The organism is Serratia sp. 121840015-1 (assembly GCF_053627655.1).
Window position 1 is genome coordinate 899,795 of sequence record NZ_JBSEYF010000001.1, and the last position, 55,506, is coordinate 955,300.

Consider the following 55,506-nt stretch of genomic DNA (forward strand, 5'->3'; position numbering starts at 1 on the left):
CGCCGCCTGCCGCCAAACCGGCCGCCGCTCCGGCGGAAGCGCCGAAAGCGCGCGCCAAGGCGAGCGAGTCCACCAGCATTCGCGTGGCGGTGGAAAAGGTGGATCAGCTGATCAACCTGGTGGGCGAGCTGGTGATCACCCAGTCGATGCTGGCGCAGCGCTCCGGCACGCTCGATCCGGTGAACCACGGCGATCTGCTGAACAGCATGAGCCAGCTGGAGCGTAACGCGCGCGATCTGCAGGAGTCGGTGATGTCGATCCGCATGATGCCGATGGAATATGTCTTCAGCCGCTATCCGCGCCTGGTGCGCGATCTGGCCGGCAAGCTGAACAAACAGGTGGAGCTGACGCTGCAGGGCAGTTCCACCGAACTGGACAAGAGCCTGATCGAACGCATTATCGATCCGTTGACGCACCTGGTGCGCAACAGCCTCGATCACGGTATCGAAGAGCCGGGCACCCGCATCGCCGCCGGCAAGTCGGCGGTGGGCAATCTGGTGCTGTCGGCCGAACACCAGGGCGGCAACATCTGCATTGAGGTTATCGACGACGGCGCGGGCCTGAACCGCGAAAAAATTCTCGCCAAGGCCGCGTCGCAAGGGCTGGCGGTGAGCGACAGCATGAGCGATGAAGAGGTCGGCATGCTGATCTTCGCACCGGGCTTCTCCACCGCCGAGCAGGTGACCGACGTTTCCGGCCGCGGCGTCGGCATGGACGTGGTGAAACGGAATATTCAGGAGATGGGCGGCCACGTCGAGATCCGTTCGCAGGCCGGTAAAGGCACCACCATCCGCATCCTGCTGCCGCTGACGCTGGCGATCCTCGACGGCATGTCGGTCAAGGTGAACGACGAAGTCTTTATCCTGCCGCTGAACGCGGTGATGGAATCGCTGCAGCCGCAGGCGGAAGATCTGCATCCGCTGGCCGGGGGCGAACGCGTGCTGCAGGTGCGCGGCGAATATCTGCCGCTGGTGGAGCTGTATCGGGTATTTGAAGTGGAAGGCGCCAAAACCGACGCCACGCAGGGCATCGTCGTTATCCTGCAAAGCGCCGGCCGCCGCTATGCGTTGCTGGTGGATCAGCTGATTGGCCAGCATCAGGTGGTGGTGAAGAATTTGGAAAGTAACTACCGCAAAGTGCCGGGCATCTCCGCCGCGACCATTTTGGGCGACGGCAGCGTGGCCTTGATCGTCGATGTCTCGGCGTTGCAAACCTTGAACCGTGAAAAGCGTCTGACGGACGCCGCCGCATAATAATGAGTTTATTGATTTAAAAGGTGAATGATATGGCAGGATTGGCAGCCGTCAGCAAATTGGCTGGCGAAACGGTAGGGCAAGAGTTTCTGATTTTTACCCTGGGCAACGAGGAGTACGGCATCGATATCCTCAAGGTGCAGGAAATTCGCGGCTACGATCAGGTGACCCGTATCGCCAACACGCCGGCGTTCATCAAGGGCGTCACTAACCTGCGCGGCGTGATCGTCCCGATCATCGATCTGCGGGTGAAATTCTCGCAGCAAAGCGTGTCTTACGATGAAAACACCGTGGTGATCGTGCTGAACTTTGGCCAGCGCGTGGTGGGCATCGTGGTCGACGGCGTTTCCGACGTGCTGTCGCTGACCGCCGAGCAGATCCGCCCGGCGCCGGAGTTCGCGGTAACGCTGGCGACCGAATACCTCACCGGTCTCGGTTCGCTGGGCGAGCGCATGCTGATCTTGGTGGATATCGAAAAGCTGCTGAGCAGCGAAGAGATGTCGCTGGTCGACAGCGTGGCGAAAAGCGTCTGATTCATGACCCGAGGGGGCAGGGTGCTGCCCCCTTCATCCATCACTCTTCCTGACCTGTCGCAACGCCGCCGACCTAGCCCGGAACCCCCACTAAAAATAGTTACTTTCCCGCATAAAGTTTTGTCGCACGGCGCCGATAACTCTCACATTCAACGTCATCAGAGCCTGTCTGCGCGGGCTTCAACAAGGGAAATCATGTTAAATCGTATGAAGGTGGTCACCAGCCTGTTGCTGGTGTTGGTGCTGTTTGGCGCCTTGCAGTTGATTTCGGGCGGACTCTTTTTCTCCTCGCTCAAGAATGATAAAGAGAACTTTGCCGTACTGCAGACGATTCGTCAGCAGCAGTCTGAACTGAACGAAAGCTGGGTCAACCTGCTACAGACTCGTAATACCCTGAACCGAGCGGGTATTCGTTACATGATGGATACCAACAAAATCGGCAGCGGTGCCAGTGTCAGCGATCTGTTGACTTCGGCGAAGAGCATGCTGTCGGTCGCGGAACAGCATTACGCCGCCTATGAAAAAATTCCTCTCGATCCGCGTCAGGACGCGCAGTCTGCGGAAAAACTCAAGCAACAGTATGACATCTTGCACGGTGCTTTGACCGAACTGATTCAGCTGTTGGGCGAAGGCAAAATCAATGCTTTCTTCGATCAACCGACACAAAGCTATCAGGACGGCTTCGAGCAGATCTACAACACCTACCTGGCACAAAACGACAAGCTGTACCAAGGCGCGGTAGAAGACAGCAACAAGTCGTTCTCCTCGGCCATTTGGACGCTGGTGATCGTGTTGCTGGTCGTGTTGGCCGTGATCGTGCTCGTTTGGACCGGCATCCATCACATCCTGGTGCGCCCGCTGAACCGCATGATCGACCACATCAAACAGATCGCCGCCGGCGACCTGACTCAGCAGATCGTCGTCAACAGCCGCAACGAAATGGGCGTGCTGGCGGCCAGCCTGAAACACATGCAAGGCGAACTGATTGAAACCGTCAGCGGCGTACGTCAGGGCGCGGACGCCATCTACAGCGGCGCGTCAGAAATCGCCGCGGGCAACAACGATCTCTCCTCCCGTACCGAGCAACAGGCCGCTTCGCTGGAAGAGACCGCCGCCAGTATGGAACAGCTGACCGCGACGGTGAAACAGAACGCCGAAAACGCCCGTCAGGCTTCACAGCTGGCGTTGAGCGCCTCCGAAACCGCGCAGAAAGGCGGCAAGGTCGTGGCCAACGTGGTGCAGACCATGCATGACATCGCCGGCAGCTCGCAGAAAATTGCCGATATCACCGGCGTGATCGACGGTATCGCCTTCCAGACCAACATCCTGGCGTTGAACGCCGCGGTGGAAGCGGCGCGTGCCGGCGAGCAGGGCCGCGGCTTCGCGGTGGTGGCCGGTGAAGTGCGTAACCTGGCGCAGCGCAGCGCGCAGGCGGCGAAAGAGATCAAAGGCCTGATCGAAGATTCGGTCAGCCGCGTCGATATGGGCTCCGTGTTGGTCGAAAGCGCCGGTGAAACCATGGGCGACATCGTCAACGCCGTTACCCGCGTGACCGACATCATGGGCGAAATCGCCTCGGCGTCGGACGAGCAGAGCCGCGGTATCGATCAGGTTGGCCAGGCGGTAGCGGAAATGGACCGCGTGACCCAGCAGAACGCCTCGTTGGTGGAAGAATCCGCCTCGGCGGCGGCGGCGCTGGAAGAACAGGCCAGCATGCTGACCCAGTCGGTGGCGGTATTCCGCCTGAGGTCGGAAGGCCAGGAAGAGTTTAAAGCGCCTGTCACCAGCAAGGCGACGGTAACACCGGTAATCAATCATAAGAAAATGAACGCCAGCGATCTGCAGGATAACTGGGAAACGTTCTGACCGGTATCGGGCCTCTCTCGCAGAGGCCCTTTTCCCTACGTAGGCCGGTCGCCGGCCGGCTGCAAGGAGGTTCACAGTGTTTAACCGAATCCGTATCTCTACCAGCTTGTTCCTGTTGTTGATGACCTTTTGCGTTCTGCAGTTGGCCAGCAGCGGCCTGTCGTATTCCGCGTTTCGCTCCGATAACCACAACCTCGACATCATCACCCTTGGCAGCCAGCAGCGCGATTCGCTCAGCCTGAGCTGGGTGTCGCTGTTGCAGGCGCGTAATACGCTGAACCGCGCCGGCACCCGCGCGGCGCTGAAACTGCCGCAGGAGCAGGTGAACGAATTGATGAGCAGCGCCCGCAGTTCGCTGCAGAAGGCCGATCTCTATTTCAATCAGTTCATGGCGGTTGAGCGCAGCAGTGAGCAACAGAGTCAGCAGACGGCAACGACCAAGGCCAGCTACGAGCGGCTGCGCGGCGCGCTGCGCGAGCTGATCGGCTTCCTGGAGAAGGGGGAGCTGCAGGCATTTATGGATCAGCCGACGCAGAAAACCCAGGACCTGTTCGAGGCCGACTTCGTGCAGTACCTGCAGCTGGTCAACGGCGACATCAGCGAAGCCAGAGACGCCAACCAGTTCTCCTTCACGCTGGCGGGCCTGATGCTGGCGGGGGCGGTCTTGATGCTGATCGTGGTGACCGGCAGCGCCATGTGGTGGTTGCGTACCATGCTGGTGCAGCCGCTGAACCAAATCCGCAGCCACTTTGAACGTATCGCCGCCGGCGATTTGGCGACGCCGATTCAGGTGTATGGCCGCAATGAAATCAGCATGCTGTTCGCCAGCCTGCAACGCACGCAGCAGTCGCTGATCGGCACCGTCGGCGCGGTGCGCGACGGGGCGGAGTCAATACTGATCGGCCTGCAGGAGATCTCCGAAGGCAATAACGATCTTTCTTCCCGCACCGAGCAGCAGGCCGCTTCGCTGGAAGAGACCGCCGCCAGCATGGAACAGCTGACCGCCACGGTGAAGCAGAACGCCGACAATGCGCGACAGGCCTCACAGTTGGCGCGCGATGCCTCGGCCACCGCGGCCAAGGGCGGCGAACTGGCCGGTGACGTTGTGACCACCATGCACGATATCGCCAACAGCTCGCAGAAAATCGGCGCTATCACCAGCGTGATTGACGGCATCGCTTTCCAGACCAACATTCTGGCGCTCAATGCGGCGGTGGAAGCGGCGCGCGCCGGTGAACAGGGGCGTGGTTTCGCCGTGGTCGCCGGTGAAGTGCGCAACCTGGCGAGCCGCAGCGCGCAGGCGGCGAAAGAGATCAAGGTGCTGATCGACGAATCGGTCAGCCGCGTCAAACACGGCTCGGTGCTGGTGGAAAACTCCGGTGCCACCATGCAGGACATCGTGCGTTCGGTGACTCGCGTGACCGACATCATGGGCGAGATCGCCTCGGCTTCGGATGAACAGAGCCGCGGCATCGAGCAGGTGACGCAGGCGGTGACCCAGATGGATCAGGTTACTCAGCAGAACGCCGCGCTGGTGGAAGAATCCGCTTCTGCCGCCACCGCGCTGGAAGAGCAGGCCATTACCTTGGCCGACGCGGTCGCGGTATTCCGTCTGGCGGACGATAACTTCGTCGCGCCAGGTAACAGCAACAACGCAGTTTCACCCGTGGTAAAGGAAGCCCAAGATTGTTAAACCGCATAAGCAGCACGTTTTTCTCCGGTGAGGTGGCATGAAACAGACGCCGTCAACTTCTAACCGGGATACTGCGTCGATGTTGACGCAAATGGTGCAGCGCCTGCCGCTGTCGGACGTGCATTTTCGCCGTATCAGCCAGTTGATTTATCAACGCGCCGGCATTGTGCTGGCGGAGCATAAGCGCGAGATGGTTTACAACCGCCTGGTGCGCCGTTTGCGGCTGTTGGGATTGCACGATTTCGGCGACTACCTGGCGCTGCTGGAAAGCGACCCGAACAGCGCGGAGTGGCAGGCGTTTATCAACGCGCTGACCACCAACCTGACGGCCTTTTTCCGCGAGGCGCATCACTTCCCGATCCTGGCGGAGCACGCGCGCTCGCGGCCGAACGGCTACAGCGTCTGGAGCACCGCGGCCTCGACCGGCGAAGAACCGTATTCGATCGCCATCACGCTGAGCGATGCATTGGGCCAACGGGCCGGCAGTTGCCAGGTTTGGGCCAGCGATATCGATACGCAGGTGCTGGAAAAAGCGGAGGCGGGCGTTTACCGCCAGGAAGATCTGCGCACCCTGACGCCGACCCAAATGCAGCGCTATTTTCTGCGCGGCACCGGGCCGCATCAGGGGCTGGTGCGCGTGCGGCCGGAGCTGGCGGCGCGGGTGAACTTTCAGCCGCTGAACCTGCTGGCGCCGGAGTGGGCGCTGCCGGGGCAATTCGACGCCATTTTTTGCCGCAACGTCATGATCTATTTCGATAAGGCGACGCAGGAGCGCATCCTGCGCCGCTTCGTTCCCTTGCTTAAGCCGGGGGGGCTGATGTTCGCCGGCCACTCCGAGAATTTCAGCCAGATCAGCCGGGATTTCTACTTGCGTGGGCAGACCGTGTATGGGCTGACCAAGGAGAGGTAATGAGTAAAATCAGAGTGTTATGCGTAGACGATTCGGCACTGATGCGCCAGCTGATGACGGAAATCGTGAACGGCCACGCCGACATGGAGATGGTGGCGACCGCGCCGGATCCGTTGGTGGCGCGCGATCTGATCAAAAAATTTAATCCCCAGGTGCTGACGCTGGACGTCGAGATGCCGCGCATGGACGGGCTGGATTTCCTCGAGAAGCTGATGCGCCTGCGGCCGATGCCGGTGGTGATGGTTTCTTCGCTGACCGGCAAAGGCTCGGAAATCACGCTGCGCGCGCTGGAACTGGGCGCGGTGGACTTCGTGACCAAACCGCAGCTCGGCATTCGCGAGGGCATGTTGGCCTACAGCGAGCTGATTGCCGAGAAGATCCGCACCGCCGCCAGAGCACGCCTGCCGCAGCGTTCCAGCAGCCCGGCGCCGGCGATCCTCAGCCATGCGCCGCTGCTGAGCAGTGAAAAACTGATCGCCATCGGCGCTTCCACCGGCGGCACCGAAGCGATCCGCCAGGTGCTGCAGCCGTTGCCGGCAACCAGCCCGGCGCTGCTGATCACCCAGCACATGCCGCCGGGTTTCACCCGTTCGTTCGCCGAGCGGCTGAACAAGCTGTGCCAGATCACGGTGAAAGAAGCGGAGGACGGCGAGCGCGTACTGCCGGGCCACGCCTACATCGCACCGGGGGATCGTCACCTGGAGCTGACGCGCAGCGGCGCCAACTATCAGGTGAAGCTGCATGACGGCCCGGCGGTCAACCGCCATCGCCCCTCGGTCGACGTGCTGTTCCGCTCGGTGGCGCAATATGCCGGCCGCAATGCGGTGGGCGTGATCCTCACCGGGATGGGCAACGACGGAGCGGCGGGGATGCTGGAGATGCACCGCGCCGGGGCCTATACCCTGGCGCAGAACGAGGCGAGCTGCGTGGTGTTCGGCATGCCGCGCGAGGCGATCGCCAGCGGCGGCGTCAGCGAAGTGGTCGAGCTGGACAGGATGAGCCAGCGCATGCTGGCGCAGATCGCCGGCGGCCAGGCATTGCGCATTTGATTTTAGTCCGCAGGGTCTTCCCGGCGGCGATATGACCCAGGTTCGCCGCGCGGCGGCCTGCGGTTTTGCATCATTAAACGGTTAACTATTTCAGGAGTAACAATGGCAGACAAGAACCTCAGATTTCTGGTTGTGGACGATTTTTCCACCATGCGCCGCATCGTCAGAAATTTGCTCAAAGAGCTGGGCTTCAACAACGTCGAAGAAGCTGAAGACGGCGCGGATGCGCTGAACAAGCTGCGCGCCGGCGGTTTCGACTTTGTGGTGTCCGACTGGAACATGCCGAACATGGACGGGCTGGAGCTGCTGCAAACCATCCGCGCCGATAGCGTGCTGGCCGCGATGCCGGTACTGATGGTGACGGCGGAAGCCAAGAAAGAAAATATCATCGCGGCGGCGCAGGCCGGCGCCAGCGGTTATGTAGTGAAACCTTTTACGGCGGCGACGCTGGAAGAAAAGCTCAACAAGATTTTTGAAAAATTGGGCATGTAAGGAGAGGGCGATGAGAGACATTCCAATGCCTGCCAGCGATGCAGCGACCGCGGGAGAGATCATCTCCCGCATCGGCCAACTGACCCGAATGCTGCGCGACAGCATGCGCGAACTGGGGCTCGATCAGGCGATCGCCCAGGCGGCAGAGGCGATCCCGGATGCGCGCGACCGTCTTGACTATGTCGTAACCATGACGGCGCAGGCGGCGGAACGGGCGTTGAACTGCGTGGAGGCGGCGCAACCGCGCCAGGCGGAGCTGGAATCCGGCGCGAACGCGTTGAAAGGGCGCTGGGACGAGTGGTTCGCCAACCCCATCGAACTGGACGACGCGCGTTCTCTGGTTAACGACACGCGCCAGTATCTGGATCAGGTGCCGGGCCATACGGCCTTCACCAATGCCCAACTGCTGGAAATCATGATGGCGCAGGACTTCCAGGATCTGACCGGCCAGGTGATCAAGCGCATGATGGACGTGGTGCAGGAGATCGAAAAGCAGCTGCTGATGGTGCTGATGGAAAACATGCCGGAGCAGCCGGTGAAGGAAAAACGGCCGAACGACAGCCTGCTGAACGGCCCGCAGCTCGACCAGAACGGCGTCGGCGTGATCGCCAACCAGGCGCAGGTCGACGATCTGCTCGACAGCCTCGGTTTCTGAGGCTTTTCGGGGCGCGCGACGGCGCGCCCCGAAAGTTGCGCGGTGTCCCGCAAAGATTAATGTATATAGCATTGCTATATACATCATGGCGGTTATAATTTGTACTCCAGTTAAAGGAGGTCGCCATGACGTTAGGTTCTGTCTTTACCAATAATCGGACACAGGCTGTACGCTTGCCTGCAGAGGTGCGTTTCCCTGATACCGTTTCTAAAGTGACCGTCCGCGTAGTGGGCAAAGAGCGCATTCTTGCCCCCCTGGAGAATACCTGGGATAGCTTCTTCTGTGCGGAAAATGAGGTGAGCGATGATTTCCTCAATGAACGTGCCGGGCAGCACCAGCGCGAGCGGGAAGATTTTTGATGTTCAGTCATATGCTGGACACCAACATTGTTATCTATGTCATTAAGCGCCGCCCGCTGGAAGTGCTGGAGGCATTCAATCGCTATGCAGGTAAAATGGTCATTTCGTCGATCACCTATGGCGAATTGGTTCACGGGGTGGAGAAAAGCGCTCGCCCAGCGGTGAACGCCAGAGTCGTTGAGGATTTTGTCTCCCGATTGGACATTCTCGATTACAGCGCCAAAGCAGCATCGCACTACGGCAACATCCGGGCTGCGCTGGAACGCCAGGGAACGCCTATTGGCGTAAACGATCTACATATCGCCGGGCATGCGCGCAGCGAAGGATTGATCCTGGTGACCAATAATCGACGCGAATTTGAGCGCGTTGAGGGTTTGCGGCTGGAAAATTGGTTGTAACCTCTCCCTGATGGTCTCATCCCCTAAATAACCCGCCTTTTCCCCCGTTGTTCCGTCAATGACATCGCCAATTTTTTGGCATGCTGACCGCCATTCTTTACCCTCTCGACACAGGAACGGCGTTTCGTGGCTGAAGACAGCGATCTGGAAAAAAGCGAGGCCCCCACGCCCCACAGGCTGGAGAAGGCGCGTGAAGACGGCCAGATCCCGCGTTCCCGCGAACTGACCTCGGTACTGATGCTGCTCTCGGGCCTCGCGATCATCCTGATGTCCGGCAGCAACATGGCGCAACAGCTGGCGGCGATGCTCACGCAGGGGTTGAATTTCGACCATGGCATGGTCAGCAACGATAAACAGATGCTGCGCCAGCTGGGCATGTTGCTGCGCCAGGCCGTACTGGCGCTGTTGCCAATCATGGCGGGGCTGGTGCTGGTGGCGCTCGCCGCGCCGATGCTGTTGGGGGGCATTCTGTTCAGCGGCAAGTCGATCAAATTCGATTTGAAACGGCTGAACCCGTTGTCCGGGTTGAAGCGCATCTTTTCCAGCCAGGTGCTGGCCGAGCTGCTGAAAGGGATCCTGAAAGCGACGCTGGTCGGCTGGGTGACAGGCCTCTATCTCTGGCATAACTGGGCGGCAATGCTGCATCTGATGACCCAGCAGCCGCTCGACGCGTTGGGCAATGCGCTGCAGATGATTCTGTTCTGCGGTTTTCTGGTGGTGCTGGGATTGACGCCGATGGTGGCGTTCGACGTGTTCTACCAGCTGTGGAGCCACTTCAAAAAGCTGAAGATGACCAAGCAGGATATTCGCGACGAATTCAAAGACCAGGAAGGGGACCCGCACGTTAAGGGACGTATTCGCCAGCAGCAGCGGGCGATCGCCCGGCGCCGCATGATGGCCGATGTGCCCAAGGCGGACGTGATCGTCACCAACCCGACGCACTACGCCGTCGCGTTGCAGTACAACGACAAAAAAATGAGTGCGCCGAAAGTGCTGGCCAAGGGGGCGGGTGAAATCGCCTTGCGCATTCGCGAACTCGGTGCGGAGCACCGCATCCCGATGCTGGAAGCGCCGCCGCTGGCGCGTGCGCTGTATCGACACAGCGAGATTGGACAACATATTCCGGCCACCCTGTATGCCGCGGTCGCCGAAGTGCTGGCCTGGGTGTACCAACTGCGCCGCTGGCGGCGCGAGGGCGGCCTGATCCCGAAAAAACCTGAACGTTTACCGGTGCCGGAAGCACTGGATTTTGCAAGAGAGAGTGACTCTGATGGCTAATTTGGCCTCCCTGCTTCGTTTGCCGGGCAATTTTAAAGATACGCAGTGGCAGGTGTTGGCCGGCCCGGTGTTGATCCTGCTGATCCTGTCGATGATGGTGCTGCCGTTGCCGGCGTTTATCCTCGACCTGCTGTTTACCTTCAACATCGCGCTGTCGATCATGGTGCTGCTGGTGGCGATGTTCACCCAGCGCACGCTCGAATTCGCCGCCTTCCCGACCATTCTGCTGTTCTCCACGCTGCTGCGTTTGTCGCTCAACGTCGCGTCCACGCGCATTATCTTGCTGGAGGGGCACACCGGTTCCGCCGCCGCCGGCCGCGTGGTGGAGGCCTTCGGCCACTTCCTGGTGGGCGGCAACTTCGCCATCGGTATCGTGGTGTTCATCATCCTGGTGTTGATCAACTTCATGGTCATCACCAAGGGGGCCGGGCGTATCGCCGAAGTGGGCGCGCGTTTTGTCCTGGACGGCATGCCGGGTAAACAGATGGCGATCGACGCCGATCTGAACGCCGGATTGATCGGCGAGGACGAAGCGAAGAAACGCCGCGCCGAAGTCACCCAGGAGGCCGATTTCTACGGCTCGATGGACGGTGCCAGTAAATTCGTGCGCGGCGACGCCATCGCCGGCCTGATGATCATGGTGCTGAACGTGGTCGGCGGCCTGTTGGTCGGCGTGGTGCAACACGGCATGGAGCTGGGGGCGGCAGCGGAAAGCTATACGCTGCTGACCATCGGCGACGGCCTGGTGGCGCAGATCCCGGCGTTGGTGATCTCTACCGCCGCCGGCGTTATCGTCACTCGCGTCGCGACCGATCAGGACGTCGGCGAGCAGATGGTGGGCCAGCTGTTCAACAATCCGCGCGTGATGCTGCTGAGCGCCGGGGTACTGGGGCTGTTGGGCCTGGTGCCGGGCATGCCGAACCTGGTGTTCCTGCTGTTTACCGCCGCTTTGCTGGGCCTGGCCTGGTGGCTGCGCGGCCGTGAACAACAGGCACCGAAAGCGGTGGAGGCGCCGGTGATGCCGGACAACCCGCAGGCCGCCGAAGCCAGCTGGGCCGACGTGCAGTTGGAGGATCCGCTGGGGATGGAGGTGGGTTATCGGTTGATTCCGATGGTCGATTTTCAACAAAACGGTGAGCTGCTGGGGCGTATCCGCGGTATTCGCAAGAAATTCGCGCAGGACATGGGGTATCTGCCGCCGGTGGTACACATTCGCGACAACCTGGAGCTGCCGCCTGCCAGCTACCGCATCCTGATGAAAGGCGTCGAGATCGGCAGCGGTGAAGCGCAGCCGGGCCGCTGGCTGGCGATCAACCCCGGCAATGCCGTGGGTGAGCTGGCGGGAGACAAAACCGTCGATCCGGCCTTTGGGCTCGAGGCGGTGTGGATCGACAGCGCCTTGCGCGAGCAGGCGCAGATCCAGGGCTTTACCGTGGTGGAAGCCAGCACCGTAGTGGCGACGCACCTCAATCACCTGATCGGCCAGTTCGCCAGCGAGCTGTTTGGCCGCCAGGAAACCCAACAGTTGCTGGATCGCGTGTCGCAGGAGATGCCGAAACTGACCGAAGACTTCGTGCCGGGTGTGGTATCACTGACCACGCTGCACAAGGTGCTGCAAAACCTGCTGGCCGAGCGTGTTTCTATCCGCGATATGCGCACCATCGTCGAAACGCTGGCGGAGCATGCTCCGGCGCAAAGCGATCCTTATGAGCTGACCACCGTGGTGCGGGTAGCGCTGGGCAGGGCGATCACGCAGCAGTGGTTCCCGGGCAACGGCGAGATTCAGGTCATCGGTTTGGATACCCAGCTGGAGCGCCTGTTGTTGCAGGCGTTGCAGGGCGGTGGCGGCCTGGAACCGGGGCTGGCCGATCGCCTGCTGGATCAGGCGCGCCAGGCGCTGCAGCGGCAAGAGATGCTCAGCGCGCCGCCGGTGCTGCTGGTCAACCATGCGCTGCGGGCCTTGCTGGCGCGCTTCCTGCGCCGCAGCCTGCCGCAGATCGTGGTGTTGTCCAACCTCGAAATCAACGACGATCGCCAGATTCGCATGACGTCGACCATTGGAGCCGCCTGATGAAACGTTGTCTGTTCGTGTTGTGTTTGCTGGCGCCGTTAACCGCCGGTGCGGTGTCCGGTTCCTGGGTGGCCGAAGGGGTGGGCGTGACGTTGGAACAGGGCGGCATGCGCGATGAGTCCGCCGGTTTGCGGCCGCCGAACGCGTTGCCGGATGCCAATGCGCGCATCACCAGCGTCAGCTGGCGCTACCGTTTACTGGGGCCGGAGCCGGCCGGGCTGCAGGCCCAGCTGTGTACGGTGAACCGCTGCATTCCGCTCGGCGGCGGCAGCGGCAGCAGCAACGGTTTGCAGGGCGAACCGGCCAATGCGGAATTGCGCTTTGTCTATTACGTGCAGTCGCAAGGCGGGCTGAACCCGCCGCTGCGCGTGATTGGCAATCAGGTCATCGTCAATTATCAGTAGGATCAGGCCAGAATTTGCAGGCCGTTGCGTTCCACCAGTGACAGCAGCTTCATTGCGGCGGAGTTCGGTTGCGCTTCGCCGCGCTCCCATTTTTGTACCGCCTTTTTACTGACGTTGAGATACAGCGCAAACACCGGCTGACTGACGTTTTCCCGTTCGCGCAGCGCGCGGATCTCGGCCGGCCCGAACTGTTTCACCGGCCGCAGACACAGCATGTCGAAGGTGCGCATGGTCACGTCGTCGACGAAACCGGCGCGGTGCAGGCCCTGAACTTCCTGGTGGATCGATTTCAGCATCTTGCTCATAGTTGTAACCTTATTAATTCCCCGCAGTTGACCAGCTGATACAGTCTGAATGGTGAATAATCCAGATACAGCGCCGCCAAATGCCGCCAGGAAATTAACTCATCCTGATTGATGTTGTCTCTTTCGTTTTTGGCAAAGCCATACATGAAAAAGATCCTGCCTTCATCTGCCGTTGCGATTAATACCCGATACCCGCGCCGTTTTCCACTCCCCATCCGGGCGATGCGTTTTTTGTAAACGCAACCACCGAGATTGGCGTTGTACAACTGATTTTGCATCTCTCGCGCCGCTTTCACTATCGAGGCGTCACTGATGCGTTCGTCGCCGGCAAATGTCTGGAAGGCTTTTGTGAGATAAATGTCGGTCATTCACTCTCCGTGTGAAAATATACCCTTAGTGGGTATAGATCAAGATGTTTAACGACCGAGCTAAGATGACGAAAGAGGGAGTGATGAGGAACAGGCAAATATCCGTTCTGCGCAGCCTGGCGCATAACGTTAAGGGAATTCAGAAAGCGATAAGAAGAAAATGCGAGAGGGCGCGCATAGCCGGGTAAACCCGCGCCCGGTGGTGCGCACACCGGGCGAAATCAGGGGGTTAGACGCCGATTTTTCTGCCGAGCAGGCTGCCGGCGTGCGACTGGCCGTCCGGGCCATACAGCGATTTGTTGTTCTTGCTGAGGATCGCCAGCGCCTGAGCGTTATGGTCGATCTGCTGATTGAGCAGCAGGCCATTGTGCTGATTCTTCTCGCGCAGCGTTTGGCTCAGCAGCTGAACGCGTTGCCAGCGATCGGCCAAGGGCGCATGGCTGGCGTAGGGCGCGCGTTGCCCGCAGGCTTTTTCCTGCCCCAGACGCTGTTGTTCAAGATAGGCGACCGTCGCCAGCAGTTGGCTTTTGGCATCGGTTACGCGCTGCAGCGCCACGCCGGGCAACTGGCCGGAACACAGCAAGTCGTGCTCTTCCTCCAGCACGCCATTGAGCGCCTGCAGCGTTTCCAACAGTTTATCCAGCAGTTGTGCCAGGTTTTCCATAGTGATGACTTATCCTTTACCGCTACTCGCCGCCGCGCCGTCAGTCGCGCCCGGCGATCCATTGAATGTCGCTCTGCGCGTCTTGCAGCAGCGCGTCGGCGATTTTGCCGGCGTCCATCTTCAGTTCGCCGTTGCGGATCGCCTGCTTGATGGCCTCGACCCGGCCCATATCGATATCCTGGGTGCCCGGCTGCATCAGGCGCGCCTGCGCCTCGCTCAGTTTGACCTGCGTGCCGCTGACGGCCGTTTCGGCCACGGCGGCCTTACGCGGTTGGAGCGGGTTGTCGGCCGGGGTTTCACGCGGTTGCACAGTGGAAACCGGCTGTAACCGCTGGGTGCGATCGATACTCATGGTCCATCTCCGTTTACGCCGTGACCGCTCGGGGGCGACGACGCTGCAATGAAAGTTTTGCGGCCCTGGTGGCCAATAAAATGCTGCTTGATTTGTCTTATCGGCAAGGTTTGCGGAACCTTTACTTTTTTATAACGTAATGCGAATCGCGCCGTCGTCCCCGACCACGCCGCTGACGATCTGCCCGGACGCCATGCGCACGCGCACGCTGTCTTCGGCGGCGGCGTTGTTCATCGCCTTGCCCGCACCGCTGATGTTGAACCCTTCGCCCTGCGCGGTGACCTGTACCGGTTGCCCGGCTTTGATAATCCAGGCGCGGCGCAGCATGGCGAGGGTCAGCGGTTGGCCGGGGCTGATATTGCGCAGGCTGACGGCGCCTAACGCTTTGCCCGCTTCGGTCAGCGCGCGCGGCGGCAGGGTATCGAGCCGGCCTTCCTTCAACGCCAGATCCGCCGCGGTCAACCGGCTGCCGGCGCTGATGCCGCGCGCCGAAACCAGATAGCGGCCGAACACCTGCACCTGCGTCTGGATAAAACGCCGCTCCTGGCCACAGCGCGCCGAAATGCTGACGTTGCCGCCGATCCGCGCGTTGGGCGGCAGCGACAGCTGGGGCAGTTCGCAGGCGGGCCATTGGGCCGGCGGCGTGCGCACCCGCACTTTCACCTGTACCGGCTCGCCGGTGAACTTGCCTTTGATGAAGCTTTCGATTTGCGTCGCCAGATCGTCGGCGCGCGCGTTCAGACTGCACAGCAGGCCGATAAGCAGCAGCATTTTACCTTTCATCGTCATCTTCTCAAGCTTCATCGGGATACGCGTAAGTGTACCCGCAGCGCGCGCAGGCTAAGCAGATAAATAGCGCCCCATTTTGCGTCTATTCCCGCGATAGGGTGGCGCTGGGGACGTTTATCCTGTCGACTCCAAATTCTAACCTCGCGGAGGGAGCATGCTCGACAAACTGGACGCGGCTCTGCGCTTTGGCCAAGAGGCGCTGAATTTGCGCGCCCAGCGGCAGGAAATTCTGGCCGCCAACATCGCCAACGCAGACACACCGGGTTATCAGGCGCGGGATATCGATTTCGCCAGCCAATTGAACAAAGTGCTGGAACAAGGGCGCGTCAACGGCAACGGCATGTCGCTGAACCTGACGGCGGCGCGCCACATCCCGGCGCAAACCCTGCAGCCGCCGCAGCTCGATCTGTTGTACCGGGTACCGGACCAGCCGTCGATGGACGGCAACACGGTGGACATGGATCGCGAACGCACCAACTTTGCCGATAACAGCCTGAAATATCAGACCGACCTGACGCTGCTCAACGGGCAGATCAAAGGGATGATATCCGTGCTGCAACAAGGATAAGGCGCATGTCTTTACTGAACATTTTTGATATCTCCGGCTCGGCGTTATCGGCGCAATCCCAGCGCATGAACGTCAGCGCCAGCAACATGGCCAACGCCGACAGCGTGACCGGCCCGGACGGCGAGCCTTACCGCGCCAAGCAGGTGGTGTTCCAGGTCGCGGCGGCGCCCGGGCAGCCGACCGGCGGCGTGCGCGTCGCCCAGGTGGTGGACGATCCGGCGCCCGAGCGTCTGGTGTACCAGCCGGGCAACCCGCTGGCGGACGCCAAGGGCTACGTGCGCATGCCGAACGTCGACGTAGTGGGGGAAATGGTCAACACCATCTCCGCTTCCCGCAGCTACCAGGCCAACGTCGAGGTGCTCAACACCACCAAGTCGATGATGATGAAAACCCTGACGCTGGGTCAGTAACCGGAGGTTCCCATGGCTATTGCCGCAACCACTAACGAGTCGTTGGACAACACCGTCATCGGTAACAACAGCAAAAATACCAACAGCCAGGATCTGCACAACAGCTTCCTGACGCTGCTGGTGGCGCAGTTGAAAAACCAGGATCCGACCAATCCAATGCAGAACAACGAGCTGACCTCGCAGCTGGCGCAGATCAACACCGTTCAGGGCATCGAAAAACTCAACACTACGCTGGGCTCGATCTCCGGCCAGATCAACAGCAACCAGTCGCTGCAGGCGACGGCGCTGATCGGTCATGGCGTGATGGTGCCGGGCAACAACATTCTGGTCGGCAGCAAGGATGGCAAGGTCAGCACCACGCCGTTCGGCGTGGAACTGGAGCGCGCCGCCGATCAGGTGACCGCCACCATCACCAACGCCAGCGGGCAGGTGGTGCGCACCATCGAAATCGGCGGCCTGACCGCCGGCGTACACGCCTTCACCTGGGACGGTTCGCTGGATGACGGCTCCACCGCGCCAGACGGCGCCTACAAAGTGGCGATTAACGCCAAAGGCAACGGTGAACAGTTGGTGGCGCGTAGCCTGCACTTCGGGCTGGTGAACGGCGTGATCCGCGACGGCAACGGCGCCAAGCTGGATCTCGGCCTGGCGGGCAACGCCACCCTGGAAGACGTGCGACAGATCTTATAACCCTAAGCATCAGGCTCAATCGGACGATAGCCTGACCACTATTCGGAGAATAACATGGCCTTTTCTCAGGCAGTCAGCGGCTTGAACGCGGCAGCAACCAACCTGGACGTGATCGGTAACAACATCGCCAACTCCGCGACCGCGGGCTTCAAATCCGGCAGCGTGTCCTTCGCCGACATGTTCGCCGGTTCGCAGGTTGGGCTGGGCGTTAAAGTGTCCGGCATCACCCAGAACTTCAAGGGCGGCACCACCACCGGCACCAGCCGTGCGCTGGATGTGGCCATCAACGGCAACGGCTTCTTCCGCATGCAGGATAAAGACGGCGGTATCTTCTATACCCGCAACGGCCAGTTCAAGCTGGACGAGAACCGCAATCTGACCAACATGCAGGGCCTGCAGCTGACCGGTTACCCGGCGGCCGGTTCCCCGCCGACCATCCAGCAGGGTGCCAACCCGGTGCCGCTGAGCATTCCTGAAGGCATGATGAACGCCAAGGCGTCTACCTCCGGTGAGATGGTAACCAACCTGAAGTCCACCCATAAAGTTCCGGAGAACAAGACGTTCGATCCGACCAAACAGGACAGCTACAACTACGTCAACACCATCACCGCCTACGACTCGCTGGGTAACGCGCACAACATCAACGCCTACTTCGTGAAGACGGAAGACAACAAGTGGCAGGTCTATACCCAGGACGGCAGCGCAGCGCCAGTGAACGCCGGCACCATGGAGTTCAGCACCAGCGGCAACCTGGTGAAAACCACCAGCACCAACGGCGCGCCGGGCGAGTTCAGCATGGTGATCCCGATGACCGCCAAAGACGGCGCACCGGCGCAAAACTTCACCCTGAGCTTTGCCGGCAGCATGCAGCAGAACGTGGGCAGCGACTCGGTGAGCAAAGTGGCGCAGGACGGCTATGCCGCCGGTGAATACACCAACTTCCAAATCAACAACGACGGCACCGTCGTGGGCATCTACTCCAACCAGCAGACCCAGGTGCTGGGCCAGATCGTCATGGCCAACTTCTCCAACCCGGAAGGGCTGGCGTCGCAGGGCGATAACGTGTGGCAGGAAACCGGTGCATCCGGCCAGCCGCGCGTCGGTCTGTCGGGCGGCGGCGGCTTCGGTAAGCTGACCAGCGGCGCGCTGGAGTCTTCCAACGTCGATCTGAGCCAGGAGCTGGTGAACATGATCGTCGCACAGCGTAACTACCAGTCCAACGCCCAGACCATCAAGACGCAGGACTCCATCCTGCAGACGCTGGTTAGCCTGCGCTAATAGGGCCGAGTCATGGATCACGCGATTTATACCGCGATGGGCGCGGCGCGCCAAACGCTGGAACAGCAGTCCATCACCGCCAACAACCTGGCCAATGCGTCGACGCCGGGCTTTCGCGCCCAGCTCGCCGCGTTGCGCGCGGTACCGGTCGACGGGCCGAGTATGGCGACGCGCACCTTGGTGACCGCGTCGACGCCGGGCGCCGACATGAGCCAGGGGGCGCTGAACTACACGTCGCGTCCGCTGGACGTGGCGCTGCAGCAGGACGGTTTCCTGGCGGTGAGCCTGCCGGGTGGCGGTGAAGCCTATACCCGCAACGGCAACATTCAGATCTCCTCCACCGGGCAGTTGACGGTGCAGGGGCTGCCGGTGATGGGCGACGGCGGCCCGATCGAGGTGCCGCCGTCGGCGGAGATCACCATCGCGGCCGACGGCACCATTTCGGCGCTGAACGCCGGCGATCCGCCGAACACCATCGCGCAGATCGGCCGCCTGAAGCTGGTGAAAGCCGATGCGCGCGAAGTGATGCGCGGTGACGACGGGCTGTTCCGCCTGACGCCGGAAACCCAACAGCAGCGCGGCAATCAGTTGCAAAACGATCCGCAGGTGCGGGTGATGCCGGGCGTGCTGGAAGGTAGCAACGTCAAGCCGGTGGAAACCATGGTCGACATGATCGCCAACGCCCGCCGCTTTGAAATGCAAATGAAGGTCATCCACAGCGTGGATGAAAACGAACAGCGTGCCAACTCACTGCTCTCAATGAGTTAAGCAGCAAGGAAATAACCGATGATTCCATCCTTATGGATTGCCAAAACCGGTCTGGACGCGCAGCAGACCAACATGGACGTGATCGCCAACAACCTGGCGAACGTCAGCACCAACGGCTTCAAACGCCAGCGGGCGGTATTTGAAGATCTGCTGTACCAGACCATGCGTCAGCCGGGGGCGCAGTCCTCCGAGCAGACCACGCTGCCTTCCGGCCTGCAGATCGGCACCGGCGTGCGTCCGGTGGCGACCGAGCGTCTGCACAGCCAGGGTAACCTGTCGCAGACCAACAACAGCAAAGACGTCGCCATCAAGGGGCAGGGATTCTTCCAGGTGATGCTGCCGGACGGCACTCAGGCCTATACCCGTGACGGGTCGTTCCAGATCGATCAGAACGGCCAGCTGGTGACCTCCAGCGGTTTCCAGGTGCAGCCGGCGATCACCATTCCGGCGAACGCGCTGTCCATCACCGTCGGCCGCGACGGCATCGTCAGCGTCACCCAGCAGGGGCAAACCGCCGCCCAGCAGGTGGGCCAACTGACGCTGACCACGTTCGTCAACGACAGCGGTCTGGAGAGCGTGGGCGAGAACCTGTATCAGGAAACCGAAAGCTCGGGTGCGCCGAACGAGAGCACGCCGGGGCTGAACGGCGCCGGTCTGCTGTATCAGGGTTACGTGGAAACTTCCAACGTCAACGTGGCGGAAGAGCTGGTCAACATGATCCAGACTCAGCGCGCTTACGAGATCAACAGCAAAGCGGTATCGACCTCCGATCAGATGCTGCAAAAGCTGACGCAACTGTAATCTGTCATTGACGGGCCCGGCTTGCCGCGCCCGTCATTCTCTTTCGTGAAACAAAGGCGATACCCGTGGTAACCACATATTCGATGGCAATCCTGCCGCGGCAGGGACAACGCTGGCTGGCGGGAATGGTGATGCTGACGCTGAGCGGCTGCGCCTATATCCCGCACAAACCGCTGGTGGACGGCGCGACCACGGCGCAGCCCGCGCCGGCCAGTGCGCCGATGCCGAACGGCTCGATCTTCCAGACGGTGCAGCCGATGAACTACGGCTACCAGCCGCTGTTCGAAGACCGCCGTCCGCGCAACGTCGGCGACACCCTGACCATCGTGCTGCAGGAAAACGTCAGCGCCAGCAAGAGCTCCTCCGCCAACGCCAGCCGCAACGGCGCCAGCAAGTTCGGCGTCGCCACCTCGCCGCGTTACCTCGACGGCCTGTTGGGCAATGCGCGCGCCGATATGGATATTTCCGGCGACAGCACCTTCGGCGGCAAGGGCGGTGCCAACGCCAACAACACCTTCAACGGCACCATTACGGTGACGGTCAACCAGGTGCTGGCCAACGGCAACCTGCACGTGGTAGGGGAAAAGCAGATCGCCATCAACCAGGGCACGGAATTCATCCGCTTCTCCGGCGTCGTCAATCCGCGCACCATCAGCGGCAACAACTCGGTGACCTCGACGCAGGTGGCGGACGCACGTATCGAATACGTCGGCAATGGCTATATCAACGAAGCGCAGACCATGGGCTGGCTGCAGCGCTTCTTCTTAAATGTTTCACCGTTCTAAGGATTGACTGATGCTGAAAAAATGGTTTATCGCGCTGTGCGTCGGGCTGGTGTGCTTGCCGGCGGCGGCGGAGCGCATCCGCGATCTGGTGACGGTGCAGGGCGTGCGAGACAACGCCCTGATCGGCTACGGCCTGGTGGTGGGGCTGGACGGCTCCGGCGACCAGACCATGCAGACGCCGTTTACCACCCAAAGCCTGAGCAACATGCTGTCGCAGCTGGGCATCACCGTGCCGCCAGGCACCAACATGCAGCTGAAAAACGTGGCGGCGGTGATGGTAACCGCCAAACTGCCGCCGTTCTCGCGCGCCGGGCAGAACATCGACGTGGTGGTTTCTTCGATGGGCAACGCCAAGAGCCTGCGTGGCGGCACCCTGCTGATGACGCCGCTCAAAGGCGTGGATAACCAGGTTTATGCGCTGGCGCAGGGCAACGTGCTGGTCGGCGGCGCGGGTGCGGCGGCCGGCGGCAGCAGCGTGCAGGTCAACCAGCTGGCGGGCGGGCGCATCAGCAACGGCGCCACCATCGAGCGCGAGCTGCCGACCACCTTCGGCAGCGGCGGCGTTCTCAACCTGCAGCTGAACGACGAAGATTTCACGCTGGCGCAGCAGATCAGCGACGCCATCAACCGCCAACGCGGCGGCGGCACCGCGACGCCGCTCGACGCCCGCACGATCCAGGTGCTGGTGCCGCAGGGCAACAGCTCTCAGGTGCGCTTCCTGGCGGAGATTCAAAACATCACCGTCAACGTCGGGGCGATGGATGCCAAAGTGATCATCAACTCGCGCACCGGTTCGGTGGTGATGAACCGCGATGTGATCCTCGACTCTTGCGCCGTCGCCCAGGGCAACCTGTCGGTGGTGGTCGATCGGCAGAACACCGTCAGCCAACCGACGACGCCGTTCGGCGGCGGCCAGACGGTGGTGACGCCAAACACCCAGATCTCGGTGCAACAGCAGGGCGGATCGCTGCAGAAGGTGAACGCCAGCGCCAACCTGAACAACGTGATCCGCGCGCTGAACGCGCTGGGTGCCACGCCGATCGATCTGATGTCGATCCTGCAGGCGATGCAGAGCGCCGGCTGCCTGCGCGCCAAACTGGAAATCATCTGATGGCCGGCGATCTGATGGCGATGTCGGGCGCGGCCTATGACGCCCAGGCGCTGAACGGTCTGAAGCGCGATGCGGCGGCCGACCCGCAGGGCAACCTCAAGCAGGTGGCGCAGCAGGTGGAAGGCATGTTCGTGCAGATGATGCTGAAAAGCATGCGCTCTGCCTTGCCGCAGGATGGGGTATTGAGCAGCGATCAAACGCGGCTCTATACCTCGATGTACGACCAGCAAATCGCCCAGCAGATGTCGCAAAAAGGGCTGGGGCTGGCCGACATGATGGTCAAGCAGATGAGCAACGCCAATACTGTGCCGAGTGAAACGGCGGGCCTGTCGCCGATGGCGCTGGACAACGAGGTGCTGCAAACGCTGCCGAACCAGGCGCTGGAGCAGATGGTGCGCCGCGCGATGCCGAAAGCCCCGCCGGCCGCCGCGCCGCTGTCGCTCAACAACGGCAACTTCGTCGCTCGCCTGTCGATACCGGCGAAGGTCGCCAGCCAGCAGAGCGGCATTCCGCATCAGCTGATCGTCGCGCAGGCGGCGCTGGAGTCCGGTTGGGGGCAGCGCGAGATCCCGACCTCGGACGGCACGCCGAGCTACAACCTGTTCGGCATCAAGGCCGGCGGCAGCTGGAACGGGCCGGTGACGGAGATCACCACCACCGAGTTCGAACAGGGCGCGGCGAAGAAGGTGAAGGCGAAGTTCCGCGTCTACGGCTCGTACGTCGAGGCGATCGCCGATTACGTCAAGCTGCTGACCAACAACCCGCGCTACGCCGACGTGGCCGCCGCGCGCAGCCCGGAGCAGGCGGCGCATGCGCTGCAACGCGCCGGCTACGCCACCGACCCGCAGTACGCCAGCAAACTGGTCAGCGTGATTCAGCAGATGAAGAACGCAGGGGAACAGGCGGTCAAAGCGTATACCCACGATCTGAAAGATTTGTTCTAAATCCCCGTCAGGCTTGACGCCGCAGCGGCGTTGACTGCATAAGTTCGCCCCGGTCACTTGGCTTAACCAGGCTCCCGGGGACGCCCTTGCTTGTCGCCTTGCTGCGACGCCAATTATTGAGGGGATAGGCGGTAATGAAGGCTGGCTGGATGCTGACCGCATTGCCGCTTTTTTTCCTCAAGTTCTTCTCATTTTTGCCGATAACCGAGACAGGCTGAGCGAACAGGCTCAGCAGCTCAATTAGAACCCTGTGGGCCACCGGCGCCGCAGCATAAGGAATTCCGATGTCCAATAGCTTAATCAATACCGCGATGAGCGGGCTGAATGCGGCTCAGGTGGCGCTCAGTACCGTCAGCAACAACATCTCCAACTACAACGTGGCGGGCTATAACCGCCAGACCGCGATCCTGGCGCAGAACGGCGGCATGGCCACCATGAGCGGCTTTATCGGCAACGGTGTGACCGTCACCAGCGTCAACCGCGAGTACAACCAGTTCATCACCAACCAGTTGCGCGGTGCGCAAAGCGCCTTCGGGGCGCAAAACGCCTATTACGAGAAGATTTCGCAGATAGACAACCTGCTGGCGAGCAAAACCAACCCGCTGTCGACCAACATGCAGGATTTCTTCACCAACCTGCAGAACCTGGTGAGCAACGCCGGTGACGACGCCGCGCGCCAGACGGTGCTGGGCAAGGCCAATGGCCTGGTGAACCAGTTCAACAACACCGACAAATTCCTGCGCGACATGGACAACGGCGTCAATCAGCAGATCAGCGATACGGCGCAGCAGATCAACAGCTACGGCCAACAGATCGCCAAGCTGAACGACGAGATCACCCGTTTGCGCGGCAGCGCCGGCGGCGAGCCGAATGCGTTGCTGGATCAGCGCGATCAGCTGGTTACCGAGTTGAATCAGCTGGTGGGCGTGCAGGTCACGCAGCAGGATGGCGACGCTTATACCGTCTCCTTCGCCAACGGTTTGACCCTGGTGCAGGGCAGCAACACTTATCAGGTGGAGGCGATGCCTTCCAGCAGCGATCCTTCCCGCCTGACCATCGGTTATAACCGTGGCAATGGCGCCAGCGAAGTGCCGGAAGGCCAGATCACCAGCGGCAGCCTGAGCGGCGTGCTGAAATTCCGCAGCGAGACGCTGGACGGCGTGCGCAATCAGCTGGGCCAGTTGGCGTTGGCGATGGCGGACAGCTTTAACCAGCAGCATCGCGCCGGTTTCGACCTGAACGGCGACGCAGGCGGCGACTTCTTCAGCTTCAGCGGCGGCCGGGTGGTGGATAACACCCGCAACACCGGCGACGCGTCGCTGTCGGTCGCTTACACCGACACCGGCAAGGTGAAGGCCAACGATTATCGCGTCGAGTTCGACGGCAGCAACTGGCAGGTCAGCCGCCTGCCGGACAACGTGAAAGTCAACGCCACGCCGGGCACCAGCGCCGACGGCAAACCGACGCTGAACTTCGATGGGCTGGAAGTGAGCATCGACGGCAATGCGCAGGCTAAAGACAGCTTCACCGTGAAGCCGGTCAGCGACGTGGCGGGCAACCTGAAAGTGGCCATCACCGATTCGTCCAAGATCGCCGCCGCCGGTAAAGACGACAGCGGCCGCGGCGATAACGAAAACGCCAAGAAGCTGCTGGATCTGCAGACCAAAAACCTGGTGGACGGCAAGGCGACCTTGAGCGGTGCTTACGCCGGCATCGTCAGCGGCGTCGGTAACCAGACCGCTGCCGCCAAGGCCATCGCCACTTCGCAGGCCAAGATCGTGACCCAGCTGGGCGAGCAACAGCAGTCGATGTCCGGCGTTAACCTTGACGAAGAGTACGGCGAGCTGCTGCGTTTCCAGCAGTACTACATGGCCAACGCGCAGGTGATTCAGACCGCCAGCTCGCTGTTCGACGCGCTGCTGAATATTCGTTGATTTCATTGTTAACCGGCGCCGATAACGGCGCCGGTCGCTCAGAGTAAGGAACCCACAGCATGCGCATGAGCACCAGCATGATGTACCAACAGAACATGAACGGCATCACGGGCAACCAGTCGCTGTTCATGAAGGCCGCCGAGCAGCTTTCCTCGGGCAAGCGGGTGATCAACCCGTCCGACGATCCGCTGGCGGCGTCGCGCGCGGTGATGTTGTCGCAGTCGCAGGCGGAAAACAGCCAATACACGCTGGCGCGGACTTTCGCTCGCCAAAGCGTGTCGATGGAAGAAACGGTCTTGGCCGGCGCGACGTCCACCATCGCGGACATGAAGGCGCTGATCGTCAGCGCCGGCGGCACCGAAAGCGATAACGACCGCCAGTCGTTGGCCACCCAGCTGCAGGGGCTGAAAGATCAGCTGCTGAACCAGGCCAACAGCACCGACGGCAACGGCCGCTATATGTTCGGCGGATACGTGAACGACAAGGCGCCGTTCGTCGACAACGGTGGCACCGTCAGCTATCAGGGCGGCGACAAGACGGTTCAGCAGAAAGTGGACGCCAACCGCACCATGACCATCGGCCATACCGGCAACGCGGTGTTCATGTCGTTGACCAGCAACCCGAAGCCTGAGCCGGACGGCAGCGCGCCGGTCAGCAACGTATTCGAGAGTATCGATATCGCGCTGAACGCGCTGAAAACCCCGCTGCAGGGCGCCGATGAGGCCACCAAGCAGCAGGTGAACGATGCGCTGGCGAAAGCCAACCGCGGCCTGGACAACTCATACAACAACGTGCTGAGCGTGCGCGCCGAGCTGGGCAGCCAGCTGCAGGAGATGGATCAGCTGGACAGCATCGGCAAAGAGCGCGACATGACCAACCAGGTCCAGATGAGCGCGTTGACGGATGCCGATCTGGCCGAGTCTATTTCGTCTTACTTTATGCAGCAGGCGGCGCTGCAGGCGTCGTATAAAACCTTCAGCGATATGCAGGGCATGTCGCTGTTCCAGATGAATCGTTAAGAGCAAGACCCCGTTGCCTGACCGCGACGGGTTTCCCTTTAGTGCGCTTAGAAAACGTCCTCTCCGCCCCGCGGGGAGGAAGGCTTCTTGAAACCGGGCGCACTCGTTTGGCGCGTCACTCGTTCTCCCACTACTGACTGAGTGACGCGCCTTTTTTTCATCAGGGAAGAAATAATACGATTGTCACCCCTGTTTAATGCGCAACGGCATGATTGAAATCAGTGGCGGAAAAATCGCGATGGATATTATTTCCCTGACGATAAATAGTGGTGCTATTTCTTTTTCTTCTCTACTTTCCATTTTCCGCCGTCGGCCGTCTCGGTAAAAGAAACTCTAAACTTGTTGCTTTTCCAGTGGGTCAAACCGAATAACCGGCGTGCTTTGCGGTTGCTTTTCGCTTTAATCATGATCTCGCTCCTGTGGTTAGCAAAGGTCGATGCTGCGCCCTGCAGCCGGCAGGCTGCCGGACGCATTTATTCTGGGTGTAAGTTATCTGTCGCGCATTTAACAATGCGTGACTGCGTTATTCTTATTTTTTACTCGAGATAAACGTACTTTATCGCTGCGAAAAATAAGGAGGTGCAAGGCGATATTTTTTTGTTACCGGGTCTATTCTAGGTCGGGGTTTTATTTATTCAAGCCACCGGAGACATTTGAACCTTAATCCGGATAAAAGACGTTTCTCAGGCTTTTGTCCCAAGAAAGCGTTTTTATTGCCATTTTGTCTCAGGCGAAAACGGGGGGAAGGAAGGGGCTGCGCAGGGGCTTAGAAGGTCATGCCGCCGATCACCGCCGCCAGCCGATCGAAGATTTCACCGAACAGATGCTCGCAGAACGGGGCTAACATCGGCATCATCATGCCCAGCGTCATGATGCCGAAGGTCATGGTGACCGGGAAGCCGATCACGAAGACCGACAGTTGCGGCGTCATGCGGTTGAGCAAGCCGAGCGCCATGTTCAGCGTTAACAGCAGGCAGATCAGCGGTAGCGCCAGCATCATGCCGTTGATGAAGATCAGCGAGCCGACCTGGGTCAGCACCAGGAAGCCGTTGCCGTTCAGCGGCTGCGTCTGGATAGGCAGGGTGTGGAAGCTGTCCGCCAGCAGCGAAATCAGCCACAGATGGCCGTCGAAACTGAGGAACAGCAGCATCGCCAGCAGGTTGAGCAGGCGCGCCAGCACCGGCATGTTCGGGCCGCCGCTGGGATCGAAGAAGGTGGCGAACGACAGGCCCATCTGCATGCCGATCACTTCGCCCGCCAGGCGCACCGCCGCGAAGGCGAACTGCATGGTCAATCCCAGCGCCACGCCGATCAGAATCTGCTGAATCGCCAGCCACAGGCCGGCGGCGGAGAAGATCGGGATATTGCTGGCGGGCAGCGTCGGCGCGATCAGGATGACGATCAGCCCGCCAAGGCCTATTTTGACCTTTTTGCTGATTTGCTTTTCGCTGAATATCGGCGCGGTGCTTATCAGCGCCAGAATGCGCAGCAGCGGCCAAAAATAGTGGCTGAGCCAGACGGTGAGCTGGGCGCTGTCGAAGGTGAGCACGGTTAGCCGATCAGGGTGGGCAGGTTGCTGAACAGGGTGCGCATGTAGTCCAGCAGCAGGTTCAACATCCAGGGGCCGGCGATGATGATGGTGGCCACCACCGCCAGAATTTTGGGGATGAACGACAGCGTCATTTCGTTGATCTGGGTAGCGGCCTGCAGCAGGCTGACCACCAGGCCGCTGATCAGCGCCGCCAGCAGCAGCGGCGCGGCCAGCGCCAGCGCCACTTTCATCGCCTCGGTGCCGAGCGCCATAACCGATTCAGGTGTCATCTCGCGTTCTCCGATCGGGGGTTACGAATAGAAGCTCTGCGCCAGCGAGCCGAGCAGCAGCTGCCAGCCATCGACCAGCACGAACAGCATCAGCTTGAACGGCAGCGAGATGGTGGCCGGCGGCACCATCATCATCCCCAGCGCCATCAGCACGCTGGCGACCACCAGGTCGATAATCAGGAACGGAATGAACACCGTAAAGCCGATCTGGAAGGCGGTTTTCAGTTCGCTGGTGACGTAGGCGGGCAGCAGGATGCGCATCGGCACCGCCTCCGGGCCGGCCAGCGGCGGCTGATTGGCCAGCCTGGCGTACAGCGCGAGATCGGTTTCGCGCGTTTGGCGCAGCATGAATTCGCGCAGCGGCTGCGCGCCTTTATCCAGCGCGACCTCCAGCCCGATCTTGTCCTGGCTGAACGGCAGGTAGGCGTCCTGATAGACCTTGTCGAACACCGGCGACATGATGAAGAAGGTCAGGAACAATGCCAGCCCCAGCATCACCTGATTCGGCGGCGCCGACGGGGTGCCCAGCGCGTTGCGCAGCAGCCCGAGCACGATGATGATGCGGGTAAAGCTGGTCATCATCAGCAGCATGGCGGGCAGGAAGGTCAGCGAGGTCAACAGCACCAGCGTCTGCACCGGCAGCGACCAGCTTTGGCCGCCGTTGGCCAGCGGCTGACTGATCAGCCCCGGCAGTTGCGCCAAAGCCGCCGGGCTGATGAACAGCAGGGCGGCAGGGAGCCAAACCGCCGGACGGCGGACGAGGGTATGAAGAGTCGAAGTCATGCCGATTTTTCCGGGCGTTTCAGAACTTTTTGCATCAGTTGGCGGAAGTCCGCCGGCGTCGCCGTATCGGCCGCACCCTCGTCTTTCGGCGGGGCGGGCAGGGTGTGCAGCGGGGTGATCTGCTGGGCGGTGACGCCCAATACCAGTAAGGTATCGTCGACCTCCACCACCACCACGCGCTCGCGCTGCCCGACCTGGCAACTGGCGCGCAGGTTGAGCAGCTTGTTGTTGCGCGCCTGCGGAGCGAAGCCCAGCCGGCGGAACAGCCAACCGGCCAGCAGGATCAGCAGCAGAATGCCGCCGAGCGCGCTGCTGACCTGCATCAACACCGAACCGGCCGGCAAGGCCGGCGCGGCAGGTTGTTGGGTACTTTGGACGGTAACGGGCGCCGCAACGGTCATCAGCGGCTCAGTCGACGCATGCGTTCGGACGGGGTGATGATGTCGGTGATGCGCACGCCGAACTTGTCGGCCACCACCACCACTTCACCTTGTGCGATCAGGTAACCGTTGATCAGGATGTCCAGCGGCTCGCCGGCCAGGCCGTCCAGCGCCACCACCGAGCCTTGCGACAGGCGCAGCAGCTCTTTGATGGTCATCTTGGTGCGCCCCAGTTCCACGGTCAGCTTGACCGGAATATCCAGGATCAGGTCGATATCCTGCAGGCTGCCGAGCGCATCCTGAGCTTCCAGCGACTTGAACACCCCTTCGGTGCTCGCGCCGGATTTCTCTGTCGACTGCTGCTCGTTAAACGCATCAGCCCACAGATCGTCTACGGATTCCTTTCCTTCGCCAGACGGTTGCTTAGGATCACTCATTGGGCTGTTCCTCACTCAGAGCATTCAAAATAGGGTTAATCAAATGTTCAACACGCAGGGCATATTGCCCGTTCAACGTGCCGTATTGGCTGGTCAGAACCGGTACGCCGTCCACATGGGCGATCAGGCGTTCCGGCTTGTCTATCGGTAATACATCGCCCGGCTGCAGCTTCAGGACTTTCGACAGCCGCATCGGGATATCGACGAAGTTGGCGATCAGCTCCAGTTCGGAGTGCTGCACCTGCTTCACCAACGTTTCGCGCCAGTGGCTGTCTTCCTGCCGCGAATTTTCCAGCGGCGGGTTGGTCAACAGCTCGCGCAGCGGTTCGATCATCGCGAACGGAATGCAGATGTTGAACTCGCCGGTCAGCGCGCCGATCTCCACCTGGAACGGCGTGGTGACCACGATGTCGTTCGGCGAGGTGGTGATGTTGGTGAACTTCACCTGCATTTCGGCGCGCACGTACTCTACGTCGATCTTGTAGATGGCGCTCCAGGCGTCGCCGTAGGCGTCCAGCGCCAGGCGCAGCATGCGCTTGATCACCCGCTGTTCGGTCGGGGTGAACTCGCGGCCTTCGACCTTGGTCGGGAAGCGGCCGTCGCCGCCGAACAGGTTATCGACGGCGATGAACACCAGGCTCGGCGCGAACACGAACAGGGCGGTGCCGCGCAGCGGGTTCAGATGCACCAGGTTCAGGTTGGTCGGCACCGGCAGGTTGCGGGCGAACTCGTGATACGGCTGGATTTTGATCGGGCCGACGGTAATGTCCGGGCTGCGGCGCAGCAGGTTGAACAACCCCATGCGGAACTGCCGGGCAAAACGTTCGTTGATGATTTCCAGCGCGTGCAGACGCTCGCGCACCACGCGGCGCTGGGTGTTCGGATCGTAAGGCTTGACCTCGCTCTCTTTGCCGACTATCGCTTCGGGTTCATCACCCGCGCTGTCGCCGTTGAGCAAGGCGTCGATCTCTGCCTGTGAAAGAATGCTATCGCCCATAGTGATTACCGCAGTATGAAGGCGGTGAACAGCACGTCGCTGACCACCTGCTTCGGTTGTCCCTTAACCAGCGGCGGGCTGAGCACGTCCTTAATCTGCGCCACCAACTGTTGCTTCCCTTGTTCATTGGCCAGCTGGCTCGCTTCCTGACGGGAGAGCAGCATCAGCAGACGGCTGCGCACTTCCGGCAGAAAATCGTTCAGCTGGCGGCGGGTACTTTCGTCCGGCAGACGCAGCGTGAGGCCGATGTACAGCACGCGATCCGGGTTGTTGTCCGGCGTCACCAGGTTGACGGTAAAGGTGTCGAGCGGCATGAACACCGGCGCGGCCGGCGGTTGCTGTTTGGCAGCGGCCGGTTCGGCACCGTTTTTATGCTGTTGCAGCAGCCACCAGCTGTAGCCCGCGGCGCCACAGGCGACGACGCTGATCAAGACCAGCAGGATGACCAGAAGGGGGCGTTTCGGTGCTGCCGGAAGGGAGTTCTGAGACATAGCGAAATCTAATTCCTGTTGTTCCACCCGCGGCCGGCGAGGCGGCGGGCATAGCGCGCGGCAAGGCCGCACGCATGACATGTAAAGGTATTATCGCGTCTATTGCGGCGTGCAATAGCCTGAATAGACGCGCAAATGGGTGCCAGCTTGGGCGTTTGCGGCGGCTTAGGCGAAAATATCGACGCCGTTGACCGCGCTGGCCATACGCTGCAGCGCCGCCGGTGCGCTGACGCCCTCGGCGGCTGCGCCGTCACCGCCATGATGTTCAGCATAGCTGGAACGCCCCTGGCCGTTGGAAGCCTGCTGTTGCGCCTGCTGCTGCCATTGCGGAGTGGACTCGCCGCCCACGCTGCTCTGCCCCAGGTTGATACCGCTCTCCGCCAGCGCGTGCCGCAGCTGCGGCATCGCCGCTTCCACTGCCGCACGCACCTGACCGTGAGCGGAGGCGATGTGCAGCTGCGCCTGCTGATCGTCCAGTTTCAGCGTGATCTGCAAGGCGCCCAGTTCCTGCGGGTGCAGGCGCAGCTCGGCGCTTTGCTGGCCGTTGCGGTGGAACATCAGCACCTGCTGGTTCAACGCCTGCTGCCACTCCGGGCTGCCCAGCTGCGCGTTGAGCTGCGGCGCAGGCGGTGCGGTCACCAGTGCGCTGGCAGGAGCGGCCGTTTGCGTTGGGCTGGCGGCGGCCAGGGCGACGGCGTGGTTGAGCGTCGGTGGCTGCTGCGCATCGCTCGCCGGCAGCGGCTGTGCGGTGCTTGCACGTTCGCCGTTGGTCGGTTGCGGGAGCGCCGCCTTGGCATTATCGCCGTCGGTAGCCGACGTTTTCGCTTCCGTCAGCGAGGGAGCGGGGGATGCCGATGAACGCGCGGCGGTTTTATCACCGGCCGCCGCGATGTTCAGCAGGCCATTGCCGGGCTGCAGCGCAGTCGCCTCGTCAGCGCTATCCACCGGCAGCGAGCGTTGGCCTTCGGCCGGTTGCGCCTGGGCGACGATCGCGGCCGGCAGCATGGCGTACAGCGCCTGCAGCGTTGCGGCATCCAGCTCTTTGGCGGCGGCGATCGGCGGCTGCGCCGGTTTGTCGCCGGCGGCGGGCGCTTCGTCCTCGGCGCCTTCAGGTGAAAGCGCGTCGGCTGAGGCCGTCTGGCCCGGCAGCAGGCCGCCGCGCTCGCCGAAGGTGGCCAGCAGTTGATTGAGCTGGTTGCGGCTCAGGGCCGGGGCGCGTTCTTCGTCCGCGCTCAGCGCGACCGGCGGCTGTTTGCCGTCGGCGGCGGGCGCGAAACGGGCGCCGAGCAGCTGGGCGAAAGCGGACGACAGCTGGCTCTCATCCAGCGCCGACGTCAGTTCGGCCAGGCCGCCGGCGTCGCCGGGTAAGGCCAGGCCGGGCAGGGCGTTCAGATTCATGGGTTGATATTCCTTTGTGCACTGCGTTGAGCGAACTCATCCATCAGTTTTTGATCCCGTTTGTTCTCCTGCTGCTGCTCCGCCGTCAGAGCGCGGGTATGCAGGGTCTCGAAAGCGTTCAGCCGCTGTTGTTTGTCTTGCCATTGCTTCACCGCATGATCCACTTTCTGCCCCCACTGCAGCAGCTGCTGGCGGTGTTGGTCGATGGCCTGTTCCAGCGTGCCGATAAACTGCTGGTAGTTTTGCCAGCGTGAGCTGTCCATGCCGTCGCAGAGCGTATGATTCAGCTTCTGGCGGTATTCGTCCTGATAGTTGAGCAGCATCGACAGCTGCTGCTCTGCCGCCTGCTGCGCCTGCCGTACCTGGCCCAGCTGTTGCGCGGCCTGTTCCACCGCATCCTGCGCCAGATCTCGCAGGGTAATCAGGGGGGATTGTGATTTCATCGCTGTGCGCCTCTGGTGACGTTAAACAATCAACTGCTGCAGCTGTTGACAGGCTTCATCATAGCCGCTGCGTTCAAAGATGCCCTGTTGCAGGTAAGCTTCCATCTGCGGATACAGCGTCATCGCTTTGTCCAGCAACGGATCGCTGCCCGCCGCGTAGGCACCGACGCTGATCAGATCGCGGTTGCGCTGATAGCTGGCCAGCATCTGTTTGAAGGTGCGCACCCGGCGGTAATGCTCTTCGTCGATCAGCGACGTCATGGCGCGGCTGATTGACGCTTCGATGTCGATCGCCGGGTAGTGGCCGGCTTCCGCCAGGCGCCGGGACAGCACCACGTGGCCATCGAGAATTGCGCGCGCCGAGTCGGCGATCGGGTCTTGCTGATCGTCCCCTTCGGTCAACACGGTGTAGAAGGCGGTGATGGAACCGCCGCCGCTGATACCGTTGCCCGCGCGTTCCACCAGCGCAGGCAGCTTGGCGAAGACCGAAGGCGGATAGCCTTTGGTCGCCGGCGGCTCGCCGATGGCCAGGGCGATCTCACGCTGCGCCATGGCGTAGCGGGTGAGGGAATCCATGATCAACAACACATGCTGCCCGCGATCGCGGAAATCTTCGGCGATGCGGGTGGCGTAGGCCGCCCCCTGCATGCGCAGCAGCGGCGACACGTCCGCCGGCGCGGCGATCACCACCGAGCGCGCCCGGCCTTCGGCGCCGAGAATGTTCTCGATAAAGTCTTTGACCTCGCGGCCACGCTCGCCGATCAGGCCAACGACGATCACATCCGCCTGGGTATAACGGGCCATCATGCCGAGCAGCACGCTCTTGCCGACGCCGGAGCCGGCGAACAGGCCCATACGCTGGCCGCGGCCGACGGTCAGCAGGCCGTTGATGGTGCGCACCCCCACGTCCAGCACCTGCTCGATCGGCGTGCGCTGCAAGGGGTTGAACGGTGCGGTGATCAGCGGCGCGCGGTAACCGGTTTCCGGTGAAGGCAGGCCGTCGAGCGGTTTGGCGCTGCCGTCCAGCACCCGTCCCAACAGGGCCGGGCCGAGCGGCAGCTGTTTGCCGGCGCTTTGGCCTTCCGGCGCGATGCGGGCGTAAACCCGCGCGCCCGGCACGATGCCTTCCACTTCTTCCAACGGCATCAGGAACAGCCGCTGGCCGTTGAAGCCGACCACTTCGCTTTCCACTTCCTGCACCTCACCGGCGTCGTGCCGTTCGATGAGGCAGGTCGCGCCGAGCGGCAGCTGCAGGCCGGTAGCCTCCAGCACCAGCCCGGTCGCACGGGTCAGGCGACCATAGCGGCGCACCGTCGGCGCGCGCGCGATGCGTTTTTCCAGCGTATCCAGAGAGCTCAGCCAGCGGCCGAGACGCGCGGTCATCAGACTTCTCCCGGTGCCGCCAGGCGGCACAGTTCATGCCAGCGCGTTGCCAGGCTGGCGTCGAGATCGCCTTCCTCGGCGCTGACCTTGCAGCCGCCCGGGTGCAGCTCGCCGTCCGCCAGCAGGCGCCAGCCGTGCAGGCTGAGGGTGACCCCCAGCTGCTGCTCGACGCGCGGGTAGTCGTCCGGGTGCACCCGCAGCTGCGGCTTGCCGTTGAACATCGGTTCCTGTTGGATCAGTTGTTGGATCTGCGCCAGCAGGGCGGTGCCGTCGCATACCGGCGGCTGGCCCAGCACCTGTTTGGCGGCGGTCAGTGCCAGCTGCATCAGCCGCGAAGCGATCACGCTGTCGAGCGCGTCCAGCGTGTGCTGGAATTCGGTGACCAGCTGCTGCCAGTGGGCGGTCAGCGGCTGCTGCTGCTGTTGCGCTTCCAGCAGCCCTTGCTGGCGGCCCTCCTCCAGTCCGGACTGAAAACCGGCCTCATAGCCTTTTTGCTGGCCGTCGGCATAGCCCAACTGCTGGCCCTGTTGCTCCGCCTGCAGGCGCAGCGTCGCCAACTGCTGCTGCAATTCGGCCTGTGCGTCCGGCGACGGATCGTCAAGTTCGAGATCCGGCAACTGCGGCAGCTCGACAGCCGGTTTCTGTTCGCCCAGGTCGTTGAGCGACCAGGGCTGCCAGGGCAGGGTGTTAATGCGATCAGACATAGGTGTCCTCGCCGCCGCCGATGATCATTTCGCCGCTTTCCGCCAGGCGTCTTACCACCAGCAGAATGGCTTTCTGCTCGTTCTCCACCTGCGACATGCGCACCGGCCCACGGTTGGCCAGATCGTCGCGCAGGATGTCGGCGGCGCGTTGCGACATGTTCTTGAGGAACTTCTCGCGCAGCGGCTGCTCGGCGCCTTTCAACGCAATCAGCAGCGACTCGCCTTCCACTTCCTGCAGCAGGCGTTGGATACTGCGATCGTCGACCTCCACCAGGTTTTCGAACAGGAACATCTCGTCGATGATCTTCTGCGCCAGCTCGCCGTCGTATTCGCGCATCGCGTCGATGACCGCTTCTTCCTGCTGGGTTTTCATCAGGTTGATGATCTCGGCGGCGGTGCGCACCCCGCCCATTTTGCTGCGCTTGAGGTTCTGGCCGTCGAGCAGGTTGTTCAGCACTTCGGTCAACTCCGCCAACGCCGCCGGCTGTACGCCGCCGAAGGTGGCGATACGCAGCATCACGTCGTTGCGCAGGCGTTCGTCGAACAGGGCCAGGATATCTGCCGCCTGGCCGCGTTTGAGGTGCACCAGAATGGTGGCGATGATCTGCGGGTGTTCGTCGCGGATCAGATCGGCAGCGCTCTGCGGCTCCATAAAGTTGAGCGTTTCCATGCCGGTGGTGGTCTCGCGCGATTCGAGAATGTCTTCCAGCAGGCTGGCGGCGCGCTCTTCGCCCAGCGCTTTGACCAGCACCGAACGCAGGTAGTCGCTGGCGTTGACGCTCAGCGCCGCGTATTGCTCGGCGTCGTCTTCAAACTCGGTCAGTACTTCGCCGAGCTGTTTGTGCGAAACCTGGCTCATGCCGGCCATGGTGCCGCTCAGCAGCTGTACTTCGCGCGAGGAGAGGTGTTTGAACACCTCCGCCGCGCGATCTTCACCCAGCGTCATCAGCAGGATGGCGCTTTTGTCGGTTCCGGTCAGGCTCATATCTCGTTACTCATCCATTGGCGGATTACCAGAGCGACCACGCGTGGGTCTTTGTCAGCCAGATCGCGGATCCGCTGGCTCTGGACTTCTGCGCTGACGCGCTGCTGCGATTTACGACGCTGCGCCAGCTCCTCGTTGCTCGGTTTGCTGCTGTCGACCGGTTTGGCGGCAGGGGCGTTGGCGGCGGCGACGGCGGCCTGTTGCGCCGCCTGGCGCTGTTGCAGCTGCGGCCGCACCAGTTTGCGCCACAGCAGCCAGGCCACCAGCAGCACCAGCAGATAGCGGCCCGCGTCGATCAGACGATCGATAAACGACTGGCTTTGCCAGAACGGCAGTTCGCCACCGGTCACCTGACTGTCGGTAAACGGCGTGTTGACCACGTTCAGGGTATCGCCACGGCTGCTGGAGTAGCCCATCGCTTCACGCACCAGCGCTTCGATCTGCGCCAGCTGCTCTTTGCTCATCGGCTGCGGTTTGCCGTCTTTATCGGTGCCCAGATAGTTGACGACCACGGCGACCGACAAACGCTGCACGGTGCCGGCTTTTTGCTGGGTATGGCGAATGGTGCGGTCGAGCTCGTAGTTGGTGGTCGCGTCGCGACGGGTATTTTGCGGTACGCCGCTGGCCGCCGCGCTGCGGGTGGTCGCGGCGTTTTGCGCGGTGGCGTTGGCGTTGGCATTGTTGCCTGCGGTGGTGGCCGGCTTGGCGGTCTCAATCGGTGCCGTGGCCGGCGCGCTTGGCTGATTAGACAGTGCGCCCGGCACGCCGCCTACCTGTGGCCCGCCGATCTGCTCGCTCAGGCTGGTTTGCTGAGAGCGGATAGCGGCTTTGTCAGGCTGTTGGTTAGGTTGGTACTGTTCATCGGTTTGTTCGCGAGTGGCGAAGTCGATTTGCGCCGTGACCTGCGCGCGCACGTTGGCGCTGCCGACCACCGGGGCGAGGATCGCTTCGATGCGGCGCTGGAAGCCGTTTTCCACTTCGTTGGCGTATTTCAGCTGCGAGGCGTTGAGATCGCGCCCGGTGCCGTCGGACTGCGTCAGCAGACGGCCAGCCTGATCGACCACGGTCACGTTGCCCGGCGGCAGGCCGGCGACGCTGCTCGACACCATATAAACGATGGCGTTGATCTGGCCATCATCCAGCGCACGTCCGGGTTGCAGGGTCAGCGTTACCGACGCGGAAGGGGATTTTTGTTCGCGCACGAACAGCGAAGGTTTAGGCAGCGCCAGGTGAACGCGGGCGTTTTGTACCGGCCCCAGCGATTCGATAGTGCGCGACAGCTCGCCCTCGAGGGCACGCTGATAGTTGATCTGCTCGCTGAACTGGCTGATGCCGAATTTTTCCTGATCCAGCAGTTCGAAGCCGACGGCGCCGCCTTTCGGCAGCCCTTGCTGCGCCAGGCGCAGGCGGGTTTCATGCACCTTTTCCGCCGGGATCAGCAGCGCTGCGCCATTCTCGGCAAAGCGGTAAGGGATATTCATCTGCGTCAGCTGGGTGACGATGGCGCCACCGTCGCGGTCGTTCAGATTGCTGTACAGCACGCGGTAGTCGGGACTTTTCACCCACAACAGCAGCGCGACGACGATCGCGATCGCGGCGGAAGCGGCGACCAGCAACGGAATTTTCGGGTTGGCGCGCAGACGATTCCAGATGGCCTGCAGGCCGTTGTCGCGGCTTTCGCCGGCGGTTATCGAAGCACTCATTTTAGGTCTCGTCCTTCAATGGCGCTCACGATCCCGTACGGGCCGCTGAGCAGCTCCCTGCCAGGCTGATGAACGGTATGGTTAGCGTTGTGTGACAAAACAGACTCCCTGATACACATATCTTCTAAATAGCGGCGCTCCCATTTCTGGGCAGGCCATTATTCGCCTTATCAGACGATTCTGATTGCCCGATAAGCCGGGTTTTTTGCAGTTAATTAGCCGCTTTAGCTCTGAAAACGCTGTGCTAGGGTGTGCATCATTGGAGAAGTGCAGGGTGAAACGTCACCCGGCGAGACGAGATGATTGAGGATCAGATGGCGATTCAGGGCATTGAAGGAGTACTGCAGCAGATGCAGACCATGGCGGTTCAGGCCGGCAAAATGGGGCAGAATGCGGCGCCGCAGGGCGTCAGCTTCGCCAGCGAACTGACCGCGGCGCTCGGCAAGATCAGCGAGACCCAGCAAACGGCGCGCAAGCAGGCGCAGGATTTTGAACTGGGCGTGCCGGGCATCAGCCTGAACGATGTGATGGTCGATCTGCAGAAATCGTCGGTCTCTTTGCAACTGGGCGTGCAGGTGCGCAACAAGCTGGTGGCGGCCTACCAAGATATTATGAATATGCCGGTGTGACGTTCGGTCTGTGCCACCTGTCAGAGCCGGGTCCGTCGCCAAAAGCGACGGATCTCGACGGCTAACAGGAGGGCAAAAGGGCCGATGACAAACAGAGTCAGCAACATCGAAAAGGCCTCAGTCCGCCAATTCCGCAATCCGTTCGTGGGCGTTCGCCAGTCCCTGTGCGAGGCCGTGCGGTTTCATATCCAGCCCTTCGGCATAGATAAATTGCACGTCGCCGATCCCCATCAGCCCCAGCACCGACCGCAGGTAGGGCGTCACGGCGTCGGTCGGCTGGCCGGCGTGTACGCCGCCGCGTGAGCTGAATACCAGTGCATTGACGCCCTCGACCAACCCGACCGGGTAGGTGGCGGTATAGTTGAACGTTACCCGGGCGCGGGCCACCAGATCGAACCAGTTTTTCAGCTGGGTCGGTACGTTGAGGTTGTACATTGGCGCCCCGACCAGCAGCAGATCGCTCCCTTTCAGTTCGGCAATCAGCCGATCGGACAGCGCCACCGCCGCTTGGGCGCGTGGGCGGGTGTTTTCCGCGCCGCGCAGCGCACTGAACAGCTCGCCGTCCAATACCGGCAGATCCAACGCCGTCAGATCGTGCTCGACGATTTTATCTTCGTGTCCTTTGGCCCGACGCTCCGCCAGATAGCGGTCAATCAGGTTATTGGTCTGCGAGTCGTTTCCCATAATGCTGGATTTGAGCACCAGTATTTTTTTCATGTGGTTGTCCTCTGACGATCATCTGTGGTTTTCACCGGGAATTCCGGAATGACTGCAGGTTATCATTGCTTGATGTTCACCAGTGGTGATAGGTTTTCACTTAATTGATTCCAATTTGGAAGCGGTAAAATGAAAAGCGATCTCAGCGCGCTGCCGGCTTTTGTCGCCGTGGCGGAAGGCGGCAGTTTTGCCGCCGCCGCAGAAAAACTGCATCTGACGCGCTCCGCGGTCAGCAAAATCGTGTCGCGGCTGGAGGCGCGGCTCGGCGTGATGTTATTTATGCGCACTACGCGCAGCCTGAGCCTGACGGATGAAGGGGCGCTGTACTACGAGCACTGTCGGCAGGCGTTGGCGAACATACAGGCGGCGGAAAATCAGCTGGACAGCGGCAAGATGCAGGTCAGCGGCCGGCTCAGGGTCTCGGTGCCGGTGTTGTTCGGCCACCTGTGCATCGCCCCCTTGCTGACGGCGCTGGCGAATGAGCATCCGTTGTTGACGCTGGAAATCTCGTTCAGCGACCGCAGGATCGATCTGGTCGATGAGGGGTTCGATCTGGCGGTACGCATCGGCGAGCTGGCGGACAGCGGCAGTCTGGTTGCCCGGCGCCTGGGTGAACACGGCATGCTCCTGTGCGCTTCGCCCGACTACCTGCGGCGCAGCGGAGAACCGAGCACGGTGGACGCGTTAAGCCGACATCAGGCGGTGGGGTATCTGCACGCGGGGGCGGTGTTGCCCTGGCAACTTCGCGGCGAAAACGGCGAGCTGCAATCGTTCAGGCCACCGGCCAAGATGATGATGGATGACATGCAGGGGATCGTCGATGCTGTTTCCGCCGGTGCCGGTATTGCCTGGCTGCCGGAGTGGCTGGTCCGCGATCGGCTGGCGGCGGGGACGTTGGTGGAGATCATGCGCGGTGAGTCCAGCCTCAGTTTTCCGGTGAATGTGGTATGGCCCTATATGCCTTATCAGCCGCTCAAGGTGCGACTGGCGGTGGACAAACTGGTGGCGGAGCTGCCGGGGAAATTGGCGCTTGTGGCGCCGTTGGTATCACAACGCTAAGGGCCGGAGCCGCAACTGACAGGGAATGGGCGCTAATGTAACGAATAGAGGGACGAAAACGGCGCTGTCAGGCTTATTGAATGCCCAGGTGACCGTTTATTATGGCCTGATTAGTAGGGTTATTATTCGAGGCAGGTCAATGAGCACGAAAAGCGAATCCAGATGGCGTCTGATCAGTATTTTAATGCTGACGGTACTCGCCGTATTAATTGGCATTCTGGTTAAACTGGACTGAAGTCTGACCAGGCGATAAAAGCCTGGCCATTTTATTGTGCGGCAAGTAAGCGCATCATGTCTTCTTCATACAGCAATGCTAAAAGCCACAGCCCCAACAACATTATTGCCAGAGAAAATAATCGCTTTTCATTACGCATCGTTTAATTTGCTCTTCGGCGGTTCGACGTTGCGTAGCCTATCTCAGCGTTGTGACAACTGTTAGGAACCTGTGCTAAATAAAGCCATTTTGTTGCGCGTCTATTTATGTTTCTCCGGCGGCTATCGCTTCGGCCCCCAGGGGGCCAGGTTCCATAATCCTTTGGTGGCCGCGAATGGCGGTAGGGGCAAAGCCGAAGCGCTTGCGAAAACGTTCGGCGAAACGCGACGCGCTTTCATAGCCGACATGTTGTGCGATGGCGGATATCGGCCAGTCGGTGGATTGCAGCAGGGCCAGCGCACTGCTCATGCGCACGTCGATCATCAGGTTGCGCAACGCGGTATTTTCCATCGACAGTTTGCGGCGCAGCATCACTTCACTCATCGACAGGCTCTCCGCGACTTTGGCTGCGGTCCAAATGCTGTGCGGATCGGTTGCCAGGCAGCGGCGCACGCGCTGCGTCAGGTCTTTGGCTTCGTTGTGGATGAAGCGAATGCCGAACTGGGCCAGCCACAGCAGAATTTCCAGCATTTTGTGCCGCACGATGATGGTGGGAAAACGCTGCCGGAGCGCCAGCGCCAGGCTGGTGGTCTCAAAGCTGTGCTTCAGGGCGCAGGGCAGATTGCGCAGCGCCAGGACGGCATCGAACGGCATCGGCGCCGGCGTTTCCTCGGCCGGAGGCTGAAGAGTGAGCAGCAGAGGGTCGCAGGTCAACAACTGACAGCTGAACACGCCCTCTTCGGAGGGGCCGTTAATAATATCCACCGTTTGTCCCCCGTCGATAATCAACAGCTCGCCGGGATGAGCCACCACTTCGTGTTGTTGCCAGCGTACGCGCTTATGGCCTTGTTGTATCAGATACAGATGTGGTTGCTCAAAATAGACTGAAGGGAATAATAATTCAGTATGCTGAACGATGTGCGCTGAGGCACCAATTCCTGGACAGAGATTAATTGTACGTTCCATCGATATTCATTTCGCAGCCATTATCTGGGAATATCTTTACGCTTTGATCCGCGTTGGAGCAACATTTTTCCATGGGCTGTGAAACACAGCGGCGTGTTTTATCTATCAAAAATCAATTTCCTGCTGAACAGAAAACGTCCGTGTCGGGATGATGCTTATCCATTAAAGTGAGAGCCAGGCTCGAAGCGCGCATTTTACCAATTACCCATAAACTGAATAATTCAAATGCCATAGATTAATATCCTAACGTAACCCGAGAGTAATAGCGCATGGTGCTATTTAATCCATTTTCGTCAGTATTGTCGATCTTATCGGACCTGTGGTTCCCCCAGCAACAGCGCGCGGTCATGAAATTGGCCGTAGGTATTGTTGACCACGTTCTGGCGCGTGGACTGCTCGATCAGCGTTTTCAACTCATCCATGCGTTGCTGCAGCAGACGCTTGAGCTCGGTTTCGTTGTCGAGGATCTGTTGCAGCTTATTGCGCAGCATCTCTTGCAAGGCCATAGACGGGCCGGCTTGCCCGGTAAAGGCGGCGGTTTTTTCCACCGCCGTCACGTAGGCGAATTCGAGTTCGACGAGCTCTTCCCAGCGCCCGGTTTGCGCCAGCGCGATCATCTGGCTGCTCAGGCTGTAAATTTGTTGATAAGCGGCTAACAGCTGCTGTTGACGTTCCATTACACGGCGTCCTGCGAAGGTTGGTAGTTGGGGCCGATCTGGCGCCAGGCATCGGCGATGTTCTCCAGCAGTTTGACCACTTCGGCGATTGCCGCCTCGTCGTTATGCAGGTTGGCCTGCATTAACCGACGCTTCATGTAGTCGTACAACGCCGCCAGGTTTTCGGCGATCTCGCCGCCCTGTTGAGGGTCGAGGCCGCCTTTCAGGCCGTTGTCGATGATGTTGATGGCTTTGGACAGCGCCAGACCTTTGCCGGCGATATCGCCCTGGTTCATCAGGATGCGTGCGCGAAGCAGGGCGCTGAGCGCCCCGTCGAACAACATCACGATTAACTGGTGCGGGCTGGCGCTCATGGCGCCGCTTTCCAGACTGACCTGTGCATAGGCCTGAGTGCCGCTTCTGTTATACATGTTGTTTCTTTACCTGTTACTTGGTTAAGGGATCACTTTGCCGAGAATTGCTGTTTTAAATAGTCACCCGTGCCGCTCAATTTAGACATCATGGTATCTAACTGAACGAACTGCTGCTTATAGCGGTCGATGGTGTTCTGAATGCTGGCCGTGACCGTGGTGATCTGGATGTTCAGGCGATCGAGGTTGGTGTTGATACTCTTGGTCGAGTTCTCGATGATGCCGCCGGATTTGATGTAGCTCTGGATCTCGTTGTGGATCTCGGTGGCCATACCGGTGTCTTTGCCGTTACCGGCGAAGAAGTTGGCGACCTGGTCTGGTTTTTCGTCGATGGCTTTGTTCAGCTTGGTGCTGTCGATTTCCAGCTTGCCGGTTTTGACGTTGGTGGTGATGCCGAGGTTGCCCAGGCCTTTCAACTCCGGGTTGTCCTGCGCCGAGCTGAGGGCGCTTTTGATCGAGGACTGGATACCGCGCAGGGTATTGTCGCCCAGCAGCGCACCGTTCTTGGCATTCTGCGCTTCACCGCTTTTGACCGGCGTGTATTTGGTCAGCGAATTAAAGGTGTCCAGCAGCGAGTTGTAGTTATCCACCCACTCTTTAATCTTGTCGGCGCTGCCGCTCTTGTCGATGCCGATCACCAGGTTTTGCGGTTCGCCGGACTTGGTGGTGCTCTTCAGATCGAGCGTGACACCCTGTAAGGCATCGGCGATCGAGTTGGTGCTGCGCTTGATTTTCGTGCCGTTGACGACGATTTCCGCATCCTGCCCGGGCACGGTTTGTTTCATCGCGGTGCTGCCATCTTTCGGCGGATTTTTAGGATCGTAGTTGAGGATGGCGCCGAGCTTGTCGTCGTTATTGACCTGTACCGCAATGGTGTTTTTTTCGCCTGGCGTGGTGGAGCTCAATGCCAGTTGATAGTCATTGTCGCCGACGCGCATGATGCTAGCGGTAACGCCGGATTTCGACTTATTGATGGCGTCGCGCATTTCGACCAGTGAAGTCTGATCGTCACCGAGCGGGATCTTGGTCTCTTTCGGCGGGTCACCGGCGGTGATGCTGATAGAGCGATCGTTGCTGCCCGGCGTGCCCAGCTTGGCCTGCTGGTCGGCGATCGGCGTTTGAGTGGTCAGCGTTTGCGGCTGCGCCAGTTTCAGCACCTCGATCGAGTAGTTGCCCGGCACCGACTTGTCGGTGGTGCTCACGGTAAACTGATCGTGCTTGGTGGCGGTGGTGTTGTTGAAGAACTCTGGCTTGGCCAGGTCTTTGCTCAGATTGTCAAACTTCTCCAGTGCGCCTTTCAGCGTGCCGTAAGCGGTTAGCTGGGCGTTGTAACTGGTCTGCTGGGTGGTGTACGGCGTCAGACGCTGCTGTTCCGCTTTGGTCAGCTTGTCGAGCAAACCGTTAAGGTCGAGTCCTGAGCCGATGCCTAATGAACTGATCGATGCCATTCGTGCTTCTCCTTGATAATGACTTTATTCGCTTTACGCGTTATCGGCCCAGTGATGAAAAAGTTTACCGAAAAAAACAAAAAAACGATGGCGCAATAGAGGAGGGAAAAACCGCGTTATTTCCGCCATTGCCCCTGGCGCAAAAAATTTTAAAAAATTGCTAAAGGTTGTTAGGGGAGGGCCGATACCTGAGGGGACGGTGGTTGACGCCGTGGGCAAACAAGCCCGAACCTTTTAACTGTGTTGCGAAGAACGCAACTGACTCGTAAGGAAAGCAAACAATGGCACAAGTAATTAACACTAACAGCCTGTCGCTGATGGCGCAGAACAACCTGAACAAATCTCAGTCTTCTCTGGGTACTGCGATTGAGCGTCTGTCTTCCGGTCTGCGTATCAACAGCGCGAAAGACGATGCTGCGGGTCAGGCTATCTCCAACCGTTTCACCGCGAACATCAAGGGCCTGACTCAGGCTTCTCGCAACGCCAACGACGGTATCTCCCTGGCGCAGACCACTGAAGGCGCACTGAACGAAGTTAACGACAACCTGCAGAACATCCGTCGTCTGACCGTACAGTCTCAGAACGGTTCCAACTCTTCCAGCGACCTGCAGTCCATCCAGGACGAGATCTCTCAGCGTCTGTCTGAAATCAACCGCATCTCCGAGCAGACTGATTTCAACGGCGTGAAAGTACTGAGCGCAGATCAGAAACTGACCATCCAGGTTGGCGCGAACGACGGCGAAACCATCGATATCGAACTGAAAGACATCAACGCTAAAACTCTGGGTCTGGATAAGTTCAGCGTGGCCGATCCTATCGATACCACTAAAATTGGCACCACTAAACTGACCGCCGTTGATAAAATGGGCGCGCCGACTATCGCTGCAGACAGCAAAGGCACAACGCCAAAAACCAGCGATGGCAAACTGTACTCTGCTGACGATGGCACCGGTACAGTCAACTACTTCGTAAAATCTACCGATGGTGGCATCTATGATGCAACCGTAGACGCGACAGGCAAAGCAACTTGGGACTCTACTGCAGCAGCAACCAAACCAACTGCTGGCCTGAAAGAAGAGACTCAGGTTAAAGTTGGCACCACCAACATCAGCGGCCTGAGCGGTAGCGATGAACTGCGCACTTACACCGACCCAGCCGGCAAATCTGGCTATGTGGTTAAAGGCAAAGACGATAACGGCAACGACGCTTACTTCAAAGCGACCGTAGACGCTTCCGGTAAAGTGACCAAAGGCGCGCAGCAGTCCACCGATCCAAAAACTGCCGATCCGCTGGCAACCCTGGACAAAGCGCTGTCTCAGGTTGACTCCCTGCGTTCTTCCCTGGGTGCGGTACAGAACCGTTTCGATTCTGTTATCAACAACCTGAACAGCACCGTGAACAACCTGTCCGCTTCTCAGTCCCGTATCCAGGATGCTGACTACGCGACCGAAGTGTCCAACATGAGCCGTGCCAACATCCTGCAACAGGCTGGCACCTCTGTTCTGGCACAGGCTAACCAGTCTACTCAGAACGTGCTGTCCCTGCTGCGTTAATCGTCTCTCCCGATTAACTGTCGCAAAGAAACCCCGCTTCGGCGGGGTTTTTTTATGCTCGCGCACCGCGCGGTTATTACATGGCGCAAATAAAGCCCGTTTTGTGCGACTGTTCAGCCGATTGGCATTCCGCCCCCTACGCATAATAGCGCTGACTCTCTTATCCGCAGGTTTAAGACATAGTGAGCGATCTGTATACCGCCGAAGGCGTGATGGACAAAAATTCTCTCTGGCTGCGCTACGTCCCGTTAGTGCGCCACGAGGCGTTGCGCCTGCAGGTCAGGCTGCCCGCCAGCGTGGAGCTTGACGACTTGCTGCAGGCCGGGGGAATCGGGCTATTGAACGCCGTTGAGCGTTATGACGCCCTACAAGGAACCGCCTTTACCACCTATGCGGTGCAACGCATTCGCGGCGCGATGCTCGACGAGCTGCGCAGCCGCGACTGGGTGCCGCGCAGCGTGCGGCGCCATGCGCGCGAAGTCGCGCAGGTGATGCGGCAACTGGAACAGCGTTACGGCCGTCCGGCGAGCGAGACGGAAGTGGCGCAGACGCTGAATATCTCGCTGGATGAGTACCGTCAAATTCTGTTGGACACCAATAACAGCCAGCTTTTCTCCTACGACGAATGGCGCGAGGAGCATGGCGAGAACGCGGAACCGATGCTGGAAGGGCATGAAGAGGCCAACCCGCTGCATCACCTGTTGGAAGGCAGCCTGCGCCAGCGGGTGATCGACGCCATCGAGGCGTTGCCGGAGCGCGAAAAAATGGTGCTGACGCTGTATTACCAGGAAGAGTTGAATCTCAAAGAGATCGGCGCCGTGCTGGACGTCGGGGAATCCCGCGTCAGCCAACTGCACAGTCAGGCGATCAAACGGCTGCGCGCGCGGCTGGCGAACGATACCTGACGGCGGCCCACCGCCCCTCAACTCGATGACTCATGCGACAATCGGACTGCCCTTTATGCCAGGAATACTGTTGAAGAAACGGCCGCTTAGCCGTTACCTGAAAGACTACAAGCACAGCCAGACCCATTGCTCCCAGTGCGGCAAACTGTTGGACCGCATGGCGCTGGTGTTTCGCGGCAAGATTATCAATAAAGAAGCCATCGCGCGCATGGATCAGCCGATCGACGATGCGGTCTGGCAAAACGTGCAACACGAGCTGACCGCGCTGTGCCGCTTCTGCAGCGAGATCTCCTGCAACAGCCACCCGAGCTATTTCGACATCATGGCGTTCAAACAGTATCTGTTCGAGCAGACCGAGATGAGCCACAGCACCATCCGCGAGTATGTGGTGCGGCTGCGCCGGCTGGACGAAATGCTGGTGGCGCGCAACTACCCGGCGGATAAATTCGCCAGCAGCGCCAGCCATCAGCGCATCATCGACGATCTGCCTACCGCGGCGCACAACAACTACCGCATTGCGCTGCGCAAATACGATCAGTATCTCGCCTGGCAGCGCAGCTACTGAGACTTTTCCCCGGCCGCTGGGCCGGGGCCTGCTGTTTCCCCCGTGATAAAGGATGATTATTCAGTTCACATCTGCTAAATCTATCGGTTATCAGATGTTGATATTCGATTCCCTGGGGGGAAGTAGTGAACCTGCAACAACAACTGGCGCAATTTCCGCGTCTGGATCTGGTTGGCACCGCCACACCGCTCGAAAAGCTGTCCCGTCTCTCCGATTACCTCGGCCGCGAAATCTACCTTAAACGTGACGATGTCACTCCTATGGCCATGGGCGGCAACAAGCTGAGAAAGCTTGAGTTTTTGGCCGCCGACGCGCTGCGTCAAGGTGCCGATACGCTGGTCACCGCCGGCGCCATTCAATCCAACCACGTGCGCCAGACGGCGGCGGTGGCGGCGAAACTGGGCCTGCACTGCGTCGCGCTGCTGGAAAACCCTATCGACACCCGCGCGGAAAACTACCTGACCAACGGCAACCGCCTGTTGCTCGGTCTGTTCAACGCCGAGGTGGTGATGTGCGAAGCGCTGCACGATCCGCAGCAGCAACTGGCGGAACTGGCGACGCGCCTCGAGGCACAGGGCTTCCGGCCTTACGTGGTGCCGGTGGGCGGTTCCAATGCCCTGGGCGCGCTGGGATACGTGCAGTGCGCATTGGAAATCGCCGAGCAGAGCCAACGCAGCAACGTGGCGTTCAGTTCGGTGGTGGTGGCGTCCGGCAGCGCCGGCACCCACGCCGGGCTGGCGGTGGGGCTGCAGCAGCTGCTGCCGGAAACCGAACTGATCGGCGTGACCGTCTCGCGCACCGTGATCGATCAGCTGCCGAAGGTGGAGCAGATCCAGAAAGCTCTGGCCTGTTCGCTGAATATCGACGAACTGGCGCCGATCGCGCTGTGGGACGATTATTTCGCGCCGCAGTACGGCATGCCGAACGAAGAGGGGATGGCGGCGGTGCAGCTGCTGGCGCAGCAAGAGGGCGTGTTGCTGGATCCGGTATACACCGGCAAAGCGATGGCCGGTTTGATCGACGGCATCGCCCAGCGGCGCTTCCGCGATGAAGGTCCTATTCTGTTCGTTCACACCGGCGGTGCGCCGGCGCTGTTCGCCTACCATCCGCAGGTGTAAATACCGCTTGTTATTCCATTTTGAACTATATTTATAAAGTTATATTCCTTTATGCGGACGGTCGCACTGTTAAAGTGCTGATATCAAAAAAGATAAATAACACACAGGGGTGTTTATGATGTTTGCGAAAGTTCGTCGTCAATGGTTGTTGGGCGTGGTGGGTATCGCATTGGCCGCCGGTGTGACGACTCAAGCCTATGCCGCCGACAATCTGCTGCAGCAGGTGAAACAGCGTGGCACGCTGATCGTCGGGCTGGAAGGCACCTATCCGCCGTTCAGCTTCCAGGGTGAAGACGGCAAGCTGACCGGTTTTGAAGTGGATTTCGCCAACGCGCTGGCGGAACATCTGGGCGTGAAAGCCAAGCTGAACCCGACCAAGTGGGACGGCATGCTGGCGTCGTTGGACTCGAAACGTATCGACGTGGTTATCAACCAGGTCATGCTCTCCGATGAGCGCAAGAAGAAATATGACTTCTCCACCCCTTACACCGTTTCCGGTATTCAGGCGCTGGTGAAAAAAGGCAACGAAGACACCATCACCAAGCCGGAAGACCTGAAGGGCAAGAAGGTCGGCGTGGGCCTGGGCACCAACTATGAGCAATGGCTGCGCGCGAATGTGCAGGGCGTGGACGTGCGTACCTACGACGACGACCCGACCAAGTATCAGGATCTGCGCGTTGGCCGCATCAACGCCATTCTGGTGGATCGCCTGGCGGCGCTGGATCTGGTGAAGAAAACCGGCGATACGTTGGCGGTAGCCGGCCCGGCGTTCTCTCGTCAGGAGTCCGGCGTGGCGCTGCGCAAGAACAACCCAGAGCTGCTGGCCGCGATTGACCAGGCGATCGCCGAGATGCAAAAAGACGGCACGATGGCGAAGATCTCCGAGAAATGGTTTGGCGCGGACGTAACTAAATAATGCACGAAAGTATTCAACTGGCGCTGGATTCAGCGCCATTTTTATTGAAGGGCGCAATACTGACGCTTCAGCTCAGCCTGGGCGGCATGGCGTTGGGGTTGCTGCTCGGTTTTCTGCTGGCGCTGATGCGCCTTTCGCCGCTGTGGCCGCTGTCGTGGTTGTCGCGTATCTACGTGTCGCTGTTCCGCGGTACGCCGTTGATCGCCCAGCTGTTTATGATCTATTACGGTTTGCCGCAGTTCGGCATCGAGTTCGATCCTTTCCCGGCGGCGCTGATTGGCCTGTCGCTCAATACCGCCGCCTACACCTCGGAAACGCTGCGTGCGGCGATTTCGTCGATCGACAAAGGGCAGTGGGAAGCCGCCGCCAGCATCGGCATGACCCGTTGGCAAACCCTGCGCCGAGTGATCCTGCCGCAGGCGGCGCGCACCGCCTTGCCGCCGCTGGGCAACAGCTTCATCGGCCTGGTGAAAGACACCTCGCTGGCCGCCACCATTCAGGTGCCGGAACTGTTCCGTCAGGCGCAGCTGATCACCTCGCGCACGCTGGAAGTGTTCACCATGTACCTGGCGGCATCGCTGATTTACTGGGTGATGGCGACCCTGCTTTCCGCGCTGCAAAACCGTCTGGAAGCCCACGTTAATCGCCAGGATCAGGAGTAGCGCATGAGTGCCATTGAAGTTAAGCAATTGACCAAGCAGTTCAAGGGTCAGACGGTACTGCATGGGATCGATCTGGCGGTGGACGCCGGCGAAGTGGTGGCGATCATCGGGCCGAGCGGCTCGGGGAAAACCACCTTATTGCGCTGCATTAACCTGCTGGAGGAGCCGGATTCCGGCACCATTCGCGTCGGCGATATCCTGATCGACGGCAGCAAGCCGCTGAGCAAACAGAAAAATCAGGTGCGGGCGCTGCGTCAGCAGGTCGGTTTCGTGTTCCAGAACTTCAACCTGTTCCCGCACCGTTCTGTGTTGGAAAACATCATCGAAGGGCCGGTTATCGTCAAGGGCGAGGCGAAAGCCAGCGCGGAACAGCGCGCCCGCGCGTTGCTGGCCAAGGTGGGGTTGAGCGGCAAGGAGCAGGCGTATCCGCGGCGGCTATCCGGCGGCCAACAGCAGCGGGTGGCTATTGCGCGCGCGCTGGCGATGCAGCCGGAGGTGATTCTGTTCGATGAGCCGACGTCGGCGCTCGATCCCGAGCTGGTGGGGGAGGTGCTCAATACCATGCGTTCACTGGCGGAAGAGAAACGCACCATGGTGATCGTCACCCATGAGATGAGCTTTGCCCGCGACGTGGCCGACCGGGTTATCTTTATGGACCACGGCCGCATCGTTGAACAGGGCCCGGCCAAAGCGCTGTTCGCCAACCCGCAGCACCAGCGTACCCAGCAATTCCTCGACAAATTCCTGAATCAATAAGGCGGCGGGGGAGCTTCCCCCGTCCGCATTCACTCCGTTTTCAATAATGCGTTTCGCGCGGCGGCGGCGAGAAACCCGCTGCGGCTACCGTATCCCGGATGTTACCGAACCCGAGCGTCAAAGCGACGAGTCGCGTGCTGCCGCGGTTTGCAAGCAGACCAATCCGTTCTGAGCTCACCCTGTTGTTATCGTCCATTAGGCGCCACATCCTCATGCCAGGATAACAAGACGCTAACGGCTGACCGGGCTGCGGGCAATAAAAAACCCTGCACAAGTGCAGGGTTTGCGTAGCGGTGAGCAACTCAGGCGGCAATCCATGGCCGCGTTGATGATGCGTTAACCGATGGTCATCAGGCTGGCGTTGCCGCCGGCGGCGGCGGTGTTGACGCTCAGCGAACGTTCGATAAGCAGGCGTTCCAACAGGATGTTGGTTTCACCATGGGCGAAGCCCTGTACCGAAACGATGGCGCCGCCGCGCTGCGCGATCTGTTCGCACAGGGTGCGCAGCTGATCGGCATCGCCGTGGTAGATGGCGGCGTCGAACTCGACCTTGTCCTGCTGCCAGTCTTTGCTGAAGGCGATGCGCGCCTGCACATCGTTCGGCAAGCGGCGGAACAGATTGCGCTGCAGTTCCGCTTCCGGCCACAGCACGCAGCTGCCAACCGCCAGCACGGCGGCCAGTTGGATCAGCGCGTCGGCTTCGTTATCCGCCAGGCACAGCACGCGTTCACGTGGCAGCAGGGCATAGGTATTGCGCTCGCCGGTCGGGCCCGGCAGCGGACGTACGGTGCCGCCCTGGCCCAGTTCCGCATAGCGCTGCGCCAAAGCCGCCAGTTCGCCTTGTTGGCTGGTGACCGCCCATTTCTCCAGCGATTGCAGTGCGCCCAGCAGTTGCGGCCGTGCGGTAGCTTCCATCGGGCGCTCTTCGTCCTGACGGTGCAGCGTACGCTGCAGCGCGTCGTCCGGACGGTTAGCCAGCAGACGGTACAGGTACAGCGGGCCGCCGGCTTTCGGGCCGGTGCCCGACAGGCCTTCGCCGCCGAACGGCTGCACGCCGACCACCGCGCCAACCATGTTACGGTTGACGTACAGGTTGCCGACCTTGGCGCGTTCGGTCACCCGGGCGATGGTTTCATCGATACGGGTGTGAATGCCCAGCGTCAGGCCATAACCGGCGGCGTTGATCTGATCGACCAGCGCGTCCAGATTGTTGCGCTGGAAGCGCACCACGTGCAGCACCGGGCCAAAGATCTCTTTTTGCAGCTCGTCGAAGCTGTCGAGTTCGATCAGCGTCGGTTTGATGAAGGTGCCGCGCGCCCACTCTTTCTCATCCTGCGCGCTGCCTTTGGCGGCCTGGTACACCTTGCGGCCTTTGGCGCGCATCGCCTGGATATGGCGTTCGATGCCGGTTTTGGCTTCGGCGTCGATCACCGGGCCCACGTCGGTAGACAGGCGCTCCGGGTTACCCATGCGGCATTCGGCCATCGCGCCGCGCAGCATTTGCAGCGTGTGCTCGGCCACGTCTTCCTGAATGCACAGGATACGCAGCGCGGAGCAGCGCTGGCCGGCGCTGTCGAAGGCGGAGGCCACTACGTCGGTGACGACCTGTTCGGTCAGGGCCGAAGAGTCGACGATCATGGCGTTCAGGCCGCCGGTTTCGGCGATCAGCGGCGTCGGACGGCCTTGCGGATCCAGGCGACCGGCGATGCTGCGCTGCAGAATGCCGGCGACGTCGGTGGAACCGGTAAACATCACGCCGCGGACGCGGGCATCGTTGACCAGCGTTGAGCCGACGGTTTCACCCTGGCCCGGCAGCAGCTGCAGCACGCCTTGCGGAATGCCGGCTTCCAGCAGGATGCGCACCGCCTGCGCGGCGACCAATGGCGTTTGCTCGGCCGGTTTGGCCAGCACGCTGTTGCCCGCCGCCAGCGCCGCGGCGATTTGGCCGGTGAAGATCGCCAGCGGGAAGTTCCACGGGCTGATGCAGACCACTGGGCCCAGCGGACGGTGGCTGTCGTTGGCGAAATCGTCGCGCACCTGGCCGGCGTAGTAGTGCAGGAAGTCCACCGCTTCGCGCACTTCGGCGATGGCGTTGTTGAAGGTTTTACCCGCTTCACGCACCAGAATGCCCAGCAGGCTTTGCAGCTGACTCTCCATCAACTCGGCGGCGCGTTCGAGGATCGCGGCGCGCTCCGTCGGCGGCGTAGCGAACCAGATTGGGCCGGCGGCCGCGGCGGCGTCGAGCGCACGGCTGACTTCGCCTTCGGTGGCTTCACGCACGTAGCCGACCACATCGCCCGGCTCGGCCGGGTTGATTACCGGTTGCTCCACGCCCTGATCCAATTCGGCGTCGATGATCGGTTCCGCGCGCCACGGATGGCTGGCGCTGGTGAGCAGGGCGCTGGAGAGCGAGGCCAGACGCTGTTCGTTGGACAGATCCAGACCGCTGGAGTTAGTGCGTTTCTCGCCGTACAGCTCGCGCGGCAGCGGAATACGCGGATGCGGCAGGCCAATCTGGCCTTCGCTGGCTGCCAGCGTTTCCACGGCGCTGACCGGATCGGCCACCAGCTCGTCGAGCGGCAGGGTGGCATCGGCGATGCGGTTGACGAACGAGGTGTTGGCGCCGTTTTCCAGCAGGCGGCGCACCAGGTAAGCCAGCAGCGTTTCATGGGTGCCGACCGGCGCATAGATGCGGCAAGGGCGGTTCAGTTTGCCGTCGGCCACTTTACCCACCACCTGCTCGTACAGCGGCTCACCCATGCCGTGCAGGCACTGGAACTCATACTGCCCAGGGTAGTAGTTGTTGCCGGCCAGATGATAGATGGCGCTCAGGGTATGGGCGTTGTGGGTCGCGAACTGCGGATAGATCAGGTTCGGCACCGACAGCAGCTTGCGGGCGCAGGCCAGGTAAGAAACGTCGGTATAGACCTTGCGGGTGTAGACCGGGTAGCCTTCCAGGCCGTCCATCTGGGCGCGTTTGATTTCGCTGTCCCAGTAGGCGCCCTTCACCAGACGGATCATCAGGCGACGGCGGCTGCGTTGCGCCATGTCGATCACCGCGTCGATGGCGAACGGACAACGTTTTTGGTAGGCCTGGATCACGAAGCCGATGCCATTCCAGCCGGCCAGCTGCGGTTCGAAGCACAGCTTCTCCAGCAGATCGAGCGAGATCTCCAGGCGGTCGGCCTCTTCGGCATCGATGTTGATGCCGATATCGTACTGGCGTGCCTGCAGGGTCAGCGACAGCAGGCGCGGGTAGAGCTCTTCCATGACGCGTTCGTACTGCGCGCGGCTGTAGCGCGGGTGCAGGGCGGACAGCTTGATGGAGATGCCGGGGCCTTCATAGATGCCACGGCCGTTGGAGGCTTTGCCGATGGCGTGGATCGCCTGCTGGTAGGAAACCAGGTAGGCTTGCGCGTCGGCTTCGGTCAGGGCGGCTTCGCCCAGCATGTCGTAGGAGTAGCGGAAGCCTTTTTCTTCGAGCTTGCGCGCGTTGGCCAGCGCCTCGGCGATGGTTTCGCCGGTCACGAACTGTTCGCCCATCAGGCGCATCGCCATGTCCACGCCTTTGCGGATCAGCGGCTCGCCGCTCTTGCCGATAATGCGGTTCAGCGAACGGGACAGATTGGCTTCGTTATGCGTGGACACCAGCTTGCCGGTGAACAGCAGGCCCCAGGTGGCGGCGTTGACGAACAGCGACGGGCTGCGCCCCAGGTGCGAGTGCCAGTTGCCGTTGCTGATCTTGTCGCGGATCAGGGCATCGCGGGTCGGTTTGTCCGGAATACGCAACAGCGCTTCCGCCAGGCACATCAGCGCCACGCCTTCCTGCGAGGAGAGGGAGAACTCTTGCAGCAGGCCTTGCACCATGCCGGCGCGGCCGTTTGCACTTTTTTGGTTACGTAACTTCTCGGCGATGCCGTAGGCCATTTTGTGAGTAGCCTGAGCAAGATCGACGGGTAATCGCGCCTGTTCGAGCAACATCGGCACCGCTTCGGTCTCCGGGCGACGATAGGCGGCGGTGATGGCGGCGCGGGTGACCGACTGCGGCAGAATTTGTTCGGCGAAATCGAGGAATGGCTGGTGTGACTCTTCCTGCGCTTGCGGCATAATGTCGTCCGCTTCAGGCTGGCCCGCAGCGGCCAGCGCTGGAATTTCAGGAATATCGGAACCGCTCTCGAGACGCTCGAGGTAATTAAAGATGGCCTGCTTGATGAGCCAGTGCGGCGTGCGATCGATACGCTGTGCGGCGCTCTTGATCCGGTCGCGTGTTGCCTCGTCGAGTTTCACGCCCATTGTGGTAGTGCCCATGCCTATCCAACTCCTGTGTTTAGAACCTATCCCATCAGGCTAGACAAACAGCAGGCCGGAAAGCCTGTTGGGATAGGTTCGTGTGATGTGTGGTGTCAAGAATGCAGACAATATCCTGCATGTTGCAACTTTGTGCAACCTTGTTAAATCAGGCTGATGAGCGAAGTGTGAGTTTCATCGATTTTTTAACATGGGCAGTTGGCACGAATGTTGCGTTATTGAGCGAATGCGGCGGGGTTTATGATGCCGCAAACGCTTTACCTTGCGGTATATAAGGGTAATAACCAGGTGCAACTCATTTTGCTTGTCGTGAGTGCAACCTTTAGGCCCGGTAAATGTGACGCAGGGTAAACTTTGTGTAACTTTGTTGTTAAATATCTTGTTGGTTGATGAAAGGCTCATCTAGGATAACCGACGGTCAACAATTACGGGCAGAAACTATTTTACCTGCACTTGCTAGCAGGCTGCGCCACGTTCCGGCGCGGCGGCCAGTGAAATGCATTGCGCGTGGGTTTACCGGCGCCGGCTTGGCCGGAGCGAAACGCGAATAATAATGAAAGTGGAGAATTAAATGACAATGAGCACACCTATGCTGGTGACCTTCCTGGTGTACATTTTCGGGATGGTGCTGATCGGCCTGCTTGCCTACCGGGCAACCAACAACTTTGATGACTATATTCTCGGCGGCCGCAGTTTGGGCAGCGTGGTGACCGCGCTGTCCGCCGGCGCTTCCGACATGAGCGGCTGGTTGCTGATGGGCCTGCCGGGCGCCATCTTCCTCTCCGGCATCTCCGAAAGCTGGATCGCTATCGGCCTGACCATCGGCGCTTACCTGAACTGGAAGCTGGTGGCAGGAAGGCTGCGAGTACATACCGAAGCCAACAACAACGCCCTGACGCTGCCGGATTATTTCACCAGCCGCTTTGAAGACAACAGCAAGCTGCTGCGCGTGATCTCGGCCATCGTCATCCTGGTGTTCTTCACCATTTACTGCGCCTCCGGCATCGTAGCCGGCGCGCGCCTGTTCGAAAGCACCTTCGGCATGAGCTACGAAACCGCCCTGTGGGCCGGCGCCGCGGCGACCATCCTCTACACCTTTATCGGCGGTTTCCTGGCGGTAAGCTGGACCGACACCGTGCAGGCCAGCCTGATGATTTTCGCGCTGATCCTGA

Annotated in this window: 61 protein-coding genes (2 of these 61 only partly in view); 35 read left to right on the forward strand and 26 right to left on the reverse strand. The window is 60.7% G+C overall.

The features are described from left to right. The 13 genes from cheA to ACUXAC_RS04350 all read left to right on the forward strand — a co-directional run. A protein-coding gene (gene cheA / locus ACUXAC_RS04290; RefSeq protein WP_421115095.1) for a chemotaxis protein CheA crosses the window boundary here: on the forward strand, positions 1-1,253 show its 3' portion. 733 nt of this gene lie to the left of the window's left edge; the window shows 1,253 of its 1,986 coding nt (coding positions 734-1,986); its start codon lies beyond the left edge, outside the window; its stop codon occupies positions 1,251-1,253. A gap of 32 nt (positions 1,254-1,285) precedes the next feature. After that, positions 1,286-1,786, forward strand: a complete 501-nt coding sequence (gene cheW / locus ACUXAC_RS04295) for a chemotaxis protein CheW (protein WP_025303271.1) — start codon at positions 1,286-1,288, stop codon at positions 1,784-1,786. Positions 1,787-1,981: 195 nt separating this feature from the next. Continuing rightward, positions 1,982-3,652, forward strand: coding sequence for a methyl-accepting chemotaxis protein (tsr, locus tag ACUXAC_RS04300; protein WP_421115097.1), 1,671 nt, complete (start codon positions 1,982-1,984; stop codon positions 3,650-3,652). Between the two features lie 76 nt (positions 3,653-3,728). Beyond that, positions 3,729-5,345: a methyl-accepting chemotaxis protein gene (locus ACUXAC_RS04305; protein ID WP_047730456.1), complete on the forward strand. Its 1,617-nt coding sequence runs from the start codon at positions 3,729-3,731 to the stop codon at positions 5,343-5,345. 37 nt (positions 5,346-5,382) lie between these two features. Beyond that, positions 5,383-6,255 (forward strand): protein-glutamate O-methyltransferase CheR, encoded by an 873-nt coding sequence (gene cheR, locus ACUXAC_RS04310; RefSeq protein WP_141968156.1) that lies wholly within the window; start codon positions 5,383-5,385, stop codon positions 6,253-6,255. Then, positions 6,255-7,304 (forward strand): protein-glutamate methylesterase/protein-glutamine glutaminase, encoded by a 1,050-nt coding sequence (locus ACUXAC_RS04315; protein WP_015378262.1) that lies wholly within the window; start codon positions 6,255-6,257, stop codon positions 7,302-7,304. Before cheR ends, ACUXAC_RS04315 begins: the two co-directional genes overlap by 1 nt. Before the next feature lie 102 nt (positions 7,305-7,406). Beyond that, positions 7,407-7,796 carry a chemotaxis response regulator CheY gene (gene cheY / locus ACUXAC_RS04320; RefSeq protein WP_060420785.1) on the forward strand — a complete coding sequence of 130 codons (390 nt, stop codon included), beginning with the start codon at positions 7,407-7,409 and terminating at the stop codon, positions 7,794-7,796. 10 nt (positions 7,797-7,806) lie between these two features. After that, positions 7,807-8,451, forward strand: a complete 645-nt coding sequence (gene cheZ, locus ACUXAC_RS04325; protein ID WP_004934858.1) for a protein phosphatase CheZ — start codon at positions 7,807-7,809, stop codon at positions 8,449-8,451. A gap of 125 nt (positions 8,452-8,576) precedes the next feature. Continuing rightward, positions 8,577-8,810, forward strand: coding sequence for a type II toxin-antitoxin system VapB family antitoxin (gene vapB / locus ACUXAC_RS04330; RefSeq protein ID WP_041035628.1), 234 nt, complete (start codon positions 8,577-8,579; stop codon positions 8,808-8,810). Beyond that, positions 8,810-9,208: a type II toxin-antitoxin system tRNA(fMet)-specific endonuclease VapC gene (vapC, locus tag ACUXAC_RS04335; RefSeq protein ID WP_033640020.1), complete on the forward strand. Its 399-nt coding sequence runs from the start codon at positions 8,810-8,812 to the stop codon at positions 9,206-9,208. The genes vapB and vapC overlap by 1 nt, the downstream gene beginning before the upstream one ends. A 126-nt stretch (positions 9,209-9,334) precedes the next feature. Next, positions 9,335-10,486 (forward strand): flagellar biosynthesis protein FlhB, encoded by a 1,152-nt coding sequence (flhB, locus tag ACUXAC_RS04340; RefSeq protein ID WP_047730459.1) that lies wholly within the window; start codon positions 9,335-9,337, stop codon positions 10,484-10,486. Beyond that, positions 10,479-12,557, forward strand: coding sequence for a flagellar biosynthesis protein FlhA (gene flhA, locus ACUXAC_RS04345; protein ID WP_038876828.1), 2,079 nt, complete (start codon positions 10,479-10,481; stop codon positions 12,555-12,557). The genes flhB and flhA overlap by 8 nt, the downstream gene beginning before the upstream one ends. Beyond that, a complete protein-coding gene (locus ACUXAC_RS04350; RefSeq protein ID WP_141959524.1) occupies positions 12,557-12,961 on the forward strand; it encodes a flagellar protein FlhE in 405 nt (134 codons plus the stop codon). Before flhA ends, ACUXAC_RS04350 begins: the two co-directional genes overlap by 1 nt. A gap of 2 nt (positions 12,962-12,963) precedes the next feature. Here the strand turns inward: ACUXAC_RS04350 and ACUXAC_RS04355 are convergent, their stop codons facing one another. The 5 genes from ACUXAC_RS04355 to flgA form a co-directional block, all read right to left on the reverse strand. Further along, complete coding sequence (locus ACUXAC_RS04355) at positions 12,964-13,266, reverse strand: helix-turn-helix domain-containing protein (protein ID WP_038876832.1); 303 nt, start codon at positions 13,264-13,266, stop codon at positions 12,964-12,966. Then, positions 13,263-13,634: a type II toxin-antitoxin system RelE/ParE family toxin gene (locus ACUXAC_RS04360; protein WP_343180746.1), complete on the reverse strand. Its 372-nt coding sequence runs from the start codon at positions 13,632-13,634 to the stop codon at positions 13,263-13,265. Before ACUXAC_RS04360 ends, ACUXAC_RS04355 begins: the two co-directional genes overlap by 4 nt. 229 nt (positions 13,635-13,863) lie before the next feature. Next, the gene (locus ACUXAC_RS04365; RefSeq protein WP_033634998.1) at positions 13,864-14,298 is read right to left on the reverse strand and encodes a flagella synthesis protein FlgN; all 435 of its coding nucleotides are present in this window, start codon (positions 14,296-14,298) and stop codon (positions 13,864-13,866) included. Positions 14,299-14,338: 40 nt separating this feature from the next. Continuing rightward, the gene (gene flgM / locus ACUXAC_RS04370; RefSeq protein WP_019452957.1) at positions 14,339-14,650 is read right to left on the reverse strand and encodes a flagellar biosynthesis anti-sigma factor FlgM; all 312 of its coding nucleotides are present in this window, start codon (positions 14,648-14,650) and stop codon (positions 14,339-14,341) included. A 129-nt stretch (positions 14,651-14,779) separates the two neighbouring features. Continuing rightward, complete coding sequence (gene flgA / locus ACUXAC_RS04375; protein ID WP_060420907.1) at positions 14,780-15,433, reverse strand: flagellar basal body P-ring formation chaperone FlgA; 654 nt, start codon at positions 15,431-15,433, stop codon at positions 14,780-14,782. A 160-nt stretch (positions 15,434-15,593) separates the two neighbouring features. Between flgA and flgB the strand changes: the two genes are divergently transcribed. From flgB to flgJ, 9 genes are all read left to right on the forward strand, one after another. Next, positions 15,594-16,007 carry a flagellar basal body rod protein FlgB gene (flgB, locus tag ACUXAC_RS04380; RefSeq protein ID WP_454266517.1) on the forward strand — a complete coding sequence of 138 codons (414 nt, stop codon included), beginning with the start codon at positions 15,594-15,596 and terminating at the stop codon, positions 16,005-16,007. A gap of 5 nt (positions 16,008-16,012) precedes the next feature. Then, complete coding sequence (flgC, locus tag ACUXAC_RS04385) at positions 16,013-16,417, forward strand: flagellar basal body rod protein FlgC (RefSeq protein ID WP_004934826.1); 405 nt, start codon at positions 16,013-16,015, stop codon at positions 16,415-16,417. Between the two features lie 12 nt (positions 16,418-16,429). Next, positions 16,430-17,107, forward strand: a complete 678-nt coding sequence (gene flgD, locus ACUXAC_RS04390) for a flagellar hook assembly protein FlgD (protein ID WP_016927297.1) — start codon at positions 16,430-16,432, stop codon at positions 17,105-17,107. Positions 17,108-17,161: 54 nt separating this feature from the next. Continuing rightward, positions 17,162-18,385, forward strand: a complete 1,224-nt coding sequence (gene flgE, locus ACUXAC_RS04395; RefSeq protein ID WP_004934822.1) for a flagellar hook protein FlgE — start codon at positions 17,162-17,164, stop codon at positions 18,383-18,385. 12 nt (positions 18,386-18,397) lie between these two features. After that, positions 18,398-19,153: a flagellar basal body rod protein FlgF gene (locus ACUXAC_RS04400; RefSeq protein WP_038876842.1), complete on the forward strand. Its 756-nt coding sequence runs from the start codon at positions 18,398-18,400 to the stop codon at positions 19,151-19,153. An 18-nt stretch (positions 19,154-19,171) separates the two neighbouring features. Continuing rightward, complete coding sequence (flgG, locus tag ACUXAC_RS04405) at positions 19,172-19,954, forward strand: flagellar basal-body rod protein FlgG (RefSeq protein ID WP_004934819.1); 783 nt, start codon at positions 19,172-19,174, stop codon at positions 19,952-19,954. An 83-nt stretch (positions 19,955-20,037) separates the two neighbouring features. Next, on the forward strand, positions 20,038-20,739 hold the full coding sequence (flgH, locus tag ACUXAC_RS04410; protein ID WP_004934817.1) for a flagellar basal body L-ring protein FlgH: 702 nt from the start codon (positions 20,038-20,040) through the stop codon (positions 20,737-20,739). Between the two features lie 10 nt (positions 20,740-20,749). Then, positions 20,750-21,850, forward strand: a complete 1,101-nt coding sequence (locus tag ACUXAC_RS04415) for a flagellar basal body P-ring protein FlgI (protein WP_004934816.1) — start codon at positions 20,750-20,752, stop codon at positions 21,848-21,850. Further along, positions 21,850-22,794 carry a flagellar assembly peptidoglycan hydrolase FlgJ gene (gene flgJ, locus ACUXAC_RS04420; RefSeq protein ID WP_049200258.1) on the forward strand — a complete coding sequence of 315 codons (945 nt, stop codon included), beginning with the start codon at positions 21,850-21,852 and terminating at the stop codon, positions 22,792-22,794. Before ACUXAC_RS04415 ends, flgJ begins: the two co-directional genes overlap by 1 nt. Before the next feature lie 7 nt (positions 22,795-22,801). Here flgJ and ACUXAC_RS04425 read toward each other — a convergent pair whose 3' ends face one another. After that, positions 22,802-23,086 carry a hypothetical protein gene (locus ACUXAC_RS04425; protein ID WP_343180751.1) on the reverse strand — a complete coding sequence of 95 codons (285 nt, stop codon included), beginning with the start codon at positions 23,084-23,086 and terminating at the stop codon, positions 22,802-22,804. On the opposite strand from ACUXAC_RS04425, the gene flgK reads away from it, so the two are divergent. Both flgK and flgL read left to right on the forward strand, forming a co-directional pair. Next, positions 23,079-24,728 carry a flagellar hook-associated protein FlgK gene (gene flgK, locus ACUXAC_RS04430; RefSeq protein ID WP_070914637.1) on the forward strand — a complete coding sequence of 550 codons (1,650 nt, stop codon included), beginning with the start codon at positions 23,079-23,081 and terminating at the stop codon, positions 24,726-24,728. The two genes, ACUXAC_RS04425 and flgK, sit on opposite strands and share 8 nt — an antisense overlap. Positions 24,729-24,787: 59 nt before the next feature. Next, entirely contained in the window at positions 24,788-25,747 is a 960-nt protein-coding gene (flgL, locus tag ACUXAC_RS04435) for a flagellar hook-associated protein FlgL (protein ID WP_060420803.1), read from the forward strand. Between the two features lie 272 nt (positions 25,748-26,019). Here the strand turns inward: flgL and sra are convergent, their stop codons facing one another. From sra to fliF, 14 genes are all read right to left on the reverse strand, one after another. Further along, on the reverse strand, positions 26,020-26,154 hold the full coding sequence (gene sra / locus ACUXAC_RS04440; RefSeq protein ID WP_087763075.1) for a stationary-phase-induced ribosome-associated protein: 135 nt from the start codon (positions 26,152-26,154) through the stop codon (positions 26,020-26,022). Between the two features lie 359 nt (positions 26,155-26,513). Then, complete coding sequence (gene fliR, locus ACUXAC_RS04445; RefSeq protein ID WP_033632754.1) at positions 26,514-27,296, reverse strand: flagellar biosynthetic protein FliR; 783 nt, start codon at positions 27,294-27,296, stop codon at positions 26,514-26,516. A 2-nt stretch (positions 27,297-27,298) separates the two neighbouring features. After that, positions 27,299-27,568 (reverse strand): flagellar biosynthesis protein FliQ, encoded by a 270-nt coding sequence (gene fliQ / locus ACUXAC_RS04450; protein ID WP_004934803.1) that lies wholly within the window; start codon positions 27,566-27,568, stop codon positions 27,299-27,301. Positions 27,569-27,589: 21 nt separating this feature from the next. Next, positions 27,590-28,351, reverse strand: a complete 762-nt coding sequence (gene fliP / locus ACUXAC_RS04455) for a flagellar type III secretion system pore protein FliP (protein ID WP_025303257.1) — start codon at positions 28,349-28,351, stop codon at positions 27,590-27,592. Then, a complete protein-coding gene (gene fliO / locus ACUXAC_RS04460; protein WP_049271775.1) occupies positions 28,348-28,752 on the reverse strand; it encodes a flagellar biosynthetic protein FliO in 405 nt (134 codons plus the stop codon). Before fliO ends, fliP begins: the two co-directional genes overlap by 4 nt. Beyond that, a complete protein-coding gene (gene fliN, locus ACUXAC_RS04465; protein ID WP_038876868.1) occupies positions 28,752-29,168 on the reverse strand; it encodes a flagellar motor switch protein FliN in 417 nt (138 codons plus the stop codon). The genes fliO and fliN overlap by 1 nt, the downstream gene beginning before the upstream one ends. Further along, positions 29,161-30,165 carry a flagellar motor switch protein FliM gene (gene fliM, locus ACUXAC_RS04470; protein ID WP_025303254.1) on the reverse strand — a complete coding sequence of 335 codons (1,005 nt, stop codon included), beginning with the start codon at positions 30,163-30,165 and terminating at the stop codon, positions 29,161-29,163. The genes fliN and fliM overlap by 8 nt, the downstream gene beginning before the upstream one ends. A gap of 5 nt (positions 30,166-30,170) precedes the next feature. Continuing rightward, complete coding sequence (fliL, locus tag ACUXAC_RS04475) at positions 30,171-30,656, reverse strand: flagellar basal body-associated protein FliL (RefSeq protein WP_004934797.1); 486 nt, start codon at positions 30,654-30,656, stop codon at positions 30,171-30,173. Between the two features lie 165 nt (positions 30,657-30,821). Then, positions 30,822-32,054: a flagellar hook-length control protein FliK gene (locus ACUXAC_RS04480; protein ID WP_060420811.1), complete on the reverse strand. Its 1,233-nt coding sequence runs from the start codon at positions 32,052-32,054 to the stop codon at positions 30,822-30,824. Beyond that, positions 32,051-32,497, reverse strand: a complete 447-nt coding sequence (gene fliJ, locus ACUXAC_RS04485) for a flagellar export protein FliJ (RefSeq protein WP_033647768.1) — start codon at positions 32,495-32,497, stop codon at positions 32,051-32,053. The genes ACUXAC_RS04480 and fliJ overlap by 4 nt, the downstream gene beginning before the upstream one ends. A 21-nt stretch (positions 32,498-32,518) precedes the next feature. Then, positions 32,519-33,880 (reverse strand): flagellar protein export ATPase FliI, encoded by a 1,362-nt coding sequence (fliI, locus tag ACUXAC_RS04490; RefSeq protein WP_004934781.1) that lies wholly within the window; start codon positions 33,878-33,880, stop codon positions 32,519-32,521. Next, the gene (gene fliH, locus ACUXAC_RS04495; RefSeq protein ID WP_038876881.1) at positions 33,880-34,584 is read right to left on the reverse strand and encodes a flagellar assembly protein FliH; all 705 of its coding nucleotides are present in this window, start codon (positions 34,582-34,584) and stop codon (positions 33,880-33,882) included. Before fliH ends, fliI begins: the two co-directional genes overlap by 1 nt. Further along, complete coding sequence (gene fliG, locus ACUXAC_RS04500; protein WP_060420814.1) at positions 34,577-35,569, reverse strand: flagellar motor switch protein FliG; 993 nt, start codon at positions 35,567-35,569, stop codon at positions 34,577-34,579. Before fliG ends, fliH begins: the two co-directional genes overlap by 8 nt. Further along, complete coding sequence (gene fliF, locus ACUXAC_RS04505; RefSeq protein WP_070914639.1) at positions 35,566-37,272, reverse strand: flagellar basal-body MS-ring/collar protein FliF; 1,707 nt, start codon at positions 37,270-37,272, stop codon at positions 35,566-35,568. Before fliF ends, fliG begins: the two co-directional genes overlap by 4 nt. Positions 37,273-37,586: 314 nt before the next feature. On the opposite strand from fliF, the gene fliE reads away from it, so the two are divergent. After that, entirely contained in the window at positions 37,587-37,901 is a 315-nt protein-coding gene (gene fliE / locus ACUXAC_RS04510; RefSeq protein ID WP_025159836.1) for a flagellar hook-basal body complex protein FliE, read from the forward strand. A gap of 117 nt (positions 37,902-38,018) precedes the next feature. Here fliE and ACUXAC_RS04515 read toward each other — a convergent pair whose 3' ends face one another. Next, positions 38,019-38,618 (reverse strand): FMN-dependent NADH-azoreductase, encoded by a 600-nt coding sequence (locus ACUXAC_RS04515; RefSeq protein WP_197782430.1) that lies wholly within the window; start codon positions 38,616-38,618, stop codon positions 38,019-38,021. Between the two features lie 129 nt (positions 38,619-38,747). Between ACUXAC_RS04515 and ACUXAC_RS04520 the strand changes: the two genes are divergently transcribed. Further along, complete coding sequence (locus ACUXAC_RS04520) at positions 38,748-39,677, forward strand: LysR family transcriptional regulator (RefSeq protein WP_102984495.1); 930 nt, start codon at positions 38,748-38,750, stop codon at positions 39,675-39,677. A 478-nt stretch (positions 39,678-40,155) separates the two neighbouring features. On the opposite strand, the gene ACUXAC_RS04525 is transcribed toward ACUXAC_RS04520, so the two are convergent. The 4 genes from ACUXAC_RS04525 to fliD all read right to left on the reverse strand — a co-directional run bounded on the left by ACUXAC_RS04525 (position 40,156) and on the right by fliD (position 43,551). After that, on the reverse strand, positions 40,156-41,016 hold the full coding sequence (locus ACUXAC_RS04525; protein WP_060420825.1) for a helix-turn-helix transcriptional regulator: 861 nt from the start codon (positions 41,014-41,016) through the stop codon (positions 40,156-40,158). A 308-nt stretch (positions 41,017-41,324) separates the two neighbouring features. Next, positions 41,325-41,693 carry a flagella biosynthesis regulatory protein FliT gene (fliT, locus tag ACUXAC_RS04530; RefSeq protein ID WP_038876898.1) on the reverse strand — a complete coding sequence of 123 codons (369 nt, stop codon included), beginning with the start codon at positions 41,691-41,693 and terminating at the stop codon, positions 41,325-41,327. Continuing rightward, positions 41,693-42,103, reverse strand: coding sequence for a flagellar export chaperone FliS (gene fliS, locus ACUXAC_RS04535; RefSeq protein WP_038876901.1), 411 nt, complete (start codon positions 42,101-42,103; stop codon positions 41,693-41,695). The genes fliT and fliS overlap by 1 nt, the downstream gene beginning before the upstream one ends. 32 nt (positions 42,104-42,135) lie before the next feature. Continuing rightward, positions 42,136-43,551 (reverse strand): flagellar filament capping protein FliD, encoded by a 1,416-nt coding sequence (gene fliD / locus ACUXAC_RS04540; protein ID WP_084827653.1) that lies wholly within the window; start codon positions 43,549-43,551, stop codon positions 42,136-42,138. Between fliD and ACUXAC_RS04545 the strand changes: the two genes are divergently transcribed. The 8 genes from ACUXAC_RS04545 (at position 43,545) to tcyN (ending at position 50,026) form a co-directional block, all read left to right on the forward strand. Further along, on the forward strand, positions 43,545-43,715 hold the full coding sequence (locus tag ACUXAC_RS04545; protein WP_225528669.1) for a hypothetical protein: 171 nt from the start codon (positions 43,545-43,547) through the stop codon (positions 43,713-43,715). The genes fliD and ACUXAC_RS04545 overlap by 7 nt on opposite strands. A gap of 117 nt (positions 43,716-43,832) precedes the next feature. Beyond that, on the forward strand, positions 43,833-45,104 hold the full coding sequence (locus ACUXAC_RS04550) for a FliC/FljB family flagellin (protein WP_102984498.1): 1,272 nt from the start codon (positions 43,833-43,835) through the stop codon (positions 45,102-45,104). Between the two features lie 182 nt (positions 45,105-45,286). Beyond that, positions 45,287-46,009, forward strand: a complete 723-nt coding sequence (locus ACUXAC_RS04555) for an RNA polymerase sigma factor FliA (protein WP_004934752.1) — start codon at positions 45,287-45,289, stop codon at positions 46,007-46,009. Between the two features lie 55 nt (positions 46,010-46,064). After that, complete coding sequence (gene fliZ, locus ACUXAC_RS04560; RefSeq protein WP_025303240.1) at positions 46,065-46,574, forward strand: flagella biosynthesis regulatory protein FliZ; 510 nt, start codon at positions 46,065-46,067, stop codon at positions 46,572-46,574. A 125-nt stretch (positions 46,575-46,699) separates the two neighbouring features. Further along, the gene (locus tag ACUXAC_RS04565; RefSeq protein ID WP_025303239.1) at positions 46,700-47,692 is read left to right on the forward strand and encodes a D-cysteine desulfhydrase; all 993 of its coding nucleotides are present in this window, start codon (positions 46,700-46,702) and stop codon (positions 47,690-47,692) included. A 115-nt stretch (positions 47,693-47,807) separates the two neighbouring features. Beyond that, a complete protein-coding gene (gene tcyJ / locus ACUXAC_RS04570) occupies positions 47,808-48,608 on the forward strand; it encodes a cystine ABC transporter substrate-binding protein (RefSeq protein ID WP_454266518.1) in 801 nt (266 codons plus the stop codon). After that, positions 48,608-49,270: a cystine ABC transporter permease gene (gene tcyL, locus ACUXAC_RS04575; RefSeq protein WP_025303237.1), complete on the forward strand. Its 663-nt coding sequence runs from the start codon at positions 48,608-48,610 to the stop codon at positions 49,268-49,270. Before tcyJ ends, tcyL begins: the two co-directional genes overlap by 1 nt. Before the next feature lie 3 nt (positions 49,271-49,273). After that, entirely contained in the window at positions 49,274-50,026 is a 753-nt protein-coding gene (gene tcyN, locus ACUXAC_RS04580; RefSeq protein ID WP_038876913.1) for an L-cystine ABC transporter ATP-binding protein TcyN, read from the forward strand. Positions 50,027-50,362: 336 nt separating this feature from the next. Here tcyN and putA read toward each other — a convergent pair whose 3' ends face one another. Further along, positions 50,363-54,334: a trifunctional transcriptional regulator/proline dehydrogenase/L-glutamate gamma-semialdehyde dehydrogenase gene (putA, locus tag ACUXAC_RS04585; protein ID WP_454266519.1), complete on the reverse strand. Its 3,972-nt coding sequence runs from the start codon at positions 54,332-54,334 to the stop codon at positions 50,363-50,365. Between the two features lie 571 nt (positions 54,335-54,905). On the opposite strand from putA, the gene putP reads away from it, so the two are divergent. Further along, positions 54,906-55,506, forward strand: partial view of a sodium/proline symporter PutP gene (gene putP, locus ACUXAC_RS04590; protein ID WP_033634960.1) — the beginning only. It continues 884 nt past the right edge of the window; 601 of the gene's 1,485 nt are visible here — the first part of the coding sequence; it begins with the start codon at positions 54,906-54,908; its stop codon lies beyond the right edge, outside the window.

Coding starts and splice junctions, on each gene's coding strand:
- cheW (WP_025303271.1), top strand. CDS start 1,286: ATGGCAGGATTGGCAGCCGTCAGCAAATTGGCTGGCGAAACGGTAGGG.
- tsr (WP_421115097.1), top strand. CDS start 1,982: ATGTTAAATCGTATGAAGGTGGTCACCAGCCTGTTGCTGGTGTTGGTG.
- cheR (WP_141968156.1), top strand. CDS start 5,383: ATGAAACAGACGCCGTCAACTTCTAACCGGGATACTGCGTCGATGTTG.
- ACUXAC_RS04315 (WP_015378262.1), top strand. CDS start 6,255: ATGAGTAAAATCAGAGTGTTATGCGTAGACGATTCGGCACTGATGCGC.
- cheY (WP_060420785.1), top strand. CDS start 7,407: ATGGCAGACAAGAACCTCAGATTTCTGGTTGTGGACGATTTTTCCACC.
- cheZ (WP_004934858.1), top strand. CDS start 7,807: ATGAGAGACATTCCAATGCCTGCCAGCGATGCAGCGACCGCGGGAGAG.
- vapB (WP_041035628.1), top strand. CDS start 8,577: ATGACGTTAGGTTCTGTCTTTACCAATAATCGGACACAGGCTGTACGC.
- vapC (WP_033640020.1), top strand. CDS start 8,810: ATGTTCAGTCATATGCTGGACACCAACATTGTTATCTATGTCATTAAG.
- flhA (WP_038876828.1), top strand. CDS start 10,479: ATGGCTAATTTGGCCTCCCTGCTTCGTTTGCCGGGCAATTTTAAAGAT.
- ACUXAC_RS04350 (WP_141959524.1), top strand. CDS start 12,557: ATGAAACGTTGTCTGTTCGTGTTGTGTTTGCTGGCGCCGTTAACCGCC.
- ACUXAC_RS04355 (WP_038876832.1), bottom strand. CDS start 13,266: ATGAGCAAGATGCTGAAATCGATCCACCAGGAAGTTCAGGGCCTGCAC.
- ACUXAC_RS04360 (WP_343180746.1), bottom strand. CDS start 13,634: ATGACCGACATTTATCTCACAAAAGCCTTCCAGACATTTGCCGGCGAC.
- ACUXAC_RS04365 (WP_033634998.1), bottom strand. CDS start 14,298: ATGGAAAACCTGGCACAACTGCTGGATAAACTGTTGGAAACGCTGCAG.
- flgM (WP_019452957.1), bottom strand. CDS start 14,650: ATGAGTATCGATCGCACCCAGCGGTTACAGCCGGTTTCCACTGTGCAA.
- flgA (WP_060420907.1), bottom strand. CDS start 15,433: ATGAAAGGTAAAATGCTGCTGCTTATCGGCCTGCTGTGCAGTCTGAAC.
- flgB (WP_454266517.1), top strand. CDS start 15,594: ATGCTCGACAAACTGGACGCGGCTCTGCGCTTTGGCCAAGAGGCGCTG.
- flgC (WP_004934826.1), top strand. CDS start 16,013: ATGTCTTTACTGAACATTTTTGATATCTCCGGCTCGGCGTTATCGGCG.
- flgD (WP_016927297.1), top strand. CDS start 16,430: ATGGCTATTGCCGCAACCACTAACGAGTCGTTGGACAACACCGTCATC.
- flgE (WP_004934822.1), top strand. CDS start 17,162: ATGGCCTTTTCTCAGGCAGTCAGCGGCTTGAACGCGGCAGCAACCAAC.
- ACUXAC_RS04400 (WP_038876842.1), top strand. CDS start 18,398: ATGGATCACGCGATTTATACCGCGATGGGCGCGGCGCGCCAAACGCTG.
- flgG (WP_004934819.1), top strand. CDS start 19,172: ATGATTCCATCCTTATGGATTGCCAAAACCGGTCTGGACGCGCAGCAG.
- flgH (WP_004934817.1), top strand. CDS start 20,038: ATGGCAATCCTGCCGCGGCAGGGACAACGCTGGCTGGCGGGAATGGTG.
- ACUXAC_RS04415 (WP_004934816.1), top strand. CDS start 20,750: ATGCTGAAAAAATGGTTTATCGCGCTGTGCGTCGGGCTGGTGTGCTTG.
- flgJ (WP_049200258.1), top strand. CDS start 21,850: ATGGCCGGCGATCTGATGGCGATGTCGGGCGCGGCCTATGACGCCCAG.
- flgK (WP_070914637.1), top strand. CDS start 23,079: ATGTCCAATAGCTTAATCAATACCGCGATGAGCGGGCTGAATGCGGCT.
- flgL (WP_060420803.1), top strand. CDS start 24,788: ATGCGCATGAGCACCAGCATGATGTACCAACAGAACATGAACGGCATC.
- sra (WP_087763075.1), bottom strand. CDS start 26,154: ATGATTAAAGCGAAAAGCAACCGCAAAGCACGCCGGTTATTCGGTTTG.
- fliQ (WP_004934803.1), bottom strand. CDS start 27,568: ATGACACCTGAATCGGTTATGGCGCTCGGCACCGAGGCGATGAAAGTG.
- fliP (WP_025303257.1), bottom strand. CDS start 28,351: ATGACTTCGACTCTTCATACCCTCGTCCGCCGTCCGGCGGTTTGGCTC.
- fliO (WP_049271775.1), bottom strand. CDS start 28,752: ATGACCGTTGCGGCGCCCGTTACCGTCCAAAGTACCCAACAACCTGCC.
- fliN (WP_038876868.1), bottom strand. CDS start 29,168: ATGAGTGATCCTAAGCAACCGTCTGGCGAAGGAAAGGAATCCGTAGAC.
- fliM (WP_025303254.1), bottom strand. CDS start 30,165: ATGGGCGATAGCATTCTTTCACAGGCAGAGATCGACGCCTTGCTCAAC.
- fliL (WP_004934797.1), bottom strand. CDS start 30,656: ATGTCTCAGAACTCCCTTCCGGCAGCACCGAAACGCCCCCTTCTGGTC.
- ACUXAC_RS04480 (WP_060420811.1), bottom strand. CDS start 32,054: ATGAATCTGAACGCCCTGCCCGGCCTGGCCTTACCCGGCGACGCCGGC.
- fliJ (WP_033647768.1), bottom strand. CDS start 32,497: ATGAAATCACAATCCCCCCTGATTACCCTGCGAGATCTGGCGCAGGAT.
- fliI (WP_004934781.1), bottom strand. CDS start 33,880: ATGACCGCGCGTCTCGGCCGCTGGCTGAGCTCTCTGGATACGCTGGAA.
- fliH (WP_038876881.1), bottom strand. CDS start 34,584: ATGTCTGATCGCATTAACACCCTGCCCTGGCAGCCCTGGTCGCTCAAC.
- fliG (WP_060420814.1), bottom strand. CDS start 35,569: ATGAGCCTGACCGGAACCGACAAAAGCGCCATCCTGCTGATGACGCTG.
- fliF (WP_070914639.1), bottom strand. CDS start 37,272: ATGAGTGCTTCGATAACCGCCGGCGAAAGCCGCGACAACGGCCTGCAG.
- fliE (WP_025159836.1), top strand. CDS start 37,587: ATGGCGATTCAGGGCATTGAAGGAGTACTGCAGCAGATGCAGACCATG.
- ACUXAC_RS04515 (WP_197782430.1), bottom strand. CDS start 38,618: ATGAAAAAAATACTGGTGCTCAAATCCAGCATTATGGGAAACGACTCG.
- ACUXAC_RS04520 (WP_102984495.1), top strand. CDS start 38,748: ATGAAAAGCGATCTCAGCGCGCTGCCGGCTTTTGTCGCCGTGGCGGAA.
- ACUXAC_RS04525 (WP_060420825.1), bottom strand. CDS start 41,016: ATGGAACGTACAATTAATCTCTGTCCAGGAATTGGTGCCTCAGCGCAC.
- fliT (WP_038876898.1), bottom strand. CDS start 41,693: ATGGAACGTCAACAGCAGCTGTTAGCCGCTTATCAACAAATTTACAGC.
- fliS (WP_038876901.1), bottom strand. CDS start 42,103: ATGTATAACAGAAGCGGCACTCAGGCCTATGCACAGGTCAGTCTGGAA.
- ACUXAC_RS04545 (WP_225528669.1), top strand. CDS start 43,545: ATGCCATTCGTGCTTCTCCTTGATAATGACTTTATTCGCTTTACGCGT.
- fliD (WP_084827653.1), bottom strand. CDS start 43,551: ATGGCATCGATCAGTTCATTAGGCATCGGCTCAGGACTCGACCTTAAC.
- ACUXAC_RS04550 (WP_102984498.1), top strand. CDS start 43,833: ATGGCACAAGTAATTAACACTAACAGCCTGTCGCTGATGGCGCAGAAC.
- fliZ (WP_025303240.1), top strand. CDS start 46,065: ATGCCAGGAATACTGTTGAAGAAACGGCCGCTTAGCCGTTACCTGAAA.
- tcyJ (WP_454266518.1), top strand. CDS start 47,808: ATGATGTTTGCGAAAGTTCGTCGTCAATGGTTGTTGGGCGTGGTGGGT.
- tcyL (WP_025303237.1), top strand. CDS start 48,608: ATGCACGAAAGTATTCAACTGGCGCTGGATTCAGCGCCATTTTTATTG.
- tcyN (WP_038876913.1), top strand. CDS start 49,274: ATGAGTGCCATTGAAGTTAAGCAATTGACCAAGCAGTTCAAGGGTCAG.
- putA (WP_454266519.1), bottom strand. CDS start 54,334: ATGGGCACTACCACAATGGGCGTGAAACTCGACGAGGCAACACGCGAC.